This is a genomic window from Planktothricoides sp. SR001 (assembly GCF_001276715.1).
Taxonomy (GTDB): domain Bacteria; phylum Cyanobacteriota; class Cyanobacteriia; order Cyanobacteriales; family Laspinemataceae; genus Planktothricoides; species Planktothricoides raciborskii.
This window is the reverse complement of record NZ_LIUQ01000047.1, coordinates 1-54,463: the sequence shown is the minus strand read 5'-3', so window position 1 is coordinate 54,463 and position 54,463 is coordinate 1. Positions and strand designations below refer to the sequence as shown.

Genomic DNA, 54,463 nt, shown 5'->3' with positions numbered 1-54,463 from the left:
CTGAACGAATCGCACTAACAACCAACAACTAACAACCAATAATATGAATCGGGTGATCTATATTCATGCCTATCCTTTGGCAGAGGCGAAGAAATTAGCGAGCGATCGCCAAATCAGCGTGATGACGCCGACCCCACAAGCGGCGCGATCGCTTTCTGTGGCTCATTTTTCTCTGGAAAATTTGGCGAAACAAATTATCGGCAAAAATCAGTTTGCCGAAGTTCCCCTTCTGACCGCACACCGCTATTTACGAGAAACTGTTCGGCAAGTGCTATCCACTACAGATGTTGAGGGAACAACTCGCAAAGTTGCACCTATTTTAAAAGAACTGCTGAAAATCGGTGATTGGCAAGCTATTGGTAAGTTGACCCCACCCCCCCAAAAACATATTGAACTGCCAGGACGGTTTCAGCCTTTGGTGAATTTAGCTGAAATATATCAGCAACGGTTGAGAGAGAAAAAACTGCTGGACTCGGCGGAAATTTTATGGTTTGCTTCGCAATTAAATCCAATGCGGCAATCTTTGCTGGTTTATGGCTATGATTTTCCCCTGATGGATCAACTGCAATTTGTGGATGCGGTAGCGGGCGATCGCTCTGTGTGGTTTTTGCCGGTGGAGAATCATCCCTTATTGTCAGAAAATCAAAAAGCGATGTTGCATCCGCAACGCTCCGCGATCGCGTGGCTGCAAGAAAGGGGATGGCAGATTAAAAATGATGTTAAAAATGATGTTAAAAATGATGAAATTGTCCAGGAAGTCGCGGCAAATACTAACCATCAAAACCCCAACCATCCGGGCAAATACTTATCCCAGAAATTTTTAGGGCTGAGTGACTCGGACCCTCCGGAACCAAAAGAGTCAAATCCGGCAAAAGTTTATGCTTATCCCCATTTAGAAGCAGAAGTGCGGGGGATTTTAGCCCTAGTCAAAGAACAGTTATTACAAAAAGTACCCTGTCACCAAATCGCGATCGTGGCACGGGATGAAAATATTTATGGGCCAATGATTTTGGACATTGCCTGGGAATACGATTTGCCGATTCGGGCTTTGTATTCTATTCCTTTAACCGCCACTCGTTTAGGCAATTGGATCGAAACTTTGGGTCAGGTGGCGATCGCTGATTTGCCCTTTGAACCGACCGCAAAACTGTTAACTCATCCCTTATGTTCTGGTTTACCCCCAGAATGTTGGGTCAGGGCGCGGAAAATGCATCCCTCTGGACTGAAAAAGTGGCAAGAAATTCTTCAGCCGAAAGGGGATGAAAAGGTTTCCACCAGTCAAGCGGTAGATTTATCGGTGGATTTATCGGTGGATTTATCGATATTATCTTGGCCAAGTCAGGATACTAGAGAAAATTGGGTAGAACGTTTACAGAATATCTTCAAAGCTTTTAATCTGCGGAAACGGGCGGCAAGATGGGCGCGGGAGGCGGTGGCATATTATCAGTTTCAGGAAGGATTGGTGCATCTGTCAAAACCAGAAACAGAAATCTTGACCATTGAAGAGTTTATTCAAGAAATTTCTCAGCTAATGGCATTGTTGATGGTGCCTGCGGCCCCCGGACGCGGCGGCGTCGAACTGCATACTCCCGCTTCTTTGGTGGGAACTGAGTATCAATCGGTGTTTGTGTTGGGAATGGCGGAGGGAATTTTGCCTGCCCCTGTGGTGGATAGTCCGGTTTTGGATTTTCGCGATCGCCAATTGTTGCGGCAAAGGGGCATTCCCCTGGCTAATGCGGTGGAAACTGCCCAAAGAGAAGCCCTGAATTTTTATGGCTGCCTGAAAACTGCTGCCCAAAATCTGATTTTTTCCTATCCTCAAACTCAGGGTTCAACGCCAATGTTGCCTAGTCCTTACATTGCTAGATTAGGTTTGGAAGTAGAAGCCGCCCCGCCCTTGCCTGTAGCCAGCGTCCAAGTGTCTCGACAAGTTGAGTTAGGGGCAAAAAGGGTTGCTGCGGTTGGCGACCTACAAAGTATAGGCGTTTCCCGAAACACCCCGGAAGCAGATCCGATTCTGAACCATGCTTATCATTGTTGGACCGTGGAGAAACGCCGAGAAAGCAGCCAACCCCCGGATGAGTATGATGGGGCGATCGCGATCGGCTTAGATCCAGACGAATGGGAATTTAGCGCCTCTCAACTGACGAACCTGGGTCAATGTGCCTTTAAATGGTTTAGCCACAAGCAGTTACATTTACTCGACCTGGAAGAAGCGGAAGAAGAACTTAGCAACAGTTTACGCGGGCGACTCTACCACAAAACCCTAGAACTTTCCGTAGAATCCGCTGCCGGTTCTGAGGGCAAAAATTTTGTCGCCACGGCGATCGAACAGTTAGAAACCGCGTTTTCACAGGCAGAAAAAGCCGAAAATTTAGATAAATTGCCCCCGTTGCCCGGTTGGAAAGCCCGCCGTCAAGAGCATTTAACCCTATTACAGCGGGCAGTATCCGCACCAGAATTTCTCCAGGAAAATACAGAAATTCTGGCGACGGAAAAAAAATTTACCGGCACTTGGTATGGTCTGAAAGTTAAAGGCACCGTAGACCGAGTGGATCGCACTCCCGAAGGATTGGCGATCGTGGACTATAAAACCAGTTCCTCTCCCCCCAAAGGGGCAAAAGATGCCAACGGTCAAGCCAAGCTGGATATCCAGTTACCGTTATATGTACAAGTTGCAGCCAAGGACTTATTTCCTGGGCAAGCTGTCACCAATGCTTACTATTACTCCCTAACCAAGGGGAAAATTTTAAAAGAAGTGGCGATCGATGAGATCGATGAGACGGCTTTGGCAGAGTTTGCCGAAAATGTGAAAAGACGACTGCAACAAGGTCACTACCCCGTAGACCCAGACCATAAACGAGATGCTTGTCAATATTGTGACTATGATTTGGTTTGTCGGCAGGGCAGCCGTCTCAGTCGCAAGTGAAATGTAAAATTAAACAATTAACCGGACTTACGCAACGCCTCTGTAGCCTCTGTAGGGTGTGTTAGCGGCAGCGTAACGCACCCGTGTGTGTTAGCGGCAGCGTAACGCACCAATAAAACGCACCAATAAAACGCACCAATACAGCAATTTTCTCCGCGAGTAAACCAGAAATATCTGTAGGGGCGAAGCATTCCGGCAGTGTAGGGGCGAAGCATTCCGGTAGATAAATTATTGCTTAGAATATTAAATGGACTGCCGGAATGCTTCGCCCCTACGGAATGCTTCGCCCTAGCGTGGTTCAGTAAGAAAGAAAACCGCTGTAAAATGTGGAGTAGCTGCGTAAGTCCTGCAAAATTTTAAATTAATTTCCTGAACATGATTAAGCCGCAGTTTCCAAGATTGCCCCTTGATTTTTGAGGGCAATTGTCAAATCCGGGGATAGACCCACGACTTGAGCAAAGTAAGTATCTTTGACCAAAGTATGCTTCAGATTGGCTCCATTCAATTTAGTGTGATTCAAGCGGGCATCAACCAAGTCAGCCCGAAACAGGTTGGCACGAGACAGGTCGGCATAGCTAAGGTTCGCAAGACTCAGATTTGCCCCACTTAAATCCGCCTCACTTAAGTCAGCACCACTTAAGTCCGCTCCGCTTAAGTCCGCCCCAACCAGGTTGGCGCCACTGAGGTCTGCCCCACTCAGGTTGGCACAACTTAAGTTAGCCCCAATTAAGTCCGCATGAAATAGGTTAGTGCCAATCAGTTTAGCTCGATAGAGGTTGGCGCGGAATAAGTGGCAGCGAAATAAGCTGGCACCACTGAGATCCGCCCCATTGAAATCCGCACGGAATAAGTCTAAATCCCGAAAATCTCTCTGTCCCGCAGCGTAAAGAGTTAAAAGTTCGTTAGGATTCATATCGTGAATAAAATAATCTTGTTTTTATGAGTAATTGTATCCTATTTATTTTTAGGCGATCGCCCTGTTCCTGAACAATTATCCTTTTACTTACTTAAGTGAGAAAAATCCAGTTTCGGGAGATAATATTCAGTCTCCCCCGAAGGAGAAAAATAACCGAGAGAAATAATTTTCCCAAAAATTTCTGAAAAGACTTGTGTTTTTATGGCAAGTTATGTTATATCTATATCTCGCGGGCGATTAGCACAGTGGTAGCGCACTTCCTTCACACGGAAGGGGTCACTGGTTCGAGTCCAGTATCGCCCATTTAAAACAAACTCTTATAGGCTAAGGCTTTAGGGGATAATTTTGCCTGACCTGATATTGGGTTACCTTGTTTTTCCTCAGTATATCCAGTTACTCAATTTTTGCTCATAGTGCAGGTGACTAGGCGCGATCGCGGCTTATGGTCTGCTAAAAAAATCGCAGAGGAGTCGATCGCTCAACTCCTCCCTGATGGCACGATCGATTAATCAACGGTTGTTTAGAGCGGTTTCGCCCCTACTGAACCACGGTAGGGCGTGATCTTGACCGTATTTAATTTAATATTGTAGGGGCGAATGGCCATTCGCCCCTACACTGCGGTCATGCTTCGCCCCTACAAATGCTTTGTGGTTTACTCGCGGAGAAAATTGCGCTCTTGCGATCGGTCTTAGAGAGTATCTTTCAGAAAGCCGCTGTAAGCTTCCATTCCGTGTTCGCCAATATCCAAACCAGTTTTTTCCTCTTCTTCGGTGACGCGAATTCCCAAAGTCGCCTTCAGAATTAACCAAAAAGCAGTGGACAATAACACAGTCATGCCACCCACGGAAACAACACCGAGGATTTGTGCGCCCAGTTGAGCGAAACCGCCACCAAACAATAATCCATTTTCCTGATGAAATAGACCCACGGCCAAAGTTCCCCACACCCCATTCACCAAGTGAACGGAAGTCGCACCCACCGGGTCATCAATCTGGATTTTGTCAAAGAATGGCACCGCAAAGACCACCAGGATGCCGCCAATTAAACCAATGATCGCCGCAGAGGGGACACTGACAACATTGCATGACGCAGTAACCGCTACCAGACCCGCCAGAATGCCGTTAATAATCATGGACAGATCCGGCTTACCAAGATATAACCAGGCCACCAAAGTAGCCGCGACTCCCCCAGTAGCACCAGCCATATTTGTCGTCAAGGCAATATGAGCAATATCCTGATTTACTTCCATTGTGGAGCCAGGGTTAAACCCAAACCAGCAGATCCAGAGAATCAAGCAGCCCAATGTGGCAATACTGAGGTTGTGACCGGGCATTGCCGTGGGGATGCCATCTTGATACTTGCCCAGGCGTGGGCCGAGGATCGCTGCACCCATCAGCGCTGCCCAACCGCCGACGGAGTGAACGGCGGTTGAACCGGCAAAATCTAAAAATCCTAAGACGGTTTCGCCGGTATCGGGATCGGTTTTTAAGCTGGAAAGCCAGCCACCACCCCAGATCCAATGTCCGGTAATCGGGTAGGCGATGCCCACCAATAAAATCGAGAAAATTAAAAAGTCAACAAATTTGACTCGTTCCGCCACCGCACCAGAAACGATGGTGGCCGCAGTTCCCGCAAAGGCGACTTGAAATAAGAATTTAGCGGCCAGGGGCACTCCTGTCCAACTTAAAGAGCTAAATATCCCTTGATAGTCATCACCCGTGGCGGGACTATTGTCTGGACCGATCAAAAAAAAGCCTGTGGTGCCCATAAAGCCATTGCCGTCCCCAAACATGAAGGCAAACCCGATCGCCCAAAAGGTGACTGTGGCTAGGGCAAAGACAATCAGGTTTTTGGATAAGATATTGACGGCATTTTTTTGGCGGCAAAAGCCGGTTTCCAGCATACAGAAACCAGCATTCATAAAGATGACAAAAATCGAGGCAATCACCACCCACATGGTATCTAGGCCAATTTTCATGTTGGCCAATTGTTCTTCCTGAGTCGGTGGGGCATCTTGGGCAACAGCGGCATAGGCTGAAACCAAGAGAATGATGCTGGCTAAGGGAATACAAGCTTGCCAATTTGGAGACAGTCGCCGAATGGCAACGGTCAACTGCTGGAAAGATTTGCCCAGTCGCCCAAAAAAACCATGATAGCGCTGGGCGTTCTCCAGGGGCGATGAGTTCCGGGACGCTGCGCGAACGCGCTGAGAAGTGCGGTTTAATTTTTTCTGTACTGTCAGTTTAGATGTCATTGCTTAGACGTTGTTTCATAATGGAATCTATACATAAGCTTGATGGAGTGGCTTTGAATTATCTCAGACTTTCAGGTAAAAAGTCAGTTTGCTTGACGATCGGTAAACAGAAAAACGTCTAGCAAGAAGCATTAAGCCTTTTAACTGGGTGATTATCTTGCGAGCTTCGTGAAATCGAATTCCACACAGGGAAGGATAGAGGATAAAGGATAAAGGATAAAGGATAAAGGATAGAGGATAGAGGATAGAGGATAGAGGATAGAGGATAGAGGAAAATTCTCTCCTCTCTTTTCTCTCCTGGCTGTTTGATGGCTGGGGTGGTTGGCTTTGTTTGTTTGTTGGGCCAAGATATCCCCGTCCATCACAACTTTTCACCACAGAAAAAACACCAAGCTTTAAGTAAAGAACATCTCATCATGTTCACATAATATTTCTGTATCACGAAATACAATTAATCGGTGGTGAGATGGGATCCATAAACGGCTCGTGGGTGCAAAATTTGGCAACGATGCTTTTTTATTTCATTTCGGCTAGGTATTGTTGCGACCCCAACTGTTCCAGGCGTTCTTGTTTTTGCAGTACGGATTCCGTTAAGCTCTGGCGATATTGTTGGACTTGCTCTAATAATTCCGGTTGATGCGCTGCCAGGATTTGCACGGCTAATAATCCCGCATTGGTGGCATTACCGATCGCCACTGTGGCTACGGGAATGCCGCTGGGCATTTGCACAATGGAGTAGAGAGAGTCCACCCCTTGCAGGTTTCGAGTGGCTACGGGAACCCCAATCACCGGCAATGGAGTTAAGGACGCCACCATTCCCGGTAAGTGAGCCGCCCCTCCTGCCCCAGCAATGATGACTTTGATGCCGCGTTGATGGGCGGTGGTGGCATATTCCACCATGCGGTGGGGAGTGCGGTGGGCAGATACGATCGCTACTTCGCAGGGGACGTTGAATTGTTGGCAAATGGCGATCGCGGCTTGCATGGTGGGCAAATCGGAATCGCTGCCCATGATAATTCCTACTTGTGCTTGTGTCATTGGTTATGATTGATCCTGATTTAATGGTGAGAACGTGATGACTGAAGCAATAGCCCCCGAAATCGTCTCTGGCAATTCTGACAATTTGCATCTTATCAATGCTCGACTCCCTCGGCAGTCGGGCTTATTTTATTTGTGCTTGAATCACGGGGCGATCGCCGATATGGGTTTAATGGCCGATTGCCCTGTGGGGGAAAAGTCCCCCTGTGTCGATCTGGCGGGGGATTGGCTGTCCTGCGGCGGCATTGATTTACAAATTAATGGGGGCTTAGGGTTGGCGTTTCCAGACTTGGAACCCCAAGATTACCCAAAACTGAGAGAAATTTGTGCCTATCTTTGGCAGCAAGGGGTGGATGGATTTTTGCCCACTATTGTTACTACTTCCCCAGCTAAAATTCAGCGATCGCTCTCCACTTTGGCTGATTTTATGGCCACACAAGCATCCGATGATCCATTGGCGACTCAGGAAGCGAAAATTCTGGGCGCCCACTTAGAAGGGCCATTTCTCAACTATGAAAAACGCGGCGCCCATCCAGAGCAATATATTTTACCACTAAATGTGGAAAATGTCAAGAGTATTTTAGGGGATTATGCTTCGGTGGTTAAGGTGATGACCTTAGCCCCAGAGTTAGACCCCACGGGAGAGGCGATCGCTTATCTCCGTTCCCTGGGCATTATTGTCAGTTTAGGGCATTCAATGGCTACATCCGCCCAAGCTAGTCAAGCCTTTGACCAGGGCGCCAGTATGATTACCCATGCTTTTAATGCTATGCCTGCGTTGCATCACCGGGAACCGGGATTATTAGGGGCGGCAATGGTGGATCCGCGAGTCCATTGCGGTCTGATTGCCGATGGTCAGCACGTTTGTCCGACTATGATTCAGGTGCTTTTGCGTGCTAGTCAAGGGGTCTTTTTAGTCAGTGATGCCCTGGCGCCCATTGGCTTAACCGATGGGGTTTATCCTTGGGATCGGCGGCAAATTGAGGTGAAGTCTGGCACTTGTAAGCTGCTGGATGGGACTTTGGCAGGCACCACTTTACCGTTGTTGTCTGGGGTGGAAAATTTGGTTAAGTGGGGTGTATGTGAGGTGGGAGAGGCGATCGCCCTGGCAACAGTAGCCCCCAGGAAGGCGATCGGTTTACCAGAAATGTCACCAGAAATGGCGATCGGGCAATCGAGTCCTTTGTTACGTTGGCACCAAGATCCAGTCACCGGACAGATTAGTTGGCAACGGTTAGCAGAAATTTCCCCCGGATAAATCAGACTATTATCAGGGCAAAGACAGGGCAGGCGATCGGGGGTTCACCCCCGTGCCTAAAAACTTTCAAAAAATATTTATGCTATGATTTTTTTCAGAGGGACAGAAAATTTTATTTACTAAACTGACGCCTTGACTGATTTAATCCGTGATTATTCGCTGGAACTCAGCAAAACAGATCCCATTCATTTTATTAAAGCGTCAGGGATCATCAAACCTAGCCATTCAGCGATCGCCCTTGTCGTTGGTCAACGGTCAGCGATCGGCTATCCGCCGTCAGATTTTGTCGGGACAAATTGCCATTCGCCTCGATAAAATTTGATAGCTTCTCTAGGAAAAATGACAAGTTTTCATGTTGCCGATTCCCTTAAGCTGGTTCTCCTTTGCAAATACTAATCCATCGATGTATATCAACCTAAAACCCAACTATAAGGTTAATGAGTTAGATAACTTAAATTGTCAGCACCGGGAAGAAGTTTCTGATCAATTAATGATAATTTTACAAGATATTTTTATTTTGTATAATTCGTCAGAACCAAAAGAAATTATCTGCCAAACATCGGCGCGGTTGCTGATGAATAAAAAACCTATCTTCAAGTAAATTAATTGTCATGCCGGTGATATTTCGGAGCCGGTCAATTTTTAGGTTAATCTTAGGTCTATATTTGGTTAGGGCTAAATGAGGCGATCCGACCCAAGGTAAGATCGCCGCACAGAAGTCCCGATTGTGGTAAATTGAAAGATTGAGACGATTTGAGTAACCCTCATAATACATGAACGCAGTAGACGATAAAACCATTGTTCGGGAGTATTTTAACTCCACCGGATTTGACCGCTGGAAGCGCATTTATGGCGATGGTCAAGTGAATAAAGTTCAGCTTGATATTCGCCAAGGTCATCAGCAAACCGTGGATCGTGTGATCGATTGGCTGAAAGCTGATGGAAATTTACAGGGGTTGTCCATTTGTGACGCCGGGTGTGGTGTTGGTAGCTTGAGTATTCCGTTGGCTCAAGCTGGCGCTATTGTCTATGGTAGCGATATTTCCCAGAAAATGGTGCATGAAGCTTACCAGCGAGCGTCTGCTGTTTTAACTCCCAACAATCATGTAAATTTTGCCGCCCAAGATTTGGAATCTTTAAGTGGGCGTTACCATACAGTGATTTGCCTGGATGTGCTGATTCACTATCCCCAAGAAAAAGCGGCGGATATGATTGGTCATTTGGCTTCAATGGCTGAGGATCGCTTGATTCTGAGTTTTGCACCGAAAACCCTCGCCCTGAGTGTGCTGAAAAAAATTGGCGAGTTGTTTCCCGGTCCGAGTAAAACCACTCGTGCTTATCAACATCGGGAAGCGGATATTGTCCGCATTCTAGAACAAAATGGTTTTACCATTGGGCGACAAACCATGACCAGCACTCGCTTTTATTATTCGCGATTGCTTGAGGCAATTCGTCGATAGGGTTAAGCGTTTAATTTCAGCGTTTAATTCTAGTAATTGGGGCTTTTTCTTAGGAAATTGCCCCGTTTATTTTTTTGAGGAAGATTTCACTTCGACCTTTGGTTGTCATCCCCAAAGCCCAGGATCTAAAATAAAAGCATCACGATATGCGATCGCCTGCGATCGGTCAACCTATGAAAGTCATTAAATTACTCTCTGGCAGTTTTCTTTTCGCTTTTGGTGGTTTATTTTTATTAGCAGCCTTGCTAATTCCTTTTGATAAAACCGAAACCCCAGAAGACAGAAATAGTGCGCTGCTTGGTTGCTTAATCCTCGGTTTGCCCATGACCACCGGGGGCAGTTTTCTCCTGTGGAGTGTGGCAGAAACTCATCGCCAAACAAAACGCGATCGCCTGCAATCCAGTTTTTATCAAATCCTCAAAGAAAATAATGGCGATATTACGGTTATGCGGTTAGCAATGGCGACCAAAGTATCCGGGGATGAAGCCCAACAGTTTTTAACGGAAAAAGCCAAGGAGTTTAATGCGGATTTTAAGGTTACGGAAAACGGCAGTGTTGTTTATAAATTTGATATATAATTTCTCATCAACGTTTGATATTTAATTAGGGGAATAAGTTAATGATAATGACGAAATTTTTTTTAGCGATCGCGGGGATTTTTGGGGGATTAGCCGTAATTCTGGGAGCTTTTGCCTCTCATGCTTTAAAAGAACAACTGAGTGAAAAATATTTGGCAATTTTTGAAACCGGCGTTCGTTATCAAATGTATCATGCATTGGCTCTATTATTAGTTGCCTTATTATTCACTCAGTTTCCCATCCCTCCAACGGCATTAGCGATCGCTGGATTTGCGTTTATTGCCGGAATTGTCATTTTTTCCGGTAGTTTATACGCCCTCAGTTTAACAGAAATTAAATGGTTAGGAGCGATTACGCCGTTTGGGGGTGTGGGGTTGATTATCGGTTGGGTTTGTTTAGTGGTTGCGGCATTTAATTTTAAGTAAATTAACTTACAGCAATTTTCTATTGAATCTACCACAAACACCTGTAGGGGCGAAGCATTCCGTAGGGGCGAATGGCCATTCGCCCCTACTACCGCTTGGGCTTCGCCCCCACTACCGCTTTGGCTTCGCCCCCGCGCCCAAAAGGGTTGCATTTTTAATGGGAAACGGTATAAATTAACGAGTGGTGTTCACCCATGCCGCCACCCCATCAGCGATCGCCCGGGCTAATTTTTGTTGTTCTTGGGGATTAGTAATCCATTCAAACTCATTGGGATTAATCATAAAACCCAATTCCATTAACACCGAAGGGGCAACCGTGGGACGAGTTAAGGCTAAATTATTCCAATACACCCCATAGCTAGGACGATTCAATTTTTCCACTAAATACTGATGCAAAAACACGGCTAAACTATGGGCTTGAGGATGATACCAAAAAGCTGCAATTCCCGCCGTATTCATGGCATCTCCGGCATCCGGCAGGGCATTATAATGGAGGCTAATCGCTAATTGGGGTTCTTTGGCGTCAATCATATTTACCCGGTCTTGAGGCCATAAATCATCATCTCCTTCGCGGGTCATTAACACCGTTGCCCCTAGTTTTTGTAACTCATCTCGCACTAATTTAGAAACAATTAAGGCGACATCTTTTTCGGGATAACCATTCGGCCCTCTTGCCCCCAAATCATTGCTACTGCCATGTCCCGGATCGAGCATAATAGTCATTCCCGCAAGAGGACGACTGCTGCCTCCGTTTAGTTTGGGGGGATGTCGCAAAGATAACACCAAGGTTGTGCCTTCATATCGGGTTTTATATCCCCATAATTGTTGCTGTTTCAAATTAAAAATATATTCCACTTGATTGGGTTGCGGTTGTCCCCAGTCTAAACGGGCGATCGCCGGGTCATCATCAAACCGGAAAGTATCCGTTTGGGCGGTGGTATTATGTAAGGTTAAAGTTAAGGTATTTGTTCCTTCTTTCACAGTGATGGGAACTGGAGTTTGCAGGGGAAAATAAATCTCTGTCCAACCATCGATTTGCCGAGAACGTAAACTCCGAATCATGGAATGGGCCGGCCCACCACTGGGCTGAATGTTTACTTCGTTATTTCTAATCCAAGCACCATAGTCTAAACGCAGCCATTCTCCTTCCCGACCTATAATTGCTGCCCGCGTTCCTTTGGGTAAAGGGGTTAAACGAGAATGATTGGTACTCGGTCCGGTTCTGGCAACTCCTGATTCGGCGGTGACTTCGGCGATTTGAAATTGGTTAGATGAAAGGATTTCCAGATTGCCTGGGGCGGTTTCTGTTTTCGTCTGACCATTCAGGGAAATGGTATATTGAGGTTTGCCTAAGTTTCCGGTTCGATTGGGTGCAGATAGACAACCTTCATAGTTAGTGGCACTGTTGTTAACTTCCGGTTGATTTTGGTCAATTAAGGCGGCAAGATTTGAAGGAAGAGTGACAATTTCTGATTGGGGCAATAGGGGAATGGTTTGACCGGAAAATTGCACCGAAACTTGGGCATTTGTAGCAGCGATCGCACTAAAACAAATTAAGTCTCCGGGCATTCGGGCGATATCCACAGCGGGAGTTAAAGAATTTTCGGCAAATCCCAAACCATCGGGCATTTTTGGGGCATTAGACTCGCGGATAATTCTAATGGTTAATTCTTGTCCTTGATGGGTTAAGGTAAAGACATTTTCCCCCATTTGTAAGGGCACCGTCGGGGCAAAATGACCGGCCGGACTGCGTTGAATTTTTTGGCCATTGACAAATACATCCCCGGTCGGTGGTGCTGTCCCAATTAAAAAAATTTGATGGGCAAAAGTTTTATGACCGTTGGAGGGATAAACCAAGGAAAGAGGTTGTTGTGCTTGCACTGGAGAAATTATCATTATCGATGCAACTGCCGCTGCTAATCCTAAAAATTTGTGCATTAGTTTGGTAAGTGAATCAAGAAAATCAAAGTGATATGCAGGGATCTGGTATGACCAAAGTCTCTACAGGGAAAGCGCGATCGCTTTTACTAAATCGCTCCTAATAAATACTATGACGATTATTGCACATCCGGCGAAAAAACTGGGTCATCTACTCAATGTAACATTAAGCATTAACCCATGTTGCTTTTATGAGCAATATTCTGTAAAATCAAATAATATTACATTTAGCCAGTTTTGGCGACAACACCGATAATCGATTACTGGGTAGTTTATTTTGATTAAACATTTGGGGCAAATGGCCTTGTGGGGCATCAAGGGTAAAATTGTATTCCGCATATTTTAGCCACTTGTTATTGACACGCCAGCCCACGCGATCGCCAAAAACATTATAGACTTCATTGGGTGATTCTGTGTTCCCAACTACCTTATCCCAAATATATTTTTGCACTGTAAAAGCGAACTTATTTTGACTATATTTCACCCATAATTGATTAATTTTGGCCAAATCTTCACAGGGGAAATCACCAATAGATTTAACATCAAGCCAACCATCTTTTTCCCTCCCAGAAATTTTCAGCATTAGATTGCGAGTTGCCTGATCCGCTTCTTGCCATTTTTTCGCTTTCAGGAAACTTTCAAGCTGAGAATAATCCATACTTACTGATATGGGCGGTAAAATCAATTCCTGGGGAAGTGATGGCAATGGTTGTGGTGTAGAATTTGGCAAATTCGGATCGGGAACAGGTGCGATCGCTTGAGGACTTGGATCTGGTGAATTAGTGATAACTGGAGTTTCTGAGTTTGTCTCTAATTTCGTCTCTGTTTTGGTCACATAATTTGCTTGTAAATTAGCCAAAAAAAACCCTACAAATACGCCAATACTTAAGATAATACCTGCCAATACTATTATTGGAAATAAATTAATTTTACTTTTGGCTTTATTTTGGTTTAATTCATCTATTTTATGCAAAAGTACCTGGGTATTCATTGGTCTATTCCCAGGTTTTGATGACATCAAAGCATCGATAAAATCTCCCAAAGTTGCAGAAATATTTGCATCCTGTCGCCACCGAAATACATTATTATAGGAATCGTAAAAATTAGCGGGATGTTGTCCCGTGAGTAAATGGACAAAAGTTCGCCCCAAAGCAAAAAAATCCGATTGCGGCACCGCTTGGGAATTCATTTGTTCCGGTGGAGTATAACCCGCAGAAACAACCGCAGTCACTTGATATCCCGAACCCATTTTTGCTAAATAAGTATAAGTCGCTTCTCGGGCTGTACCAAAATCAATTAAGACTAACTGCCCATCTTTTAACATAATGTTAGATGGCTTAATGTCCCGATGGAAATATTTCTGTTGATGCACCTGATGTAAGATTTCTGCCAGTTGCTTTAACCACGCGATCGCCTGTGCTTCAGAAATCGGATGATTGCCCTGTTGTTGCAGCCACTCTTCTAAGTTTAGTCCCTCGATTTTTTCCATCGCAATGCAATGCAATATCAACCCATGTCTAGTTTGATACTGAAAATAACCATCCACCTTGGGAATACCGGGATGCTGTAACTTGCTTAAAGCATTGGCTTCTTGTTGAAATAGTTCGACCGCTTTCGGATTATTATTCAGATGTTCTTTCAGGACTTTGAGGATTTTGGGGTTTCCTTGCTCCTCCGCTGCAAAAATTTTGCCAAAACCGCTATTATCCGTGAGGAGTCTTTTCACCCGATAGCGGTCTTTGATCAGTAGGTCAGAACCACAACTTTGACAATAGCGGTGATTAATATTGTCGGGGTGGTCTGGTTTTGAGCAACTGGGATTGATACACAAACTCATAGTTGGCCGTGAATGGGTGTGAATGCTTGCAATTTAATTGAGTATCAAGGTGATTTTATTTCTTTGACCCATGATAGCTTGAGCCAGTTTTGTCGGGCAGAAACCGGGGTGGTTTTCCCTTTACCTTTTCCCAGACCCCAGGGACTCAGGGACTCCAGAACCCGAGACTCAAGCAATCGCCTTTCCTTAAGGTCAAGCGGGGGTAAGCTAGAAGAAACCGGGTTTCTTGGCTCTGGGATATCTTTAAGAAATCTTTATATAAATGGTTTGACCCCTCTCCCCAAAAGTGATATATTGTGATATGTAGATGCACCCTGATGGTAGGGAGAGTCGCCAAGGAGACTCTCCCTTTTTTTGTTGGTTGTTGGTTGTTGGTTGTTGTTTGTTGATTGTTGGTGGTTGGTGGTTGGTGGTTGGTTGTTGGTTGTTGGTTGCACCCCTGCTCCCCTAGGGCTGGTATGGCGCACCCCTGCTCCCTGGGAACTAAGGAAAACAACGAAAGAATCCCTACCCAACAACGAACAACAAACAACGAACAACAAACAACGAACAACATGCATAATCCCTACCCAACAACAACCAACAAACAACCAACAACGAGCAAGTTGATCTATAATCCCGATTGCGATACATAAAAGGTTGATCAACAGGCTGGAGAAAATTACATGACAGACTGGCAAGAGATTCCGGGTGGGATTACGGCGCCAAAAGGATATAAGGCAGCAGGGATTATTGCAGGGCTGAAACCTTCTGGGGCACCGGATTTGGCTTTGATTTGGTCGGAAGTGGATGCGATCGCGGCGGGGGTGTTTACCACGTCTCAAGTTCGCGCTGCTTGCGTAGATTATTGCCGCCAAAAATTAGAAGATAAACATACAGCCCGGGCAATTTTGTGTAATGCGGGTCAAGCGAATGCGGCAACGGGGGCCCAAGGGTGGGAAGATGCGATTGAATGTGCGGAACTGGTGGCAAACGCTTTGGCCATTTCCCCGGATTCCGTATTATTAGCATCTACTGGGGTCATCGGTCAACGAATTCGCATGGATGCCATGCGTAGTGGCATCCCTAAATTAGTTCCTGCCATGTCAGAAACCGGGTCTGATGCTGCGGCAAAAGCCATTGTCACCACGGATTTAGTCACTAAATCCATTGCCCTAGAAACCACTCTGCATGGGCGACCCGTTCGCATTGGGGGCATTTGCAAAGGTTCCGGGATGATTCATCCTAACATGGCCACCATGTTAGCCTTTGTCACCTGTGATGCAATGGTGTCCTCTCATCTGTGGCAAGACATGGTGAAACGGGCCGCAGATCGCAGTTTCAACCAAATTACTGTAGATGGTGATACGAGCACCAATGATACGCTGATTGCTTTGGCAAATGGTCAATCTCGGACTCCAGCGATTACCGAACCAGGCCCCGATGCGGATAAAATTGAGGCGATGTTAACCGCAGTTTGTCAGCATTTGGCAAAGGCGATCGCCCGTGACGGAGAGGGGGCAACCTGTTTAATTGAATGCCAAGTCAGCGGGGCGCCTGATGATGCGGCTGCCCGCCAAATTGCCAAAACCGTAGTTGGGTCTTCTTTGGTCAAATCAGCGGTTTTTGGTCGTGACCCGAACTGGGGCCGCATTGCGGGGGCGGCAGGTCGCGCTGGGGTAATTTTCGATCAAAATAACCTACAGATTAAACTAGGAAATTTCCTATTAATGGAAAACGGACAACCTCAAACTTTTGACCGCCAAGCTGCCAGCGATTATCTCAAACAAGCGGCAGCGGGTGAATATCTGAAAGGAGATACGGTGTTAATTTCCGTCAGCATTGGCAATGGTTCTGGTTCTGGGGTTGCCTGGGGCTGTGACCTTAGCTATGACTATGTGAAGATTAATGCGGAATATACCACTTAATTGGGGATAATTTATTTCTCGATTTTTTCTCTGTGTTCCTCTGTGTCTCTGTGGTTTTTTTCTCTAGAAATTTACCACAGAGACACAGAGGACACGAAGTTTAAACTGGGGTATGACCCAACCAAGGATCGATAATCTGCCTAATTTCGGCGATGCGATCGCGATGCGTAAACACCGAAAAATCAGTCACAATAGATTCTGGGATATTTGTTTCATCTTCGTTGACTCCTTCATTACTCATTAATTCAAACAAACTCCTTTGAATATATTGATCTTCCCATTGTCGGCGGTGTTCGCTGTAATCTCCCATTGGTTTAAGACCACGGTGAAATCGTTCTAGAATTGTCGCAAAAGCTTCAGGACTACTATCAACCCCAATCCAATTTCTTTGCAGTTCATCAGCCACCGCTAAAGTTGTGCCAGAACCAGCAAAACAATCTAAAACCAAATCCCCTGGATTGGAAGAAGCTGCCACAATTCGACGTAATAAATCTGGATTTTTCTCAGTGGGATATCCCGTAATTTTGATATTTTGATTATGGGCATCGCGAAAATCTAGCCAAATATCTTGAACCCCCACTCCTGGATGTTGATCCAGATAAACTTTCCTGCGCGGATTGCCATTTTTAGACCAGAATATCTCACCTTTGGCATCCATTTCATCTAATTTTGCTGGGGGATATTGCCAGTGTTTTCCAGGAGGTGGTAAAATACCTCGCCAGGGTTTACCTGTTTCCCCATTTCTAGTACCCGGAGCATGAAGCGGCACCTTCATAAATCTCCGCCCAGTTTCAGGTTCAATATATTGATATTCTTTGAGACTTTTTTCTGAAAGTTTCTCTACAGGAAGATTCCAGATATATCGATCTGTTTTTGTGTAGAATAAAATAAAATCAGCGGTTTTTCCGTAGGCTTTGCGGGTATAGTTTTTTGGGTTACATTTCTGGCGGATAATCAGGTTTCTATAGTTTGGCGCTCCGAAAATTTCATCTAAAATAATCTTAGCGGCAAAAATCATTTTTTCATCAAGGTGAAGGTATAGGGAGCCTTGGTCAGATAAAATTTCATGGAGCAGAATTAGGCGATCGCGTAAAAAATCGATAAATTCGCTGCCGGTAAGATTATCTGAGTAAGCTTGCCGTTGTTTGCGTGAAACAAACTCACTTTGAGTAGCAAACGGTGGATCGATATAAATTAGCTTAACTTGCCCTTTAATAGATTCATCCTTGAGCAAACATCTGAGAATATCCAGATTATCGCCAAAGTATAATCGCTTTTGATCTAGTCCTTGATGTATCTTTAACAAAGGGATTGTTTTCCCCTCAAGCACTTGCTGTCTGGATTTTTTATCCGGGTATTGCAGAGTCAACGGGGGGCTGTCAACTTCTGTTTTTTGCCTGGGAATACCTATTGCCATATTATTTGCTCTAATTATCTTTGCTCTAATTATCAATTAATTGCGAATGCTTAAGCAAGAAGCCAATCGACTGTTAAACGTTCCTCGATCGTTCTCAGCGTAATTACTTTAACTAATCCAGGCCAATAATTTTCTAAATTTGCATAATCATTCCACATCGATCCCAGGAGCAAACCTGGCCTATCATTTAGAAAAATAATCTTGAGGTTGACATTATTTTATTTAGCATATCTCTATGTTTATGTATTTTTTTATCTCTATAAATTAAATAAAAAATTAAAGAATATTCAACTGCAATTTTATTTTTGTCATCCCCCCTTGCAAAGGGTGAGAAAGGGGGGATTAAATGATGTGTTTATTTCCACTAAGGTGTGTTACGGCTGGAATAAAAGTTAATTTTTTATGCCAAAGTTAATTGCCAGGAAACACGCACCCTACGAAGATGGAAACACTGATGACAAAGAAACCCCTAACCAACCTTTAAAGTTATTTAATTCCTGAGTAGTTGGGTCTTTTACTGGAACTAATTTATAAGAATTAGGTTTGGGTTGACCGAGAACCACTGAAACTGTCCGCAGTTGGTCTTGATGGAACAAACTAATGGAAATGGTGTTACCGGGTTGATAATCTTTCAGTCGTTCCAGAAGTTGTTCCCCATTGACACGAATTCCCTCAATAGCAAGTAGCTCATCTTCGGGATCGATTCCGGCTTTTTGGGCTGGAGATCCGGTTTCGACAAATTTGACGATGGTTTTGCTATTTTCGGTTTTAGCGGTTAAACCCAGAAATGGAATTGCTTCGGAGTTTCCATTAGCTTGAACTTTCAGCCCAAAGGGTTTAAGATATTGATTTAAGGGTAATTCTTCAGTGCTATGCAGACAGAGTTGCCAAAAATCGTCTAAATTGACATTAGCAACCGATTCAATGATATTGCAGAGTTGTTCTGGGGTATAGCCGATTTCGGGAATGCCAAATTTTTGCCATAAGATTTGCATTACATTGTCGAGCGATCGCTGATTATTGTGCCGTTCCCGAATTAACAAATCGAGCAACAATGACACCAGTTCTCCTTTTAAGTAATAGGAAATTTGGGAATTGTCGCTATTGGCATCGCGGCGATAAAGTTTAATCCAAGCATCCCAACTGGACTCACTTAATGGCTGTACCAGTCTTCCGGGAATATTCAAAAAGCGGTTAATATCCTTACTTAAATTGTCTAATAACGTTTTGGCATCATAAACTCCCGATCGCCAAGGTAATATGACATCGTAATAACTGGTAGTGCCTTCGCAAAACCAGAGACAAGAGGTGTAATTTTCTTGGTCATAGTCAAATACTTCTAAGGCTTTGGGACGAATCCGCCGGACGTTCCACAGGTGAAAGAATTCATGGGCAACTAGCTGCATAAATTGGTTATATTTGTCTTTGGCGCGAAACCCAAAGCGTTGATAAATTAATGAGCAGCTATTTTTATGTTCCAATCCCCCATAGCCATCGCTGGTTAAGTGCAGGATAAACAGATAGCTTTCATAAGGCAACCCCCCAAATAATTCCGCTTCCGCTTTGATAATTTTTTCTATGTCTGCGATCGCGGTTCTGGCTTGAAAATTATTCCCTTGTCCCCAAATCGCCAGTTCGTGGGGTTTCTCCAACACTTCAAAGTAATGGGATTCATGGGTGCCAATCTCAAACGGACTATCAACTAATGTATCAAAATCAGCCGCAATAAACGTATGGCGATATTCCGGCAATGGGGGTAAAGCGCAGGAAATTCGCCAGCTTGATTCTGGCGTAATAATAGTTACTTGAATCGGATATTTTTCAAATCCCACCAGATACAGAAAAGTGGCCGCGCCGTTAAAATAAGCATGAGTTTGATCCAAGTGATTGGTGCGAACGGTCAGTTCATTGGCAAATATCCGATAATGCACCGTGATATCCGTAATGCCCGTAGTGTCAATTTGCCAGTGATTTTTGCTTTTTTTGCACCAGGGGATCGATCGCTCATCGATATCTAACACCGTAAAATCTTGGAGATTCTTGGCATATTCGCGGACTAAATAAGAACCAGGAGTCCACACCGGCATTTTTAGATCCATCACCGATGCCTGCCAATCTTGCACTCGCAACCTTACCTCATAAAGATGGGATTCAGGCTGATGCATCGCCACCTGGTAGGAAATCATCGGGGTGATTTTTGCGGGGCTATCTGAGAGAATTTTCTTTACTACTGTCATGGGATTTGGTAAAAAAGATTACAAGGCTAAATAATACTAAATTAAACGCTCAATTAGCGCTCAATTAACACTCAATTAAACACTCAATTAAACGGTCAATTAAACGGTCAGTTAAACACTAAATGCTATCGTGGCAAATTCATCTGTTCAGGTAACCCGGTTGTAAGCCATCAGGGGGCAATCTCATCCCAAAGGTGAAGGAATAAACCGGGTTTTTGTGTTAGTCCAGTCAGTTCTGTTCAGAAGAAGCAGATTAAACGTGGCCAGCTAACTGAGTTAACTGCTTCAGATTAATTAAATACATAGCCTTTTGTGACTCATCAATTTTGATCCAGCCTTTATCCAGTAACTTTTGCATAATTTTTTTGGTTTCTTCCAAACCGATATCGGTGACATCGGCCAAATCTGTGAAAGGAATATTATAAATTTCCGTTCCTTTCTCCGTGGGTTGACCATAGTTTTCAGCTAAATTCACCAAAGTATTAGCCAACTTAACCGCTGGGGGACGGTTACGGATTTGAAACCGCAAGTTTGTTTGCCGCAGTCGCTTGACCATTAGCTGCAACATTCGATGATGAAGTTGAGCGTCTTTAAACAAAATCTGAATAAATCTCTGGGCCGAGAGGCTGAGTAACTCCACAGGAGATAAAGCAATTACATCCGTAGAACGAGGCGATTCATCTAAAATTGCCATTTCGCCAAAGAAATCACCTCGACCTAAAATGGCCAATGTCACCACACTATCTCCAGAAAGTCGTCTAACTTTCACCCAGCCCGATGCCACAAAGTAAACGGCATTGCCCCAGGAATCTTCCATTAAGACGGCTCGGTTGGCTGGATATTCGTGTTCATCGGTGACAGACGATAGCCATTCCAAGGTTTCTGGATTGGCGGAATTAAAGAGGGGAAATAGCTCACTAAAAGCTTCGGTGTCCATGAAAGCTGTTTTAACTGTTTTAAAATATAAGGTCGCCAGAATTTCCGGTGGACGACAGTTTAAATTGTCGGGTTCCACACGCTACAGATAACTTTCCAGATGAATCTTTTACAGGAAACTAGCGCTGTCGGTTTTTTCATCAATTTGGGGTTATCTGTTTATTGCTGTACAGCGCGATCAGGGGTGTCCTAGGGATTTCCTGTTCTAGTACAAGCATTCTTGTGTGTCATTTTACCTTGTAGGTGCGGTTGTCAAGTGAGTTTATCCCCGGTCACTCAGGCTAGATCAAAAATAACGATCAAATGCCGGTAATATTTATGTCCGAGAAATTTCTCCGCCCCGATCGCAGCGAGGTGGTTAACTAAACCAGATTAACCCACCTAAAATCAGCACACTGGCACCAAGGGCGACCCAAATAAATTGATTATCTTTGGTATTCACTTGGGACAGATCCACGGGTTCGGGTTCCGCAGGCGGGCGCTTGGGTTCCCGGCGTTTGGGCTTTGGGGCTTCGCTGACTTGGCGAAATTTGGCCTCACTTTCATCGAGTTTACTCAAATCGGGAATTTCTACCCGCCATTCTGGGTGCATCCGCAATTGGGGTGCTTCTAAAATTGCCAATAACCGACGGGCTTGTTTGCGGGTTTCAATATAAGGATGACGAGTCAGTGTTTGACAAAGGGCGATCGCTTTTGCCCCTTCTCCTGATGCTTCATAAGCCGTCACCAACCATATTTGCACTTCGCCGCCAAACCGAGTGGTTTTTTCCACCAAACCAGTCGCCGTTTCTAGGTGTTTGATGGCTTGGCGGTACTGACCGCGTTCAAAGGCATAGCGACCTGTCTTGTACTCATTTTGGATTCGCTCTAATTTTTCTGAATTCATCGAATGAAGTTTTACAATAAGTTTTACAATAAAATTAAATATCCTGGAATCGTTGATCGACGAATGTCAACCAAAATCTCTCGTATTTTTAGGTTGGCTGGCACGAAGTCAAACCCAACTTACGCAAAAAAAATCCGCAAAAATAGGCAGCAAAAGCAATAATCATTTCTCCTTTGGTTTATGATTTAGGCAAGAATGTTTACATTCAGGGCATACATTCAGGGCATACATTCAGTGTCGAAGGGATTCAGTGTCGAAGTGAGTTGGATTATCTATCAAATAATGATTTCTAATTTTTTCCCACCTCTAATGGAATATTCAGTGCGAGATTGCTACGCAACGTGATCGCTTCGGTTGCATCCGCAACGCCGAAGCGATCACCTTCGATATCCTTTAATCTCTGATTATGCTGATATGCTGAGGAATTGGCGCGTAAGTTAAATTAACTTTATCAAAATCATAAAATATTTAAGCATACATTATATGTTACGATATGTAACAATAAATGCAGCAGATAAACAAAATCACTCTTTAGGAGGCCATAGATGGTAATGCTTGCCGAGAAGGCCCAACCCAGACTGACGATCGCCACTGAAGCGATCGCCGAGAATACCCAGACTATTCGCTGTCTGGACTGGGATCGCGATCGCTTTGACATTGAATTTGGTCTACAAAATGGCACTACTTACAACTCGTTTTTAATTCGCGGGGAAAAAACTGCCCTGGTTGATACCTCTCATGCCAAGTTCCGCGAGCAATATCTCGCCATATTGAAAGGCTTGATTGACCCCCAGGAGATTGATTATTTAATTATCAGCCACACGGAACCCGACCACAGTGGTTTGGTAAAAGACTTGCTGGAACTGGCCCCACAGATTACCGTGGTGGCGTCTAAAGTGGCGATTCAATTTTTGGAAGGCTTTATTCACAGGTCTTTTGAACGCATCCAAGTAAAAAGCGGCGATACCTTGGATTTAGGCAACGGTCACGTGATTGAATTTGTTTCCGCGCCCAACCTCCATTGGCCGGACACCATTTTGAGCTACGATCGCAAAACCCAAACCCTGTACACTTGTGATGTGTTTGGGATGCACTATTGCTCGGATCATACTTACGATGAAAACCTCAAAGCCATTGAAGCGGACTACCACTTTTACTATGAATGCTTAATGGCTCCCAATGCTCGGTCCGTACTCGGTGCCATCAAACGCATGGAAACTTTGGGTGAAATTACCACCATTTGCACTGGTCACGGGCCACTGTTGCGGCACAATTTACAAGAATTGGTGCGCCGTTACCAAACCTGGAGTGAAACCCAAACCCAAGGGGAAACCACCGTGGCGGTGTTTTACTTCTCTGACTATGGCTATAGCGATCGCCTCTCCCAAGCGATCGCCCACGGTATCACCAAAACCGGGGTGGCGGTGGAAATGCTAGATTTACGGACTGCTGATATCTACGAAGTCCGAGAATTAGCCAGTGAAGCCGCAGGTATCGTCATCGGTTCGCCACCAATTTCCGGGGTGGTTGGTGCAGACATTGCGGAAGCGGCGATCGGCACCATCAAAGCGTCGGTAAATAAAAAGCAAGTCTTTGGTTTGTTTGAATCTGGGGGTGGCAATGACCTATCAATTTATCCCCTGCAAAATGATTTTAAAGAGTTGGGATTGAAACAAATCTTTCCGAATATTCAGATCAAAGAAGTTCCCACGGAAGCCACTTATCAACAGTGTGATGAAGCGGGAACAGATATAGGCCAACAGGTGGGACTGAAGAAAGCAATCAAACAAATGAAGTCCCTCGATAGTGAGTTGGATAAAGCGTTAGGACGCATCAGCGGCGGACTTTATATTATTACCGCCAAAAAAGGCGATTTGAATAGTGCGATGTTGGCTTCTTGGGTATCTCAAGCCAGTTTTGAACCCTTGGGAATTACCATTGCTGTGGCCAAAGACCGGGCGATCGAAGCCCTGATGCAAGTAGGCGATACCTTTGTTCTCAATGTCCTCGCTGAAGATAACTATCAAGGCTTAATGAAGCACTTTTTAAAGCGGTTTGCCCCAGGGGCCGATCGCTTTGCCGGAGTGAAAACCCAACCGGCGAAAAATGGTTCTCCCATTCTTAGTGAAGCGGTGGCTTATCTCGAATGCGAAGTGGCCACACGGATGGATTTAAGCGATCACTGGATTGTCTATGCCACCGTTGACGATGGTCGGGTCAGCAACCCCGATGCTTCTCCAGCGGTTCACCACCGTAAAGTGGGCAATCATTACTAATTGCCAAAATAGAGATGCCTAGAAGAGAGAAGAGAGAAGAGAGAAGAGAGAATATCTTTCCTCTATTCTCTATTTTCTTTCCTCTCTTCTCTTTCCTATGCATCCTCTATCCTCTATCCTCTTTGATTGACATATTAGCCAATAATTCTGGTGAATTTATGACAGAAAATACCAAACCAAAAGATTTACAAATTGCCGTTATAGAACGAGAAACGAAGATTTTGCGATCGCGCACTTGGGATCGCTTAAAATTTGAAGTAGAATATAGCTTAGGCAAAGGCACCACCGCCAATAGTTATCTGATTCAAGCTGACCAAAGCGCCATCATTGACCCTCCGGGGGAATCATTCACCGAAAATTATCTGGAATCTTTGCAGTTACGGTTAGATTGGAATTCGTTGAATTATGTGATTATTCAACATTTCAATACCAATCGGGGAGCAACTTTAAAAGCTTTATTGGCCTTGTCGCCGCAAATTACTTTTGTTTGCTCCAATCCAGCGGCGATTAAACTACGAGAATATTTTGCCGAAGAAACATTAAATATTCAAGTAGTCCGAGGGGAAGATACCCTCGATTTAGGTCAAGGCCATCAATTACAATTTATTGCCAACCCCACCCCCAAATGGCCCGATAGTTTAATCACTTACGATCCCCTGACCCAAATACTATTTACCGATAAGTTTTTTGGCGCTCATATTTGCGGGGATCAAATTGCCGATGAAGGCTGGACAATTTATGACGAAGATCGGCGTTTTTATTTTGATTGTTTGCACGCCCCCCAAGCGAAACAAGTGATGGCAACGCTGGATAAAATCGCCGATTTACCGGCGATTAAACTATATGCCCCCGGTCACGGCCCATTAGTTCGCTATGGGATGACAGAATTAACCAGAAATTATCGCGAATGGTGTAGTCAACAAAAGTCACAAACGTTAAAAGTTGCCTTACTTTATGCTTCCGCTTATGGCAATACGGCCACCGTTGCCGGGGCGATCGCCAAAGGCTTAACTCGTGCGGGAATTGATGTAGATTCTATTAACTGTGAATCTGCCCAAGCATCAGAAATTCAAGCGACGATCGAACAATGCGACGGATTTATTATTGGTTCGCCCACCCTGGGAGGTCATGCCCCTACCCAAATTCAAAGTGCATTAGGAATTGTCCTGAATACGGCAGCCAAAAATAAATTAGCCGGGGTGTTTGGATCGTTTGGTTGGAGTGGGGAAGCGATCGACTTACTGGAAAGCAAACTAAAAGACGCGGGCTATCAATTTGGCTTTGACCCCATTCGCGTCAAATTTACCCCCACCGATGTTACTTTGCAAACCTGCGAGGAAGCCGCCATTGACTTTGCCCAAACCCTGAAGCGATCGCAGAAACTCCGCACCGCCAAACCCTCGGTGACTGCCGGAGGAAGCGATCGCACCGCCCAAGCTGTAGGTCGCATCGTCGGTTCCCTGTGCGTTGTTTCCGTCAAACGGGGAGATGTCACCAGCGGAATGTTAGCCTCTTGGGTTTCCCAAGCCACCTTTAATCCCCCCGGACTGACCATTGCCGTAGCCAAAGACCGGGCAATGGAATCCCTAACTCATAATGGGGATAAATTTGTTTTAAATATCTTGGCCGAAGGTCGGCAATTGCGAAAGCATTTTATGAAACGCTTTGCCCCAGGGGAAGACCGTTTTAGTGGCTTAAACACCACGGAAGCAGCAAATGGTTGTCCCATTTTGATGGACGCTCTGGCGTATTTAGAATGCGTGGTCAAAGACCGCATCGAATGTGGCGATCATTGGGTGATCTATGCGGTGGTTGAAAATGGCAAACTACTCAACGACAACGGCGTAACTGCCGTGCATTATCGCAATACTGGCAGCCATTATTAATTTGTTACTGGTTGTTGGTTATTGGTTGTTGGTTGTTGCCCCCCCTAGCCCCCCTAGCCCACCCTTCTAAGGTGGGGTTATTGGTTGTTGGTTATTGGTTGTTGGCTGACTGGTACGGGGTCAACGAGCCAATAACCACAAATAACAACTAACTAATAACCAATAACAACCATATCGGTTTTTTGCCAAAAAAATATAGCAGTTCGCGATGGTATAGTGACATACAACCCCTACAGTCGGTTTTAACCGACTAAAATTCTTTTAATATAAAACCAATTTTAAAAATTATTGCTACATTTACTAGGTTAATTTGGGCGCAAGCCGCCGCGCCCAAAGAAGTTGCATTATTAATTAGAAACGGTATAAGCTTCCTAGTCGGTTTTAACCGACTTGCTCTATGAGGCGGAGATAGAAATCCCATCCGGCTGTGGTTTATTAATCTAAAAACCGCATTCACTATTCACCATTCACTATTCACTCTCCCCTCTGCTCCGGAAGATCCGGAAGCCCCGGAAGCTCCGGAAGATCCGGAAGCCCCGGAAGCTCCGGAAGCCCCGGAGGCCCCGGAAGCTACTCTACAGTTGGGGCACAAACTGCTCTTTTTCGGGAACATTGGTGTATTCAGCCACGATTTGACGGAATTCTTCACCGTCAATGGTTTCTTTTTCCACCAATAAATCCACTAAGCGATCCATGACTACCCGGTTGTCTTTGATGATTTTGGTGGTCATGTCGTAGCAATGTTCGACAATGCTTCGCACCTGAGCATCAATGCGGGCGGCAATTTCCTCAGAGTATTCCGAACGGGTCATTAAATCCCGACCTAAGAACACTTCACCTTGTTGGGTTTCTAAAGATAAGGGGCCTAAATCTGACATCCCGAAGCGAGTCACCATTTGGCGAGCCATTCCGGTGACTTGTTGCAGGTCATTTCCGGCGCCGGTGGTGACTTCCGCATCCCCAAAGATGACTTGTTCGGCGACCCGACCGCCCAGAGCACCCATGATCCGAGCCATGAGTTGAGATTTGGAAATGAGAAACTGCTCTTCCCCAGGGGTGAACCAGGTCAGACCTTGGGCTTGTCCACGAGGAATTAAGGTGACTTTTTGTACGGGGTCGTGATCTTTGACCAGGGTGCCCACGATCGCGTGTCCAACTTCGTGATAAGCAATCAAGCGTTTGCTCTTGCTGTCCACTAGGGGAGTGCCTTCCATCCCGGCGATGACGCGATCAACGGCATCATCAATTTCCAGCATGGTAATCGCTTCTTTGCGGCGACGGGCGGTGAGAATGGCGGCTTCGTTGAGCAGGTTAGCCAGGTCAGCACCCGTAAAACCAGGAGTCCGACGAGCGATCGCCTCCAAAGAAATTTCATCGGACAATTTCTTATTCCGAGCGTGGACATCCAAGATTTCTAAGCGACCCTTAATATCTGGGGTATCCACAGTGACTTGACGGTCAAAGCGACCGGGACGCAACAAAGCCGAATCCAGCACATCTGGGCGGTTGGTAGCGGCAATAATAATAATCCCAGTATTGCCTTCAAACCCATCCATTTCCGTAAGTAACTGGTTGAGAGTTTGTTCCCGTTCATCGTTACCACCGCCAATACCGGCACCCCGTTGACGACCTACGGCGTCAATTTCATCAATAAAGATGATGCAAGGAGCATTTTCTTTGGCTTTCTTGAACAGGTCACGGACGCGAGACGCCCCAACCCCGACAAACATTTCCACAAATTCAGAACCAGAAATACTGAAGAAAGGTACGCCTGCTTCACCAGCGATCGCCTTAGCCAACAGAGTTTTCCCGGTTCCCGGCGGGCCGACTAACAGCACCCCTTTGGGAATACGCGCACCCACAGCGGTAAACCGTTCGGGCTTTTTCAGAAAAGTCACCACTTCCTGGAGTTCTTCTTTAGCTTCTTCAATTCCGGCTACATCATCAAACATCACGCCGGTTTTGGCTTCCATTTGGAACCGTGCCTTAGATTTAGCAAAGTTCATGGCTTGACCTGGGCCGCCAGGAACGCCATTGGAACGACGAAATAGGAAGAACAATCCAGCGATTAACAAAACGGGGAAAATTAAATTGCCTAAAATGCCTAAAATTGCGCCATTGTTAGACATCGGATGAATATCAAAACTAATTTCCGATTCTCGCAGACGGCTAATCAGTTCGGGCGCATTCCCCGGTAAGTCCACCCGGAAACGCTGAACTCGGTTATCCAAATCTGGATCGACCGCTTCAACAATAGCGGTGCGACCGCTGTCAAATAGATCGACGCTGGTGACTCGACCCACGTCCAGATATTCTAAAAATCGGCCATAGCTCATCCGCGCACTGGCGGTATTTTGCGTCAACTCAGCGCCAGTTGGAGCAAATGCGCTTTGCCACACAAAAAATCCAATGACTAATGCAGGTAATGCCCAAAGTAAGATGATTCTCCAGGAAGCTTTCATAAGCGATGGTCTCTATATACAAAGTAGAACAGCTAGTTTTTTTTGATCCGGTCGGGTTTTTAACCAAATTCGTAAATGAGAATTTATGTCGCCCTGACAACATGGCATTTTGGCGCGATTCGCCCCATAGAGGCGATCGTCGGGTGTAGGGACTTGCATCCGTTACAAGTTCCCGGCTAAATCTTAATATAATTTAACGTAATTCTCATACTTAGGGCAACTGCTTTGTCCTATTTTGTGCTATTTTTTTTCTCGCTTGTCATATACTCAACTGAAATCATTCCCAGAAACCGTTGCCAAACCGGGGATGATGCCCTAGGGCGATTATTTTGTCTAGATTATCCACGATATCCTGGATAATTACTGATTAATGGTCGGGGCAGGTCCGATCTATTCCCGAAAACATCTAGCCCACCGCTAATTTTTTTCATAACTATTTAATACATTTTGCCGATGATATATTCGGTGAATCGTCGCCAATGTCTGAGATGATTTAACGGTTGCTCCTCAAATTAGTCGTAATCTAGTCAAGACTTATTGATATATATCATGTAGCTAACTTGCAACTAAAAGAAAAAAATAAAAATTCTCCAAAAAACTCAGAAAGGAGAAAAATCAAGGCCGAATTCTTGAGATTATCGACCAAAGGGAGCCGGGTTGAGCAGTGGGGCGCCAGTAATTCTGATCGTATATGGATAGTATTCTTCTGAAGTGTAAGAACCGATCCAAACTTCATAAATGCCTTTTTGCCATTGACCAGCAATTCCGGGATTTTTATTCCCTTCAAAATCATCATTACACCAACTGCCACCGGGACCACGGATCACTAAAGTGGTATCTTGTGCGCTTTCTACCTGAAGACTAAGATAGTTGAAAAATGAGGTTAATTCTAAACGGTGATCCGGTTCTTCATCAATCAACCCGACACAAGGGCCGGTGATTGACTGGTCGCGACCCGCTATTCTAGCGGCAGGAATTGAACCACCACTAATCCCCCGAATGATAATCGGATCTGGAGAAAACCGAGGGCTAATGGTGATATTTTCAAAGATGCCCAGATTTCTCGGATCTTCACGGGGTTTCTTGGTGGTTTCTTGGGCTAAAGATGTTTGTGTTTGACCGGCTGGCGTGCGCCAGAAGCCATGAAAAACTAGGATTAGGGCAATTGTAATTGATAATATGGGCGCACGGGTGTGCGCCCATATTAACGATAATGGTCTATGTTTATGCATCTAGAGTGATCGTGTGCAGCATTTAACCTGACCAAATCTGCTCATAACTAAGCCAACTTAATCTAGGTAAGGCATCACCTTTAAGGGTGAAGGACGCTGCCATCAAAGCTAATCCTTTAAGGATTAGCGCGTTATTACCCTTCTTCCCCTTTTTCTTTTCTCAGAGGGGTAGATCTACCATTTTTTTGTTGAGTGTATGGATACTGGTGACATCCAGGGTTTTCACTTCAACTGGCATTCGATCTACCGGACTGTTTCCGAAAGGAATTGTTACTAGGTGACATGGTAAATTATAACCAGATTTAGCAAAATATAGCAAATAATGATGAGGATTTTGTTCACCTATTATCACCTCGCATTCAATGGTTCGTTACCATTGCGACGATTGGATCTTCAGTGACATAAGAAGTGTGAGGGGATGGTACAAATGTTTAGGCTTTTCCCCTCAAAGCCTAAACATTTAGATTTGGTTTCTATGAACCAGGGTGGATCGGGTGATGAATGATATCACCAGTGATGACACAGACCAGAACAACAACGACAATATTGACCGCCTCAAAACAATTCCGATAATTAGGAGTTGGAGGAATTTTGGCCAGCAATTTGTTCGATGAAAGCCGTTATCTGATCTGATAATTCTTGGCGGGTAGATGATTTGAGTAAGTAACGGTAAACAAACCAGAGTGAGTAGGCTATGCCAACCAGTTCCAGGGTTGGGGCTACCAGTGGAATGGTGTTAAACACATTTAGTACAGCCACCAAAACTTTGATGCTGACTAATGCGACCACAATTAAACCAATGGTAATTAATGGCTTTTGGTATTCACCAAAAAAGGTGGTGACATAACCAGGTAGATTGGATAAAACCTCGACGATGGTTTGGCCGATATGTTTGATTTGATCTTGAGATGCGGATGGTGGGGAAGCGGTGAATTCATCGATAGATGCTGATGCTTCAAAGCCAGATGATTCTACTTCTTCCTCTTTAAGTGTTTCCGGGGTAGGAGTTTCAGTCACGACTTCTTCCTCTTTAGGTGTTTCCGGGGTAGCATTTTCGGCCAATTCTGCTTCCTGTTGGTCAGAGATTTCTCCGCTAGGGCTTTCGGCCAATTCTGCTTCTTGTCTAGATATTTTGGGAGTAGGGAATGTTTCCACTACGTCTGTAACCGCTGATGGAGTGGCAGGGGTTGCTGCCTCAACCTCAGTCACCAGGTTGTCTGAGACCGAGGGTTCTGAAACTGGCTCCGTAACGGCCTCAGTCTGGGAGTTGTTTTCGGCTTCTGCCACAGAAGGATTTTCCATTACGGGGTTGGCTTCTGTTGGATCAACCTTTAAGACTGTTGCCAAGCGGGTTCGATCTAACCCTTTTTGGTGGAGTAGTCCCCAAGATTGGATCAGGTCAGGGCCGTGAACTTCCCCTGTGAGGGCAACTCGCAGCGATCGCATCACCAGTCCTTTTTTGACTTTTTGCTCTTTGGTGACGCCCTTGATAATATCTTGGGCTAAGTCATCGGTCCAAGGTTGAGCCAGATCCAGCGATCCTAGTATAGCGTTGACTGCCTCGATCGCGCCCGGTTGTTCCAGTTGTTGTTGGGCTTCTTCGTTCAGTTCAACGGACTCGACGAAGAATATCCGACTCAGTTCTACACTATCTTTTAAACGAGTCAGACTTGGGCCAATCAGGGCGGCTAGTTTTTCTAACCAGGGGCGATCGCTTACTGGATCAAAGGCATATCCAGCTTCCTGCCAGTAAGGAATTAACAAGTCGGTTAATTTCTCTGCGGGCATAGCATGGAGATATTGACTATTAATCCAATCCAACTTATCCCAGTCAAATTTAGCCCCAGCTTTATTGACTCGTTCAAAGCTAAACTTAGTGGCTGCTTCTGGCAGAGTAAAAATTTCTTGGTTATCCGGGGGCGACCATCCCAGCAAGGTCATATAATTGACCAACCCCTCAGCGGCGAAACCCATCCCCTGAAAGTCGGCGATCGATGTCACCCCATCGCGTTTTGAGAGTTTTTGACCCGATTGATTCAGAATCAGCGGGGTATGGGCAAACTGTGGCACTGTTGCCCCAAACGCTTCGTAAAGCAAAATTTGTTTGGCGGTGTTGGCAATGTGGTCTTCCCCACGAATCACATGGGTAATTTTCATATCTATGTCATCCACGACCACCGCGAAATTATATAGCGGTTGCCCGATATCACCAGCGGTGGCAGCGCGAGCAATCACCATATCGCCACCGAGGTCACTGGCTTTCCAAACTACCTGACCTCGTACTAAGTCATTCCAGCGAATGATCTGATCGTCGTCGATTTTAAAGCGAATCACAGCGGTGCGCCCTTCAGCTTCAAAATCCGCCCGTTGTTGGCGGGTCAAATTCCGGTGACGATTGTCATACCGAGGGGCTTCTCCCGCAGCCACTTGCGCCGATCGCATAAGCTCCAGTTCTTCTGGGGTGCAGTAGCATTTGTAAGCTAGACCCCGATCCAGAAGGGTTTTAATGGCATCCCGATACAATTCCAGCCGTTCTGACTGAAAGAATGGTCCTTCATCCCAGGTTAAACCCAGCCAAGTGAGTCCATCGAGAATGTTCTGGGTATATTCCGGGCGCGATCGCTCCGTATCGGTATCTTCAATCCGTAAAATAAACTGACCACCATAATGGCGGGCAAACAGCCAGTTAAATACAGCGGTTCTCGCTGTGCCGATGTGTAAATTCCCAGTAGGACTGGGAGCAATCCGAACTCTAACCGTCACTTGATTACTCTCTGAATAAGATAGACTATTTATCTTACCTTATAACGGGACTGAAGGGGTTCTAACCCTTGATATATCGTCGTTTCGGTTGATCTCTGATGCCCGTAAAAAATCTAATTGAGGGAAAAAGAGGTGAAACTATATCAAAGATTTTGATATTTTCACCTTGAAACTTTCACTCTTTAAGATTTAGATTAGAACGGGACTGACGGGGCTCGAACCCGCAACTTCCGCCGTGACAGGGCGGTGCTCTAACCAATTGAACTACAGTCCCTTGTTGAAGCCTTTAGTATCATTGCAGATGTTTTTTGGTTTGTCAACCCTTTTGCCAAAAAATTTTTTTGATTCAGTTTTTTGGGGAACGGGGAACGGGGAGCGGGGGTGCGGGGCCGCCATCGGTGTAGGGGTGCAGGGGTGTGGGGAAGCCCGCACCCCCGCACCCCTGCTCCTCTGCTCCTCTGCTACTAATCACTCAGGGCAAAAGCTAAGATTTGTGTCACCTGAAGGGGATTAAAGTTATTGTCGCTAATTAAAATCAGCGATCGCCTCCCATCGGGTAGAATTGGGCCAAAGGTCATGGCTTCTATGTTATCCAGGGGAATATTGAGCGATCGCAAATCTAATAAAAGTCGTTTTTCCGCCGGTTTAATTTGACTAATATCTACCGAACTGAGACTATCAATTGTTTGAATATCGCTGGCATTGGCTAAAGACACTTCAAAGAGTAAAATGGTATTGCCAACGCCATTAGAATAAGAACGCTCTAAACTCAGCAAATGAGTTTCATTGATCGCCAATAATTCCACTAGACCATTGGTGTGCAAACTCTCTGGGGGATTGGGCGCATCGGCGACAGGTTCGGTTACATAAAGAAATTCTTTTTCTGGCTTTCTAGTGAGCAAATTATATTGTAAGATGCGGCTAGGACTGCCTTGGTTAATATCTGCCGGTGAACCATCTTGGATTAGGGCATTTTCTGTGGCGGTAAATAACCATTGTTGATTTGGAGTAATCGTTAAACTTTCTAAGGATAAATTATTGCGGACTCCTTTGGTATTTTGGGCATATGGGATATATTTTTCGGGTATAGGTAAAGTTTTGATATGTTCCCCTTTCAGAGAAAATTCTTTGATCCAGGGGATAATTTGTCCATTGCGATTCGCGTAGCGATCCGATGAAGCGGAATCGCCCTCCGATGAAATCCATAAAGTCTGTTGATTACTTAAAGCAATTGCCTCTGGATCTAGCGTACCAGGGGCAAAGGGTTGTTGCGATTCATCTAATAAAGTATTTACGTTAATTTCTGGCAATACCCGAACGGGTGATAATTCTATTTTTAGCCCATAAAACCGAGCAGCAGCTTTTTGACTGCGATCATCAGAAATCGCATAATATTTTTGCTGATTAGCATCATAAGTAATCCCCGAAATTCCGCCTAATTCTGTATTTTCATAAATTAAACCCGTGGGCAATCTTGCTTCGCCGATAAATTCTAATCCTGACATTTCGACAATTTCTGAAATTGCTGATATTTCCCGGTCTGGAGGACTAACTTTTGGCGATGCTAATGGTTCTTGGGTGCAAGCAACTGTGGTCAGAATGAAAATAGCCCAAAAATTTTTTTGATAATTCAACTTAATTTTTCCTCCGATGGGTTATTTAGTTATTTTTTGATTGATTATTCGTTATTAATTAATTAATAAAATCAACAATATAAGAAACAATAATCAATAACAAATAACTAATTTTTGGGGGCGCAAGCGGGCGCAAGGGGGCGCTTTTCCGCCACGCCCCTACCAAAAAACAACTAAGTTAAAAATTTTACCAGCCAATCTTTAACCACATAAGTGGCTCGGCAGTCATCTTCATTATAAATCAGAATGGATTCTAAATATTCATTCTTAGTCTGTGAGGCAGGATCAGCTAGATTTTCGGTTTTAGTTTTTAACCATTGATCGTACCAAACAATACATTGAGCGCCGCTGGATGCTGGATCGCGCCATTGAAACCCTAGGGAACGAGCGATCGCTTTCAGGGAGTAACTTTCTACGGGCATCACCACATGACGGGTGACGAGGGCATGAACATCAATTAAGCGAGGGATGATGGGTCGCCAGCGGCTGGCAGGAGTGTGATATCGTTTGGCCAGATTTTTAATTTCTTGGGCTTCATAGGGACAAAAATGAAAAATCGGGGCGGTGGGATATTCCCAGACAAATTGTAAAAAATTTTCCCACATTAGTCCTTCATCAGCCGGTGTCTCCGCCAGAAAATAATGAAAGGTTTCTAGGGGTTTATTATCTGGGGTGGTTTGGGTGCGATCTACTTTTAAAACTCCATGTAAAAAGGATAAATTTAGCTCCGGTTGGGCTTCAATATCAAAATATAATTCAATCTGGGCGACGGGCAATTGTTCGGGGGTAAAAGAATTAGAGTGTTTTTCAGAGTTGGTCAGAGCGATCGCCTGATTTTGTAGGCAAGCTTGGGCTTGTAAAACAATTGCTTGAGTCACTTGTTCAACGGGATGATTCTGACAAGTTTCTTCAAAATAAGGAATCAAATCAACGGGGTTCGCTGCGGCCAAAGCTTCCCAAGTGTTAATGTTGAGTTGTTTTAAAGCATGATAACGAGTAGGGGTGACTCCGGGCAATAGAGAAAGGTGACGATTTGCTGAGGCGATCGCATAACAACTGTCATACCATTGGCAAGTTTCGCAAGGATGACGGCTGATAAAAACTTCTGGTTCGGTGGCGGTTTGCAGCATTTGCAAACAATCGAAAAAAGTTTGCTGCATCAGGTTCAGCCATTTGGTCACATCGACAAAATAATGTCCTTTCTCCCGTAAAATTAAGCCAGCATCGGGCAATAACCCTTGAATGGCCGCTAGTAACTGGGCATGAAAAGCGCCAATCATTTGATAATCGCGCTTGGGTCGTTTGCTAAACTTAATATCAATGGGTTGGTAATACCAATCTCCCAAGTCAGAAGCCCCGGTTTTTTTCATTAATAAGCTGGGAAAACTGACTAAAGTCACGCCGTCTAAGTCTCCCAGCAACCAAATCGGCATTTCCCGATGAGAAAAACTCATCGGTTCGGCAACGGAGGATAAGGCAGAAACTTCCTGGAATGGGTGGGCGTCAACTAGCAGCACGCCGTTAGCAATGCAGTCAACTCCTTGTTTCATTAGGTCTAAGGTAGCCTGGGCGCCGCTAGACCAGTCCCCCGGTTGATACAAGGGTTCTTGATAGGCCACTTGATCTAGAATGCTTTGGCGGTAAGCATAACTATCTTGATGGATTTTTTCCATCAGATCGCTTAAGGGCGACTGTTCGCTCGGATTGCCATAAAGGTTCATATATGATTTTCTTTGGCAGCGTTGATAATTAAAGAGAATTTTGTCAGTGATTAGCATGAAGTTGGGATGATGGGATTGACCCGCGATCGGATAGTAATAACACAGAGAGAATCTCTTTCCAGCATAAACGCGATCGCCTGCACCAAACAAAACTGATGGGATTGATTTTCTGGGGAGCAAAACAGGGAATAATCTGGAATGAGGGAGGATCAGATCGCTCCTGATGGTTTATTTTATAAGTTAGGCGATCGGCGTTTGAGATCGGAGAAAGAGACAAGTCAGCAAAGAAGCTGGACAAAATAAACAAAAGCATTCTCATGGTGACAAATGTCTCTAGTACCAATCAATCCAGACCATTAAATCACCAATAAAGCACGAATCTTTAATTAATGAATGATTATGTCTATGCAATTGCAACCCAAATCCCCGACGGATACTCTGATCAGTCGCTATATTAAGGCTCTAACTGTTGTGGCACTGCTTTTAATCGCTGGACAGGTCAGCATTCAATTTTCTACGAAACGTCAGTATAGTGATGCGGCGACGATCAACATTGCGGGACGGCAACGGATGCTCAGTCAACGACTGACCAAAGCCACCCTAGCCATCCAAACCAGCAAAGATCCGGCGATCGCGGGGTCTTATCTGCAAGAACTTCAAACCGTCGTGGATCTGTGGGAAACATCTCATCAAGGCTTGCAACATGGGGATGCTTCCTTGGGTTTGACGGGAAACAACAGTGCCAAAGTGAAGCAAATGTTTGCCGAAATTGCCGTTGCCCATACCACAATGCTCGATGCGGCTAAAAGCATATTGAAGCTAGGCAAAACTAACAGGAATTCTCCCGCTGAATCCCCAAATTTCTCGATTTTTCTCGCCAAAATTATCAACCATGAAGCGAATTTTCTTCAGGGAATGGATGCGATCGTGCATCAATACGAGGAAGAAGCCCAAGCCCGGGTAACTAAAATCGTTCAGATTCAATGGTTATTACTCAGCATCACCTTGTTGGTGTTGCTGTTAGAAGCTTTTTTGATTTTTTATCCAGGGGTAAGGGAGATCGACGAATATATTACAGAAATTGAAGCGGCCAAAACCGAAGCTGCTGAATTATCCGCACAATTAGAATCTCAAAATATTGAACTGGAAAGCAGTTTAGAGCAGGCATACTCCGCAACCCGAATCAAATCAGAGTTTGTGGCCAATATCAGTCACGAACTCCTGACACCGATGAATGCAGTGCTGGGGATGACCAGTTTGTTGCAAGCAACACCACTAAATTATCAGCAACAAGAGTTTGTCGCCACCATTCATCAAAGCGGTGGCATTTTATTACAAATGATTAACGATATTTTGGATTTCTCCAAACTCGAAGCCGGTCAGTTGCAGTTAGCTCATCAGTCATTTGACTTGCGCCAATGTATTGAAGAGTCCCTCGATATGGTGGCGGTGAATGCAGCCCTGAAAGGAATTGATTTGGCTTATCAAATCGAGACACCCACATCTACTCATATTTTGGGGGATTATGCTCGGTTGCGACAAATTTTAGTCAATCTTTTGGCCAATGCGGTGAAATTTACGGAACAGGGAGAAATTTTGGTTTCTGTCAGTTCGGTGGATTTGGGGCATTGGTCATTGGAAAGCAATCAAATCAACAGTGGATCAATCCCATCCCAACGTTACGAAGAAATTCAATTTTCTATTAGAGATACGGGCATTGGAATTCCCGAAGCTAAAATTAATCAACTATTTCGTTCTTTTTCCCAATTAGATAGCTCGAATGTCCGAGAATATGGAGGAATGGGTTTAGGTTTGGCGATTTGTAAGCGCTTGATCCAACGGATGAACGGAAGACTCTGGGTAGAAAGTCAATTAGGAGTGGGTTCAACGTTTAGTTTTACAATCACTTTTGGGGTTCTGGACAATCCTTCTGATTCTCTGAATCAATGGCAGCCAGCTTTGCAAGGAAAACGGCTATTGATTGTCGATCCACATCAATTCAGTCGAGAAATACTGCGCCAGCAAACCGAAAGATGGGGGATGATTGTTACAGCAGCGATCAAGGGAATTGAAGCTTTGCAATTAATTCAACAAGGACATGAGTTTGATGTGGCATTTGTGAATATGCTGATCCCACAGATTGATGGACTGTCTTTAGCCCGTTTAATTCATCAGGATAAATATTTACCGCATCTAAAAATCGTGATTATGAGTGCTATGGATTGTCCGGTGAAGTTACCGGATATCGATTGGTTTATTTGTTTGACAAAGCCGATTAAATTGACTCAAGTTTATCAAGTGATGATGGATTTGTTTGTGCCATTACCGACGATAAATCCCCCCAATAAACCACCGGACGAAAAGGCACAACCTGATAAGTTAGCTGATCGCTTACCATTGCGAATTTTGCTGGCGGAAGATAATGTGGTGAATCAAAAAGTTGCTTTGCGAATTTTACGCACTTTGGGTTATCAGGCTGATGTAGCTAAAAATGGTTTAGAGGCGATCGCGGCCTTGGAAGAAAAACCTTATGATTTGGTACTGATGGATGTACAAATGCCCAAGATGGATGGACTGGAAGCCACTCGCCAAATTTGTTATCAATGGGCAGAGGGCAATACTCATAATTATGCCACGAAAAAAAAACCTTGGATTGTTGCTATCACCGCAGGGGGAACTAATGCCGAACGCACGAAATGTTTAGAAGCAGGCATGGATGATTATTTGAAAAAGCCGATTAATATTGATTTATTACAAACAGTATTAGAGCAGTTAAGTGAGCGAGCAAATTCTACCGATTATCAGACTATCACCGCCGATATATTGGTAGCAAATCAGTCTGGTTTATCAGCGAATTCAGAAAAATTAAATTTGAATAATATTGTTAAAGATGAGTTACAAACAGAAATAAATTATGATGAAATTGCCAGCATAGATTGGACTGTGCTGGAAAATTTACGCCAAGAATTAACCTCGGAAAAAAATAATGATTTGATAGGAAAATTTATTGATTTTTTTTTAGAAGATACTCCTTCGTTAATAGCCACGATTAAACAATCGATTAAAACTGAAGATTCTGCCCTATTCAGATATGCCGTGCATACGTTGAAAGGTAGTACCAAAAATTTAGGAATTAGAAAAATGTATCATTTGTGTTTTACCCTGCAAAAATTAGGCAATGAAGGTTTTTTATTGAAAGCAGAAAAAGCATTTTCTGAGTTAGAAGCTGAATTTTATTGCGTGAAATCTATGTTTGAAGCCTATAAAGGATAATCAGGGCGATCGCCCTTGCTCTCAAACAACGAATAACGAATAACTGTCATACATATGAACCTATTCAGCGGTCAGCTATTAGCTATCAGCTTTTCAGTTTTTTGTACTTGGGCTATTGGCTGTTACCCAACATCACCAAGGAAAGAGTAAACAGTAGAGTAAATAGTGTAGAGTTATCATCGGATTGTGGACTATCCTGATTCATATATAGATAGATAGGAGATGAAATTATGGAAAATATCAAACAAGAGGCGATCGCGGTTTTAACCAAACTTGACCAAACCGCAGCATATAGCCAACTGAAAACCCCAAGTCAATAAACCGGCTTTTTTAGATAAATTTATGTTGCTTAATTTCTTTGGTGGGATAAAAAACAGGTTTATAACCCATAGGTATTTTTTTGCTTCAAAGGGTTAAAAATAAGTAAAGCAATAGTTAAATTTAATCTTTGATTAAAGAAAAGAGCAAATTTGCGTTTTTGCCAATAAATTTGATAAAATTCAATATTAAGATTAAGCGATGAATCTAAAGAAAAAATTATATTTGTATATTTGAGGTTTACTTATGGTCGGATTAACTTTCCCCGCTCCTTGCCAGACTTATCCGTCACCAAATTCTCATCAGGGAGCGATCGCTCCCTCATCCCCAGAGAAAGAATTACACTTAGACTCAACCATTGACCAACTAGAGCTTTATGATTTTCAAATCGACTGGGAAAAACCCGGTCAAGAAGTCGCCCAAGTTTTTTATAGCAATCCATTAATTCCAGGGGTAATTTTAAGCGATCGCAACCAATTAGTCGGTATAATTTCCCGGTGGAAATTCTTAGAACACATGAGTCGGCCTTACGGAATAGAATTATTTTCCCGCCGACCTTTAAAAACTTTACATAAGTTTACCCAATCGGAGTTTTTAGTATTTCCCGCAAACACCTTAATTGTCATGGCTGCCCGTCGGGTGTTACAGCGATCGCCGGAACTCCTCAATGAACCGATTATCGTTGAATTAACGCCCGGATGTCACCGAATATTGGATGTGCATCAACTCTTAGTCGCCCAATCACAAATTCATGAACTCGCCACCAAAGTAATCAAAGAACAAAATAAAGCCCAACTGATTCAAACCGAAAAACTCGCCAGCTTAGGTCAAATGGTTGCCGGAATTGCCCATGAAATTAGGAACCCAGTTCAATGTATTAGTGGCAACATTGGCTTTTTAGTCAACTACATTAAAGACTTACTAACCCTAGTCAATACATACAAACAAGAGTTATCAACGGAACCGGAAGCAATTCTCAACCTCAAAGAAGAAATAGAGTTTGATTTTTTACAAGAAGACTTGCCAAAAGTGATGCAAACCCTGGACGTAGCCACTAATCGCTTAACCAAAATTATCGACGGCATGAGAAACTTTTCGCACATGGATGGCAACCAAAGTCAACCGGCCAATCTGCATGAATGTATAGACAGCACCCTATTAATTTTAAACAACCGCATCAGAAAAGGCATTAAAATCAACAAAAACTACACAGAATTACCAGAATTCAACTGCTACTCTGGGCAAATCAGCCAAGTCTTAATGAATCTAATTGTCAATGCCTTAGATGCCTTAATGGAAAAAGTCGAAAAGCCTGCCACCGAAGATAGCTGGCAACCAACCATTGAAATTACCACCGCTAGAAAAATCATTAACCAAAATCATTGGATTTCCATTAAAATTGCCGATAATGGCCCTGGCATCAAACCAGAAATTCAGCAACGAATTTTTGACAACTTCTTCACCACCAAGCCAGTCGGGAAAGGAACCGGATTAGGATTAGCCATTAGCCATCAAATTATCACGGAAAAACACCGTGGTCAGTTGAACTTTACCTCAACCTTGGGGATGGGCACTGAATTTGAAATTTTACTACCGTTAACTTAAATTTGTCATTCGTTATTCCTAACTTTTCCTCCACCCCCAAACAACCAACCAACAACCACCAACCAATAACCACCAACCAACAACCAAAAACAAAGGCCCGTAGCGCTGTCCTGCTACGGGTCTTAAAATATCGCCCATTTGCACACGCCCTCACATTTAAGTCAGGGTTTAGCTTAAAATTAAAGTCGTATTTTACCAATTAAACTACCGGGGCAAGTTGGAGCCCCAGGCTGGAGATGAGCCAGCATCTCGACACTGGAATAACCCAACGATTGTTTAGGCGATCGGCGATGAATATTTAACTTAGAGTAATAAGCTGATTTTGAATTTGTACGGGACGCCGCCTCTACCAATTGGGCTACCCCGGAGTCCAGAAACCGGGTTTCTTAATTTAAACTCTGATTTTCGGCATAAATTAAAGCAGAAACCCGGTTTCTTGTGCAGGGGTAGGAGTCGAACCTACACTGTAACGTCAGTACGGTTTAAGTTAAAGGTTTAGCTTTAGCTTGTACTCTCATATCATCATAGCTTAAATTATCAAAAAATACAAGAAAATCTAGATATTTTTGTCAAATTTGACAAAAATTTTTCAGGCATAAAAAAGCCCACTATCGTGGGCTCCTTGCAGAATAAATTTGCTCTAATAACATAAGGCCGCGATTCGCTTTGATCGATCCGCTTTGCGGAATAGCCTCATTCAATTTTCGGAGCAATTATCCAAAAAAATCAGGAAAACAGATAATTAAAAATTCTGTCTCCAACTCTCTGTTCTTCCGCTTCAGCATTATTTGCTTCTTCCCGGGCAAACTTAACCGCTTGTTGTAACTTTTCTAAGCGATTCAACAACTCGTGAATCCGTTGGGCTGGTAAAGCCCCAGAAAATTTTACCGTCCGCCAATAGCCAATCGTCACATCCTCATAATAAACCTCAACTTGGGCTGGGTGATGTTCCGTCGCCTCCGCTTTAACGTGGTTACGCGGCATCTTAAAAGTCTTCAAAGTTTGCACAGGTTCGGTAGCCCAACAATCAGAATTTGGATCGAACGTCCAACGCTCGGAAGCATCAAGAATTGGTAACTTTTTAATAAAAGCGTGTAAATCTGATAACTGCTTTTCTAGAAACAGTAAATAACTCACCGGCACTTGGGTTAACAACGTTTGACCATTCACCACCACATCAGCCCGTGCATGGCAATTAGTCCAGTCTTTAGTTGCCGTAATATCAAAAAGTTTCGTCAAAAATTCTCGGGTTTCGTGAATAATCTCATCTGCCGTCACCTGAACTTTATTTGACTCTGGGGGAAGTTGTTCACCTTCTTCATCTTTTGGTCGATAGGTGCGACTAATCCCAGAAAATAACGAATACTTTTGCAGTGTCCGTTGAGTTTCGGCTACTTGCTGAACCGACTGGCTTTTAATTCCTTTTTCTATCGCAATAATCTGATTTAATTTTGCCATTATTCCATCTCCTGTTTATAAATTAATTTAGATATTTTATCATTATTGTTAAATAACGATAAAATTTTAGTCTAATATTTATTACCCAATTGCTTTTTGTTGTTTAATGGTTAATTATTACTGAATAAAAAATTAAATATCGCTTATAATTAATTGCTTATAATTTAATAATTAGACAGAAAAATATCTTGTTAAGTAAAACCAGAAAAATTTTCTAATCTCACTCTAATCAACCAATCATTGAGTAAAATTTTAGAACTTCGTTCATTCGGTAAGTGACTTTTATCATAAGCTTTTTCTAATTCCCAGGAAAGTCGCTGAAATTCTGATTCGTAGAAGCCTAGGTCAAGGCAAGGACAGATTTTTCCAATGACTCGGTTTTTCTCGCAATTAAATCAGCAATATAACTGAGATTAAACTCTTGATTTAATTCAATAATATTTGCTTATATTTTACCAGTTTGCATTAAATAAATCCCGGTAAGTAAAACTCGGAATACATAGAGTAGTGGCTTTATTTTGGGTGGATTGTCTTGTGCAAACAATTTCCATTGGTTCCGAGCAAATCCCAGATAATGATGGGCGTGGTGACGAGTTATAAAACTTTTGGCTAGTTCTTTGAGTTCTTCGGATGCCGGAGTGTGGATCACCCCCATTGGTGAATACAAATGTTCTAAAACATAGCCATTTTTTTTCAGCAAAAGTACCAAAATTTTTTTGATTTCGTGAGTGACTAAATCAACTGGGAATCCATGTTCTTGAACTTCACAGATTTCTATGGTTTATTTTGGGGGATTTAATCCAATAATTTCCCGGATGGGTAAAATATGCACCCCCCGTAAATCATAATCCGAATCCGCCGATGAAAATCCATATAAATGTGAGCCACTAATGGTTATAAATAGCAAAGGATAGGGCTGACGATTAAGCACTTTTAATAAATCCTGATTTTTATGATTCATCTATTTTAGTTTTAGTTATTTGTTAGACAGTTATTTGTTCTTGGTTCTTTGGGGGTTGGCGAGTTCAGGAATAATCAAGCTGGTTTGATATCGCGATCGCCAGTTTAAACCGCTCTTGAATTGCATCAAATCATCTTCCGACCAAGCACCTTCCGACCAAGCACCTTCCGACCAATAGACCGTCTCAACCATAAAATCGTGCTTTTATGTGCTGGTTATGTGCTGGAAGGCTATGTATTATTATGTAGCACATACTGTATTATGTCAACCCCATTAGTCAAGTAAATCTAAAAATATGCGATCGCTTTTCCAGCAAAATTCCCTCTATGTCGTACAATGCTTTGCCAAACTCAAACAGGTTCAGCCAACCCAAACAACCAACAACCACCAACCAATAACCAATAACCAACAACCAACAACAAAATTATGTGTCGCTTACTCGGCTACTTAGGGCAACCAATTTCCCTCGATCGCCTACTAAACCAACCAGAACACTCTCTAATTGTTCAAAGCTATCAGCCGCGAGAAATGACTTCTGGAGTCGTCAATGCTGATGGCTTTGGCATTGGCTGGTATCACTCAACCGCAGAAACCGACCCCTTTATATACAAAAACATCCTACCCATCTGGAGTGACATCAACCTCCCAGAACTCAGCGGCTACATCCAGTCAGGCTGCATACTTGCTAATATTCGCAGCGCCACCGCCGGACAACCCGTAGACCTGAGTAACTGCCAGCCCTTCAAGCATGGCCGTCTTCTTTTCACCCACAACGGATTTATTGAAAACTTCCGCCAAACTCTCTACCGACCAATTCGCGATCTCCTCAACGACACCGCCTACCAACTCATACAAGGCAGCACCGACTCAGAACATATCTTTGCCCTATTCATCCACCACTTACAAACTCGCAGCAATGCCCATAGCCCCCAGCAACCTGCCAACATTGCTCAAATCACCGCAGCCCTGAAAGACACCATACACAGCCTTAACCACCTAGCCAACTCAAACCCCACCAAAATATCCGCCAACCTAATCATCAGCAACGGACGGGAACTTGTTGCTACTCGCTACTCCCTAGGTGCCACACCCCCAACCCTTTACTGGTTATCTCACCATAACTCCTTTCCCCACTCTGCCATCATTGCCTCAGAACCCTTATTCATTGGGGATTGGCATCTCTGTGCCCCACAAAGTTTTCTCACCATCACAGAAAATATGGAGACCCATGTCCTACCCATCTGAGTCCAACCTATCCACCCAGTCATCGCCCACCCAGTCATCGCCCACCCAGTCATCGCTTACCCAGTCATCGCTTACCCAGTCATCGCGATCGCAAATCCGGGAAGCAATGCAGCAATGCCGCGCCAGCACCCTAAAAATTTTTGCCTCCTTAAATAATGAAATATTTTGTCAGCACATCCACCCCGACTTCAGTCCCGTAGGCTGGCACCTAGGTCACATTGGCCACACCGAAGCCTTATGGTTGCTCCAACATTGCGCTCAACAGCCACCGATGTTTCCTCAATATCATCAACTTTATGCTGCCGATGGCTTACCGAAAAATCAACGAATTAACCTGCCCACCTTAGCAGAAACCTGCCAAAACCTAGAACTCATTCGGCAAAAAGTCTTGCAGTACCTAGAAATTGCGCCTATAGACAGTCAAGAAAGGCTTTGGCACTTCATCGTCCAACATGAAAGTCAACACTGTGAAACTATTTTGTTTCTGCTACAACTCCAAAAGAACCAGACAAGAAACCAGGTTTCTGACTCGGTTTCTGAACCCGTCCTGGACGAAATGATAGAAATTCCTGCGGGTGAATTTGCCCAAGGGTCAAATGCGATCGCCGCCCTCGACAACGAGCGCCCCCGTCATCTTCAGTATTTGCCCACATACTACATCGATCGCTACCCAGTAAGCCGAGGTCAATATCGCCAATTTATCGGCGATGGAGGCTACCAAAATCCTGAATTTTGGTCAAAAGAAGGATGGCAATGGCGCCAAGCAGCACAAATCACCGAACCCCTATACTGGACGAAACCGGATTTCTCTGAAATAAAGCCGGTTTCTGACTCCCTCGATCGCCACCCAGTCTGTGGCGTCAGTTGGTATGAAGCCGAAGCCTACAGCAACTTCGTCGGCAAACGACTACCCACGGAAGCGGAATGGGAAAAAGCCGCCTGTTGGAATCCAAAAACCCAACAAAAGCAAATCTATCCCTGGGGCAAAGAACCCCCTCAACCGCACCTTTGTAACCACAATCGTTCTCTTAACTCCCCCTTTAATCCCCCCACCACCCCAGTCGATGCCTACCCACAGGGCATCAGTCCCTACGGCTGCTATGACATGATGGGCAACGCCTGGGAATGGACAGCCAGCAAATTTGCCGGATATCCAGGTTTTGAAGCTTATCCCTATCCGGGATATTCCATGACATATTTTGACAATCAACACCAAGTCCTTAGAGGCGGTAGTTGTGTCACTCGTCCTTGGGTTATTCGGGGCAGTTTTCGCAACTGGTATCAGCCTTGGATTCGGCAAATCTTTGTCGGATTTCGCTGTGCCAAATAAAAAGAGAGGGTGTAGGGAAAAGTGAAAAGTGAAGAGTGAATAGTGAAGAGTGAAGAGGGAAAAGTGAATAGTGAAGAGTGAATAGTGAAGAGTGATATTTTTTTTGTACGGGCGTCCTTGCGAAGCATAATCCGTCAGGCTATATGGCCAGAAAGCCCCTACCACTTTTCACTTTCCCCGTTCCACGCCACTTGCTAGACTTGGGGAGACCCCAAGATCGCAGTGGCTCCTGATAACCGTTCCCCGTTCCCCAACAAACAAAGAATCCCTACCCAACAAATAACATTTCATAAAAAACGGTCAAGAGCCGCCTTTAATTCTTCAATTTCCTGTTCTATATTCCCTTCAAGAGCGGCTCTGGCAATACAATCCGTTAAATGTTCATCCAGAATCACCCTAGCCACCTTATCCAAAGCCCCTCTGACTGCCGCAATTTGAATCAACACTTCTGGACAAGGACGCGACTCTTGAACCATTGTTTTAATCCCCCGAATATGTCCCTCAATTCGGGATAATCTATTAACAATTGACCGCAAAGATTCCTCACTATGAACATGAACATGAGAGGAATCAGACCTTTTTTCGTCCACACCGGCAATTTCCCCGTCTTTTTCTTGATTTTCCTCGTGTATATGATTCTTCTGATTGTGGTCATGGTGATTCATGGTGATTTAGACAGTGAAAAGTTAAGAGTGAAAAGTGAAAATTTAAGAGGGAAAAGTTAAGAGGGAAAAGTTAAGATTAAAGAGTGAAAAGTGAAAATTTAAGAGTGAAAAGTGAAAATTTAAGAGTGAATAGTGAAAAGTTAAGAGTAAAGAGTGAATAGTGAAAAGTTAAGAGTGAAAAGTTAAGAGTGAATAGTGAAAAGTTAAGAGTGAATAGTGAAGAGTGAATAGTGATATTTCATTTCACTCTTAACTATTCACTCTTTACTCTCTGCAAGTTGGGTTGAGGCACGAAACCCAACCTACGTCTATTTACTCTTCACTATTTGCCCAACGAATTACATATCGTCGTCCTCATCGAAATCATCATCAAAGAAATCGTCATCCTTATCATCTAAATCCTCATCATCAAGGATTTGTGGCAGCAAATCTTCATCGCTGTCAACAATCGATACAAACCGAGACGATCGCCCTGCTCGCCGACCTTTTTGGCTGGTTTTCCCGCGTCCCTTAGACTTGCGAGTCGTCGCCGAACTTCCCAAGTCAAATTCTGACTCTTCGTCGTAACTCAAAGTCGAAAACCGATTTTTTCCGGGTTCTTCGCCTACCAAGGTCAGCCCAGACTCATCTTCCGCCCAAGCGCCATAATTGCGGGCTGTCTGGTCGTCTAGCAAGCCGGTCTGGTCGTCATCAAAGTAATCTTCGATAATATCCTCATCGTCCGGTTCCACATCGATCGCACCAGCAAGTTGGTCATAAGCGTTGTAGCCCGTACCAGCGGGAATCAACCGCCCGATAATCACGTTTTCTTTCAAACCGCGCAGCCAGTCGGACTTACCTTCGATCGCCGCCTCAGTCAGAACGCGGGTAGTTTCTTGGAAAGAAGCTGCGGAAATAAAGCTATCGGTATTCAACGAAGCCTTAGTAATCCCCAACAGCATTGGCGTATATTCTGCCGGGGCGCCGCCAGTGATCGACATTGCCTCATTCACCTGTTCCACCTGACGTAGTTCGATCAATTCTCCCGGCAACATGGTGGTATCGCCGCCGTCATCAATCCGCACCTTATTGGTCATCTGGCGCACAATCACCTCAATATGCTTATCGGAAATATCAATCCCCTGAGACTGATACACCGACTGCACCTCATTCACCAAGAAGTGCTGCACTCGTTCAAAGCTGTTCAACGCGGCTTCAAAATTCCCCACTTGTTCCCGCTGCCAGTTAAACAAAATTTCTAGCAACTCATGGGGATTAATTGGCCCATCAGTCAGGGCTTCCCCAGCGGCAACTAATTGATGGTCTGAAACGATCGCATTCAACCCGGGGCTAATGGGATACTCTGTCACCGTGCCATCATCTTCGATGACTTTGACCTCGACATTTTCATCCTGGTCATAGACCACCTCTGTAGTACCGGGGCGCTTGGCCAACACGCAAGATTCTTTGGGTTTGCGGGCTTCCAGCAATTCCTCAATCCGAGGCAAACCCTGGATAATATCCCCGGTCTTACCCCGTTCAAACACCAGCAACACCAGGTTATCGCCCCGCTGTACCAGTGCCCCATCATCCACGTGCAACACCGCACCAGAGGACACCCGATAGGGACGGCCTTCTCGCAGCAATAGCTGATAGCTGCCCCCCGAACTGCCCCCCGAACTGCTGCCCGAATCCGTCGCCGACGGATTAACCTGTAAAACTTCCCCAGAAATCTCCGCAGGCACGCCCGGGGCAATTTCGGTTCCGGCCACCACCAGGTCGCCCACTTTTACTTTAGGTTTAGTCGGCACGGAAATAGTTTTTTGGTCATCTGATCGCATCACCAAAATCCGGCGCACAGCTTCCGCCCCTTGACGAATACCGCGCACCACCCCAGCTTCCTTACCTAAAATTTCTGTCCGCGCTACACAGGCACCCGGCTCAATTTGGTCGCCATCTTTCACCAATAAGCGAGTGACGGTGCTGCCGCTGGTGGCATCGGCCATCACATCCCGACGAATCACCAATGATTCCAAAATCACCAACTGTAGGCGCTTGATAGTTTCATCTTCTTCATCGGGGACAATTTCAATGTCGGCGGCCAATTGAGCCACATCTTTGCCAATTTCCAGCACCAACTGAGTTCGCAGCAGTTCCAGTCCTTCTACGGACTTAACCCGATCGCCATCCTTGTAGGGAATCCGCTGCACCGAACGCAACTGAATCTGCGATCGCCCGGTACTATCGGCGATCGACTCTTGGGACGGCACCGACGGCTCGTCGGGAACCGCAAACTCTTCTACCTTGCGGAGCAAGATAGCTGCCCCTTCGGTAGTTTCCACATATTCCAAATAACTCAGGTTTTCTGCCACCAGTCCGGGCAGAACTTCCTCACCCGCTTGGGCGAACTGACCATCCAGGTTCATCATCTCCTCTGGGTCATCGGACATATGAATTGAACCGGGCTTAATAATCACCTCGCGCAGAATATCGTTTTTCTGGACAATTTCCACTACCCCATTATTTTGGCAGTAGATATCCTTAACAATCTCTGTGCCGGCTTCCACATATTGACCTTCTTCCACCTGCAACAGAGAGATATCCTTATTCACCTCATGGCATTCTTCGGGAATCCACAACAGCGTACCCCCTTTGACCACCTCATAACCCTGTTTGGCTTTACCCCGCTTGGCCACTTCCACCCCGGCATATTTAATCATGCCGCCGGTTTGGGTGCGATAGGTATTGTCAATCAGTTCGGCCACCACTTGCCCAGAAAGAACCTTAGTCCCTGGGGCGGCTTTGAGAGAAAATAACTGCTCGTGGACTGTTTCGATCATGTACATTTCCCGACCAGCGGAAGATTCCTCTCTGACTTTCGCTTGGTCGAGCACCACCGAAGCGGTAATAATTTCCACCTCGCGGGGGATTTCTCCTTCTGGACATTCCGCAGGCAGTCGCACCACCCCGCCATTTTCCGTAACCAGCTTAGTTTCGGCCAAAGTAGTGCCATAAGCCACCTGATCGCCATTTTTCACTACTGGCTCTGCCCCTGGGGGTAAATTGTAAACTTCCCCGGAGAGAACCCACAGCAAACCACCGCGCTGGGCAATCCGGGTGGAGTTTCCTTGGCGGTCAACTTTTTCTTCTGGCACCACATCGGCGAACAACACCTCTCCAGACAAATCCGAGGCCACATCCTTAGTAGCTTTTTCTGTATTTTTCCGGGCGGTGCGTCCCGAAAAAGGCACTTCCGCCAAGATTTGGTCACTGATTACGGCGCCGCCATCTTTGACTAAAATTGTTGTCCCTTGGGTTACGGTGAAACTTTGTTCCTCTGCATTTCCTGCCCCTACCACCACGATTTCCCCAGTGAGATTTTCTACCACAAAGGCATCATCTCCATGACGGGTGCGGAATGGTCTAGTCCGCAATTGTTTGTCATAGCGCAACGTTCCCGCCATTGGCGATCGCACCACGCGGGCTACTTCTCCGGTAAAGACCCCTCCGGTGTGGAATGTCCGCATAGTTAACTGTGTTCCTGGTTCGCCAATGGATTGGGCAGCAATAATCCCCACCGCTTCTCCCAGGTCTACCAAGTGAGCATGGGCTAAACTCCAGCCGTAGCAAGTTTGGCAGACCGACCGGGGCGATTCACAAGTTAGGGGCGATCGCAGCAATATTTCTTGCACCTTTGCCTTATCAATTACCCCAGCCAACTCTTGAGTAATCACCTGATTTCGGGCTACCAAAACCTCTCCGGTTTGGGGATGGAGCACATCTTTGCCCACCGTCCGCCCCAGCAGCCGGTCTTTCAAAGGAATCAAGATTTTAGAACCATCAGTCATGGCCCGCTGAACAATGCCGCGTTCCGTGCCGCAGTCCACCTCCCGGACAATCACATCTTGGGACACATCCACCAAACGTCTGGTCAAATACCCCGAATCTGCCGTCCGCAAAGCGGTATCCACCAAACCTTTCCGCGCCCCGTAACTGGAGATAATATACTCCGTCACCGTCAGTCCTTCGCGGAAATTAGTTTTAATCGGCAAATCGATAATTTCCCCTTGGGGGTTAGCCATCAGACCCCGCATCCCCACCAACTGCCGCACCTGAGAAATATTCCCCCGGGCGCCAGAAAATGCCATCATATAGACACTATTGAGCGGGTCAGAAGCGCGGAAATATTTCACCACTTCATCTTTCAAAGCTTCAGAGGTGCCATTCCAAGTATCAATTACCTTCTGGAATCGTTCGACTTCGGTAATTTCTCCTCGGCTATAACGGGCTTCGGTTTCAGAAATTTCCTGTTCTGCTTCTAGGAGTAATTTCCGTTTAGACGGCGGAACTTTTAGGTCATCTACACTAATAGAAACTCCTGCCTTTGTAGCGTAGTGAAATCCTAAATTTTTTAAGCAATCGGCCATCTGGGCTGAACGAGCCGTCCCATAATTAATAAAGGCTGAGGCCATTAACTTTTTTAGCTGCCCTTTATTAATAACTCGGTTGAGAAAACGGATTTTTTGCATCTTAATTCTCTTAAGTTCTCTTAGTTAGTTGTGTTTCCAGAAACCCTCCAGAAACCCTCCAGAAACCCGGTTTTTTTCCGAATTTCCAAGGCTGGGTTTCTAAGCCAAAATGCGGGCGATCGCCTGATTTAAGATAATCCGCCCAGGGGTAGTCAAAATATACTGAGAAGCTGGCCGTCCTTTAACTTCTCGAACTTGGCGAGACTTAATATAAGACGCAATCACCTGACCTGTAGCATCAGTAATTACCCGGGACAAACTGGTCAATTGCTCCACGGTGCCATCAGAGTGCTGTATTTGCTGGGGTGCTTCGGTCAACTGAGGCAACAAATTAATCTCTAACGGCATCCAATAAAGCTTTAACACCGTGCCATCTGGATACTGGGTAACTTCCGGTGGTTCTTCTGGCTTATCGGTTTCCATCTCCATCTCTGGGTCAACGCGCACCCAGACCAAAGTATGCAAAGAAACCTGTTTCTGGTCGTAGGCAACTTCCACATCATCCATATTGGCAAAATACTTGCCAGCACTTTCTTGACCCTGGGGATTATTTGCCGTCAAATAATAACAGCCCAACACCATATCCTGAGAAGGCGCCACAATCGGCTGACCTGTCGCTGGAGACATAATATTGTTACTAGCCAGCATCAACAAACGGGCTTCGGCTTGAGCTTCCAAGGACAAGGGGACATGGACAGCCATTTGGTCGCCATCAAAGTCCGCATTAAATGCCGGACAGACCAGGGGGTGCAACTGAATCGCTCGTCCGTCTACCAGCATCGGCTCAAAGGCTTGAATCCCCAAACGGTGCAACGTCGGGGCACGGTTTAACAGCACCGGATGGCCGGTAATCACATCTTCGAGCACATCCCAGACCGTTGGGTCGCCCCGTTGAATCAGTTTTTTCGCCGCCTTAATATTGTTCACCAGTCCTTGGCGAATCAACCGATGAATTACAAAGGGTTGGAACAATTCGATCGCCATTTCTCTGGGTAAACCACACTGGTGAATGGCCAGTTTTGGGCCGACCACAATCACCGAACGGCCAGAATAGTCCACCCGTTTTCCCAGGAGATTTTGCCGAAAACGACCTTGTTTCCCTTCAATAATGTCTGACAGGGACTTCAGGGGACGATTATTTGCCCCCACCACCGTGCGGCCCCGGCGACCGTTATCAATCAGGGCATCGACGGCTTCTTGGAGCATCCGCTTTTCATTACGGATGATAATCTCTGGGGCTAAAATCTCCTGCAACCGGGCGAGGCGATTATTGCGGTTAATTACGCGCCGATACAAGTCATTTAAATCACTGGTGGCAAAGCGACCCCCGTCTAACTGCACCATTGGGCGCAGGTCTGGAGGAATCACCGGGATATATTCCAATACCATCCAATCGGGGCAGCTACCTGTGGCAATAAAGTTATCAATTACCCGCAAGCGTTTAATTAGCTTTGCCCGTTTTTGGCCTTTGGAGTTGGCAATTTCTTCGCGCAAGGATTCGGCTTCTTGCTCCAAGTTCAAGTCTTGCAACAACCGCTGCACTGCCTCGGCGCCAATGCCTACTTCGATTCCGGCTAGGTCGGAATCTTCCACATACATTTCATCTTCAATCCGCATCCACTCGTCTTCTGTGAGTAGTTGCTTATAAGCCAGGTTTTCCGCGTTCCCCGGACTGAGGACGACGTAGGAGTTGAAATAGACGATTTGTTCTACGTCTCGTAGGGGCATATCCAGTAGGATGGACATATAGCTAGGTATGCCTTTGAGATACCAAACATGGGTGACGGGGGCGGCTAGTCTGATGTAGCCCATGCGGTGGCGGCGGACGCGGGATTCGGTGACTTCGACGCCACAGCGTTCACAGACGATTCCCCGGTGGCGTACTCTTTTGTATTTACCGCAGTGGCATTCCCAATCTTTTGCTGGGCCAAAGATTCGCTCACAGAACAAACCGTCCATTTCAGGTTTGAGCGTGCGGTAATTTATAGTCTCTGGTTTAGTGACTTCTCCGACTACTTGGCCATTGGGTAAAATGCGTTCGCCCCATTCCCGAATGCGATCGGGTGAGGCCAACCCAATTTTTACATAATCAAAGCGTTGCTCTAGTTTTGGCATAATTCGTCCTGCAATTACTTGTAAACCTCACCGTTTTTAATCTTCCGAATCATTCTGTCACTAACGCCATAAGCCTTAGCCAAATGAGAACCTTTTTCTCCTGCCGCCAATCGCCCTCTAATTTCATCAGCTATCTCCTTATTAAGTTTCGGCTTAACTACAGTTTCAGGAAAATAAAGTTTATTGATTTGGCCAATCCGAGCTACAGTGACACCATACATTTGCGCCAATTCTGTATGGCTATTTTTCATATATAACTGCCGCCTAATTTCCCAAATCTCTGACTCCGATAACTTTTGACTATGCTTGCAATATCGACCCTTTTTAACCGCATCTAAGGTATTTTCCGAGTAAGTCCCCTCAAATAGATGCTCAGGATTGATGCAGTTACGGACATCACAGGTGTGACAGGCGCAGTATCCCTGCTTTAGTGGTCTTCCTAACTTAGCCCAATCGATGAGCATAGCACTTTTTGCCCTGAACCCGCTTAACGCCGTAGCCATTACCATTGCCTGGGCCGATATAGATAATACAACCAGATTCGACTAATTCTCCTAGAAGTTGAGGAGGAACTGTGACATAATGGGACATATCAACGTTGGTCCTTAACTCGATACGTTGGTAACGCCTCAGCCGTGTTTACTGCGCGACTGGGGCATTTTAATAGGCATTTTAATCAGCATTTTAACTATACGGGGGGGCGGGTATGCAGATCGTACACAAGCCCAACTCCGCCGGTAAAATTCTTTCGCCCCATTCCCGAATGCGATCGGGTGAAGCCAACCCAATTTTTACATAATCAAAGCGTTGCTCTAGTTTTGGCATAGTTTGAATCTGTTCTTTGTTGGTGGTTGGTTGTTGTTTGTTGGTGGTTGGTGGTTGATGGTTATTAGTTGATTGTTCTTTTTTGGAAAGTTGGAAAGTTGATTGTTAGAAACTTGATTGTTAGTTGTTAGTTGTTAGTTGTTAGCTAAACGGTAGGGGTCGATGGGAGC

Annotated in this window: 36 protein-coding genes, 2 tRNA genes and 2 pseudogenes; 13 read left to right on the top strand and 27 right to left on the bottom strand. The window is 44.9% G+C overall.

The window, feature by feature from the left end; genetic code table 11:
* Positions 1-43 precede the first annotated feature (43 nt).
* Positions 44-2,929 (top strand): PD-(D/E)XK nuclease family protein, encoded by a 2,886-nt coding sequence (locus AM228_RS22185; RefSeq protein ID WP_054469124.1) that lies wholly within the window; start codon positions 44-46, stop codon positions 2,927-2,929.
* A 379-nt stretch (positions 2,930-3,308) separates the two neighbouring features.
* Here AM228_RS22185 and AM228_RS22180 read toward each other — a convergent pair whose 3' ends face one another.
* Entirely contained in the window at positions 3,309-3,842 is a 534-nt protein-coding gene (locus AM228_RS22180) for a pentapeptide repeat-containing protein (protein WP_054469123.1), read from the bottom strand.
* Positions 3,843-4,076: 234 nt separating this feature from the next.
* On the opposite strand from AM228_RS22180, the gene AM228_RS22175 reads away from it, so the two are divergent.
* Positions 4,077-4,148: transfer RNA gene (locus AM228_RS22175), tRNA-Val, on the top strand.
* Between the two features lie 385 nt (positions 4,149-4,533).
* On the opposite strand, the gene AM228_RS22170 is transcribed toward AM228_RS22175, so the two are convergent.
* Both AM228_RS22170 and purE read right to left on the bottom strand, forming a co-directional pair.
* Positions 4,534-6,099, bottom strand: a complete 1,566-nt coding sequence (locus tag AM228_RS22170) for an ammonium transporter (RefSeq protein WP_054469122.1) — start codon at positions 6,097-6,099, stop codon at positions 4,534-4,536.
* 516 nt (positions 6,100-6,615) lie between these two features.
* Positions 6,616-7,137 carry a 5-(carboxyamino)imidazole ribonucleotide mutase gene (gene purE, locus AM228_RS22165; RefSeq protein ID WP_054469121.1) on the bottom strand — a complete coding sequence of 174 codons (522 nt, stop codon included), beginning with the start codon at positions 7,135-7,137 and terminating at the stop codon, positions 6,616-6,618.
* A 37-nt stretch (positions 7,138-7,174) separates the two neighbouring features.
* Between purE and nagA the strand changes: the two genes are divergently transcribed.
* Positions 7,175-8,395, top strand: a complete 1,221-nt coding sequence (nagA, locus tag AM228_RS22160; protein WP_054469120.1) for an N-acetylglucosamine-6-phosphate deacetylase — start codon at positions 7,175-7,177, stop codon at positions 8,393-8,395.
* A gap of 217 nt (positions 8,396-8,612) precedes the next feature.
* Here the strand turns inward: nagA and AM228_RS36355 are convergent, their stop codons facing one another.
* On the bottom strand, positions 8,613-8,741 hold the full coding sequence (locus tag AM228_RS36355) for a hypothetical protein (RefSeq protein WP_255353248.1): 129 nt from the start codon (positions 8,739-8,741) through the stop codon (positions 8,613-8,615).
* A gap of 427 nt (positions 8,742-9,168) precedes the next feature.
* Between AM228_RS36355 and bchM the strand changes: the two genes are divergently transcribed.
* From bchM to AM228_RS22140, 3 genes are all read left to right on the top strand, one after another.
* Positions 9,169-9,855, top strand: a complete 687-nt coding sequence (gene bchM, locus AM228_RS22150) for a magnesium protoporphyrin IX methyltransferase (protein ID WP_054469118.1) — start codon at positions 9,169-9,171, stop codon at positions 9,853-9,855.
* A 173-nt stretch (positions 9,856-10,028) separates the two neighbouring features.
* Positions 10,029-10,433, top strand: coding sequence for a hypothetical protein (locus AM228_RS22145; RefSeq protein WP_054469117.1), 405 nt, complete (start codon positions 10,029-10,031; stop codon positions 10,431-10,433).
* A 47-nt stretch (positions 10,434-10,480) separates the two neighbouring features.
* A complete protein-coding gene (locus tag AM228_RS22140) occupies positions 10,481-10,858 on the top strand; it encodes a DUF423 domain-containing protein (RefSeq protein ID WP_054469116.1) in 378 nt (125 codons plus the stop codon).
* Between the two features lie 174 nt (positions 10,859-11,032).
* On the opposite strand, the gene AM228_RS22135 is transcribed toward AM228_RS22140, so the two are convergent.
* Together AM228_RS22135 and AM228_RS34455 are read right to left on the bottom strand one after the other, a co-directional pair.
* Positions 11,033-12,796 carry an N-acetylmuramoyl-L-alanine amidase gene (locus tag AM228_RS22135; protein WP_054469115.1) on the bottom strand — a complete coding sequence of 588 codons (1,764 nt, stop codon included), beginning with the start codon at positions 12,794-12,796 and terminating at the stop codon, positions 11,033-11,035.
* 211 nt (positions 12,797-13,007) lie between these two features.
* Positions 13,008-14,633 (bottom strand): serine/threonine-protein kinase, encoded by a 1,626-nt coding sequence (locus AM228_RS34455; protein ID WP_054469114.1) that lies wholly within the window; start codon positions 14,631-14,633, stop codon positions 13,008-13,010.
* A gap of 665 nt (positions 14,634-15,298) precedes the next feature.
* Here AM228_RS34455 and argJ point away from each other — a divergent pair.
* Entirely contained in the window at positions 15,299-16,540 is a 1,242-nt protein-coding gene (argJ, locus tag AM228_RS22120) for a bifunctional ornithine acetyltransferase/N-acetylglutamate synthase (RefSeq protein WP_054469112.1), read from the top strand.
* A gap of 100 nt (positions 16,541-16,640) precedes the next feature.
* Here argJ and AM228_RS22115 read toward each other — a convergent pair whose 3' ends face one another.
* From AM228_RS22115 to AM228_RS22095, 4 genes are all read right to left on the bottom strand, one after another.
* Complete coding sequence (locus AM228_RS22115) at positions 16,641-17,957, bottom strand: site-specific DNA-methyltransferase (RefSeq protein WP_054469111.1); 1,317 nt, start codon at positions 17,955-17,957, stop codon at positions 16,641-16,643.
* 434 nt (positions 17,958-18,391) lie between these two features.
* The gene (locus AM228_RS22105) at positions 18,392-20,194 is read right to left on the bottom strand and encodes a M61 family metallopeptidase (RefSeq protein WP_054469109.1); all 1,803 of its coding nucleotides are present in this window, start codon (positions 20,192-20,194) and stop codon (positions 18,392-18,394) included.
* 253 nt (positions 20,195-20,447) lie between these two features.
* Positions 20,448-21,131 (bottom strand): Crp/Fnr family transcriptional regulator, encoded by a 684-nt coding sequence (locus tag AM228_RS22100; protein WP_054469128.1) that lies wholly within the window; start codon positions 21,129-21,131, stop codon positions 20,448-20,450.
* 357 nt (positions 21,132-21,488) lie between these two features.
* Entirely contained in the window at positions 21,489-22,016 is a 528-nt protein-coding gene (locus AM228_RS22095; RefSeq protein ID WP_054469108.1) for a tetratricopeptide repeat protein, read from the bottom strand.
* Between the two features lie 545 nt (positions 22,017-22,561).
* Between AM228_RS22095 and AM228_RS22090 the strand changes: the two genes are divergently transcribed.
* Together AM228_RS22090 and AM228_RS22085 are read left to right on the top strand one after the other, a co-directional pair.
* The gene (locus AM228_RS22090; protein WP_054469107.1) at positions 22,562-24,292 is read left to right on the top strand and encodes a diflavin flavoprotein; all 1,731 of its coding nucleotides are present in this window, start codon (positions 22,562-22,564) and stop codon (positions 24,290-24,292) included.
* A 158-nt stretch (positions 24,293-24,450) separates the two neighbouring features.
* On the top strand, positions 24,451-26,178 hold the full coding sequence (locus AM228_RS22085) for a diflavin flavoprotein (RefSeq protein ID WP_054469106.1): 1,728 nt from the start codon (positions 24,451-24,453) through the stop codon (positions 26,176-26,178).
* Positions 26,179-26,753: 575 nt separating this feature from the next.
* On the opposite strand, the gene ftsH2 is transcribed toward AM228_RS22085, so the two are convergent.
* The 8 genes and pseudogenes from ftsH2 to AM228_RS33300 form a co-directional block, all read right to left on the bottom strand.
* Positions 26,754-28,640 (bottom strand): ATP-dependent zinc metalloprotease FtsH2, encoded by a 1,887-nt coding sequence (ftsH2, locus tag AM228_RS22080; RefSeq protein ID WP_054469105.1) that lies wholly within the window; start codon positions 28,638-28,640, stop codon positions 26,754-26,756.
* Positions 28,641-29,275: 635 nt separating this feature from the next.
* Complete coding sequence (locus AM228_RS22075) at positions 29,276-29,872, bottom strand: hypothetical protein (RefSeq protein WP_054469104.1); 597 nt, start codon at positions 29,870-29,872, stop codon at positions 29,276-29,278.
* 573 nt (positions 29,873-30,445) lie between these two features.
* Positions 30,446-31,174, bottom strand: a complete 729-nt coding sequence (locus AM228_RS36950) for a CAAD domain-containing protein (protein WP_242050066.1) — start codon at positions 31,172-31,174, stop codon at positions 30,446-30,448.
* A 30-nt stretch (positions 31,175-31,204) separates the two neighbouring features.
* A pseudogene (gene gltX, locus AM228_RS22070) lies at positions 31,205-32,635 on the bottom strand (glutamate--tRNA ligase); the annotation flags it as partial.
* Between the two features lie 200 nt (positions 32,636-32,835).
* A tRNA-Asp gene (locus AM228_RS22065) sits at positions 32,836-32,909 on the bottom strand.
* 190 nt (positions 32,910-33,099) lie between these two features.
* Positions 33,100-34,269 carry an esterase-like activity of phytase family protein gene (locus tag AM228_RS22060; RefSeq protein WP_231636906.1) on the bottom strand — a complete coding sequence of 390 codons (1,170 nt, stop codon included), beginning with the start codon at positions 34,267-34,269 and terminating at the stop codon, positions 33,100-33,102.
* A 173-nt stretch (positions 34,270-34,442) separates the two neighbouring features.
* Entirely contained in the window at positions 34,443-35,990 is a 1,548-nt protein-coding gene (locus AM228_RS22055) for a TM0106 family RecB-like putative nuclease (RefSeq protein ID WP_054469102.1), read from the bottom strand.
* A gap of 43 nt (positions 35,991-36,033) precedes the next feature.
* On the bottom strand, positions 36,034-36,333 hold the full coding sequence (locus tag AM228_RS33300; RefSeq protein ID WP_156331970.1) for a hypothetical protein: 300 nt from the start codon (positions 36,331-36,333) through the stop codon (positions 36,034-36,036).
* 56 nt (positions 36,334-36,389) lie between these two features.
* On the opposite strand from AM228_RS33300, the gene AM228_RS22050 reads away from it, so the two are divergent.
* Entirely contained in the window at positions 36,390-39,263 is a 2,874-nt protein-coding gene (locus AM228_RS22050) for a response regulator (RefSeq protein ID WP_231636905.1), read from the top strand.
* Positions 39,264-39,827: 564 nt separating this feature from the next.
* Complete coding sequence (locus AM228_RS22045) at positions 39,828-41,186, top strand: sensor histidine kinase (RefSeq protein WP_082349003.1); 1,359 nt, start codon at positions 39,828-39,830, stop codon at positions 41,184-41,186.
* Between the two features lie 726 nt (positions 41,187-41,912).
* On the opposite strand, the gene AM228_RS22040 is transcribed toward AM228_RS22045, so the two are convergent.
* The 3 genes and pseudogenes from AM228_RS22040 to AM228_RS33295 form a co-directional block, all read right to left on the bottom strand.
* The gene (locus AM228_RS22040) at positions 41,913-42,644 is read right to left on the bottom strand and encodes a hypothetical protein (RefSeq protein ID WP_054469100.1); all 732 of its coding nucleotides are present in this window, start codon (positions 42,642-42,644) and stop codon (positions 41,913-41,915) included.
* 445 nt (positions 42,645-43,089) lie between these two features.
* A pseudogene (locus AM228_RS22035) lies at positions 43,090-43,605 on the bottom strand (DNA polymerase beta superfamily protein).
* A gap of 30 nt (positions 43,606-43,635) precedes the next feature.
* Positions 43,636-43,797, bottom strand: coding sequence for a hypothetical protein (locus AM228_RS33295; RefSeq protein WP_156331969.1), 162 nt, complete (start codon positions 43,795-43,797; stop codon positions 43,636-43,638).
* A gap of 234 nt (positions 43,798-44,031) precedes the next feature.
* Between AM228_RS33295 and egtC the strand changes: the two genes are divergently transcribed.
* Together egtC and egtB are read left to right on the top strand one after the other, a co-directional pair.
* Positions 44,032-44,850 (top strand): ergothioneine biosynthesis protein EgtC, encoded by an 819-nt coding sequence (gene egtC / locus AM228_RS22030; protein ID WP_054469099.1) that lies wholly within the window; start codon positions 44,032-44,034, stop codon positions 44,848-44,850.
* Positions 44,834-46,180 (top strand): ergothioneine biosynthesis protein EgtB, encoded by a 1,347-nt coding sequence (egtB, locus tag AM228_RS22025; RefSeq protein ID WP_082349002.1) that lies wholly within the window; start codon positions 44,834-44,836, stop codon positions 46,178-46,180. The genes egtC and egtB overlap by 17 nt, the downstream gene beginning before the upstream one ends.
* A 287-nt stretch (positions 46,181-46,467) precedes the next feature.
* Here the strand turns inward: egtB and AM228_RS22020 are convergent, their stop codons facing one another.
* The 6 genes from AM228_RS22020 to AM228_RS33285 form a co-directional block, all read right to left on the bottom strand.
* Entirely contained in the window at positions 46,468-46,845 is a 378-nt protein-coding gene (locus AM228_RS22020; protein ID WP_082349001.1) for a metal-sensing transcriptional repressor, read from the bottom strand.
* Between the two features lie 338 nt (positions 46,846-47,183).
* Positions 47,184-51,359: a DNA-directed RNA polymerase subunit beta' gene (locus AM228_RS22015; RefSeq protein WP_369817794.1), complete on the bottom strand. Its 4,176-nt coding sequence runs from the start codon at positions 51,357-51,359 to the stop codon at positions 47,184-47,186.
* Positions 51,360-51,452: 93 nt separating this feature from the next.
* Entirely contained in the window at positions 51,453-53,468 is a 2,016-nt protein-coding gene (locus AM228_RS22010; protein WP_054469096.1) for a DNA-directed RNA polymerase subunit gamma, read from the bottom strand.
* A 14-nt stretch (positions 53,469-53,482) separates the two neighbouring features.
* Positions 53,483-53,932, bottom strand: a complete 450-nt coding sequence (locus AM228_RS22005; protein ID WP_156331968.1) for an HNH endonuclease — start codon at positions 53,930-53,932, stop codon at positions 53,483-53,485.
* Complete coding sequence (locus AM228_RS33290; RefSeq protein ID WP_156331967.1) at positions 53,913-54,059, bottom strand: hypothetical protein; 147 nt, start codon at positions 54,057-54,059, stop codon at positions 53,913-53,915. The genes AM228_RS22005 and AM228_RS33290 overlap by 20 nt, the downstream gene beginning before the upstream one ends.
* A gap of 93 nt (positions 54,060-54,152) precedes the next feature.
* On the bottom strand, positions 54,153-54,293 hold the full coding sequence (locus AM228_RS33285) for a hypothetical protein (RefSeq protein WP_156331966.1): 141 nt from the start codon (positions 54,291-54,293) through the stop codon (positions 54,153-54,155).
* Between the last annotated feature and the right edge of the window lie 170 nt (positions 54,294-54,463).

Excerpts from the sequence above, each read along its gene's own strand:
- argJ (WP_054469112.1), top strand. The coding sequence starts at position 15,299 with ATGACAGACTGGCAAGAGATTCCGGGTGGGATTACGGCGCCAAAAGGA.
- egtB (WP_082349002.1), top strand. The coding sequence starts at position 44,834 with ATGTCCTACCCATCTGAGTCCAACCTATCCACCCAGTCATCGCCCACC.
- AM228_RS22145 (WP_054469117.1), top strand. The coding sequence starts at position 10,029 with ATGAAAGTCATTAAATTACTCTCTGGCAGTTTTCTTTTCGCTTTTGGT.
- AM228_RS22135 (WP_054469115.1), bottom strand. The coding sequence starts at position 12,796 with ATGCACAAATTTTTAGGATTAGCAGCGGCAGTTGCATCGATAATGATA.
- AM228_RS22100 (WP_054469128.1), bottom strand. The coding sequence starts at position 21,131 with ATGGACACCGAAGCTTTTAGTGAGCTATTTCCCCTCTTTAATTCCGCC.
- AM228_RS22105 (WP_054469109.1), bottom strand. The coding sequence starts at position 20,194 with ATGACAGTAGTAAAGAAAATTCTCTCAGATAGCCCCGCAAAAATCACC.
- AM228_RS22185 (WP_054469124.1), top strand. The coding sequence starts at position 44 with ATGAATCGGGTGATCTATATTCATGCCTATCCTTTGGCAGAGGCGAAG.
- egtC (WP_054469099.1), top strand. The coding sequence starts at position 44,032 with ATGTGTCGCTTACTCGGCTACTTAGGGCAACCAATTTCCCTCGATCGC.
- AM228_RS22085 (WP_054469106.1), top strand. The coding sequence starts at position 24,451 with ATGACAGAAAATACCAAACCAAAAGATTTACAAATTGCCGTTATAGAA.
- purE (WP_054469121.1), bottom strand. The coding sequence starts at position 7,137 with ATGACACAAGCACAAGTAGGAATTATCATGGGCAGCGATTCCGATTTG.
- AM228_RS22055 (WP_054469102.1), bottom strand. The coding sequence starts at position 35,990 with ATGAACCTTTATGGCAATCCGAGCGAACAGTCGCCCTTAAGCGATCTG.
- nagA (WP_054469120.1), top strand. The coding sequence starts at position 7,175 with ATGACTGAAGCAATAGCCCCCGAAATCGTCTCTGGCAATTCTGACAAT.
- AM228_RS22050 (WP_231636905.1), top strand. The coding sequence starts at position 36,390 with ATGTCTATGCAATTGCAACCCAAATCCCCGACGGATACTCTGATCAGT.
- AM228_RS33285 (WP_156331966.1), bottom strand. The coding sequence starts at position 54,293 with ATGCCAAAACTAGAGCAACGCTTTGATTATGTAAAAATTGGGTTGGCT.
- AM228_RS33295 (WP_156331969.1), bottom strand. The coding sequence starts at position 43,797 with ATGGTTGAGACGGTCTATTGGTCGGAAGGTGCTTGGTCGGAAGGTGCT.
- AM228_RS22005 (WP_156331968.1), bottom strand. The coding sequence starts at position 53,932 with ATGCTCATCGATTGGGCTAAGTTAGGAAGACCACTAAAGCAGGGATAC.
- AM228_RS22045 (WP_082349003.1), top strand. The coding sequence starts at position 39,828 with ATGGTCGGATTAACTTTCCCCGCTCCTTGCCAGACTTATCCGTCACCA.
- AM228_RS22170 (WP_054469122.1), bottom strand. The coding sequence starts at position 6,099 with ATGACATCTAAACTGACAGTACAGAAAAAATTAAACCGCACTTCTCAG.
- AM228_RS33290 (WP_156331967.1), bottom strand. The coding sequence starts at position 54,059 with ATGTCCCATTATGTCACAGTTCCTCCTCAACTTCTAGGAGAATTAGTC.
- AM228_RS22140 (WP_054469116.1), top strand. The coding sequence starts at position 10,481 with ATGACGAAATTTTTTTTAGCGATCGCGGGGATTTTTGGGGGATTAGCC.
- AM228_RS22180 (WP_054469123.1), bottom strand. The coding sequence starts at position 3,842 with ATGAATCCTAACGAACTTTTAACTCTTTACGCTGCGGGACAGAGAGAT.
- AM228_RS22075 (WP_054469104.1), bottom strand. The coding sequence starts at position 29,872 with ATGCATAAACATAGACCATTATCGTTAATATGGGCGCACACCCGTGCG.
- AM228_RS22020 (WP_082349001.1), bottom strand. The coding sequence starts at position 46,845 with ATGAATCACCATGACCACAATCAGAAGAATCATATACACGAGGAAAAT.
- AM228_RS22010 (WP_054469096.1), bottom strand. The coding sequence starts at position 53,468 with ATGCCAAAACTAGAGCAACGCTTTGATTATGTAAAAATTGGGTTGGCC.
- AM228_RS22090 (WP_054469107.1), top strand. The coding sequence starts at position 22,562 with ATGGTAATGCTTGCCGAGAAGGCCCAACCCAGACTGACGATCGCCACT.
- AM228_RS22095 (WP_054469108.1), bottom strand. The coding sequence starts at position 22,016 with ATGAATTCAGAAAAATTAGAGCGAATCCAAAATGAGTACAAGACAGGT.
- ftsH2 (WP_054469105.1), bottom strand. The coding sequence starts at position 28,640 with ATGAAAGCTTCCTGGAGAATCATCTTACTTTGGGCATTACCTGCATTA.
- AM228_RS36950 (WP_242050066.1), bottom strand. The coding sequence starts at position 31,174 with ATGGAAAATCCTTCTGTGGCAGAAGCCGAAAACAACTCCCAGACTGAG.
- AM228_RS22115 (WP_054469111.1), bottom strand. The coding sequence starts at position 17,957 with ATGGCAATAGGTATTCCCAGGCAAAAAACAGAAGTTGACAGCCCCCCG.
- AM228_RS34455 (WP_054469114.1), bottom strand. The coding sequence starts at position 14,633 with ATGAGTTTGTGTATCAATCCCAGTTGCTCAAAACCAGACCACCCCGAC.
- AM228_RS22040 (WP_054469100.1), bottom strand. The coding sequence starts at position 42,644 with ATGGCAAAATTAAATCAGATTATTGCGATAGAAAAAGGAATTAAAAGC.
- bchM (WP_054469118.1), top strand. The coding sequence starts at position 9,169 with ATGAACGCAGTAGACGATAAAACCATTGTTCGGGAGTATTTTAACTCC.